General features: G+C 63.4%; 52 protein-coding genes, 1 tRNA gene and 2 rRNA genes (1 of these 55 running past the window's edge). 28 read left to right on the top strand and 27 right to left on the bottom strand.

Annotation, left to right across the window (positions count from 1 at the left end; genetic code table 11):
* Window positions 1-445, top strand: partial view of an alpha-ketoacid dehydrogenase subunit beta gene (locus HDC35_RS12665; protein WP_184647262.1) — the end only. The gene continues 557 nt to the left of window position 1, outside the view; the window shows 445 of its 1,002 coding nt (coding positions 558-1,002); its start codon lies beyond the left edge, outside the window; its stop codon occupies window positions 443-445.
* 19 nt (window positions 446-464) lie between these two features.
* Window positions 465-695: a biotin/lipoyl-containing protein gene (locus HDC35_RS12660; protein ID WP_184647260.1), complete on the top strand. Its 231-nt coding sequence runs from the start codon at window positions 465-467 to the stop codon at window positions 693-695.
* Between the two features lie 3 nt (window positions 696-698).
* Here HDC35_RS12660 and HDC35_RS12655 read toward each other — a convergent pair whose 3' ends face one another.
* The 3 genes from HDC35_RS12655 to HDC35_RS12645 are packed head-to-tail and all read right to left on the bottom strand — an operon-like array spanning window position 699 to window position 3,520.
* A complete protein-coding gene (locus HDC35_RS12655; RefSeq protein ID WP_260397701.1) occupies window positions 699-1,400 on the bottom strand; it encodes a nitroreductase in 702 nt (233 codons plus the stop codon).
* Window positions 1,401-1,427: 27 nt separating this feature from the next.
* Entirely contained in the window at window positions 1,428-2,474 is a 1,047-nt protein-coding gene (locus HDC35_RS12650; RefSeq protein WP_184647258.1) for a phosphotransferase, read from the bottom strand.
* Entirely contained in the window at window positions 2,471-3,520 is a 1,050-nt protein-coding gene (locus HDC35_RS12645; RefSeq protein ID WP_184647256.1) for a phosphotransferase, read from the bottom strand. The genes HDC35_RS12650 and HDC35_RS12645 overlap by 4 nt, the downstream gene beginning before the upstream one ends.
* Window positions 3,521-3,651: 131 nt before the next feature.
* Between HDC35_RS12645 and HDC35_RS12640 the strand changes: the two genes are divergently transcribed.
* Window positions 3,652-4,335: a carboxymuconolactone decarboxylase family protein gene (locus HDC35_RS12640; protein ID WP_184647254.1), complete on the top strand. Its 684-nt coding sequence runs from the start codon at window positions 3,652-3,654 to the stop codon at window positions 4,333-4,335.
* A gap of 18 nt (window positions 4,336-4,353) precedes the next feature.
* Here the strand turns inward: HDC35_RS12640 and HDC35_RS12635 are convergent, their stop codons facing one another.
* From HDC35_RS12635 to HDC35_RS12625, 3 genes are all read right to left on the bottom strand, one after another.
* Entirely contained in the window at window positions 4,354-5,610 is a 1,257-nt protein-coding gene (locus HDC35_RS12635; protein ID WP_184647251.1) for a cytochrome P450, read from the bottom strand.
* Between the two features lie 72 nt (window positions 5,611-5,682).
* Window positions 5,683-6,894, bottom strand: a complete 1,212-nt coding sequence (locus tag HDC35_RS12630; protein WP_184647249.1) for a cytochrome P450 — start codon at window positions 6,892-6,894, stop codon at window positions 5,683-5,685.
* A gap of 121 nt (window positions 6,895-7,015) precedes the next feature.
* Window positions 7,016-9,439: a TonB-dependent receptor gene (locus HDC35_RS12625; RefSeq protein ID WP_184647247.1), complete on the bottom strand. Its 2,424-nt coding sequence runs from the start codon at window positions 9,437-9,439 to the stop codon at window positions 7,016-7,018.
* Between the two features lie 390 nt (window positions 9,440-9,829).
* On the opposite strand from HDC35_RS12625, the gene HDC35_RS12620 reads away from it, so the two are divergent.
* On the top strand, window positions 9,830-11,026 hold the full coding sequence (locus HDC35_RS12620; RefSeq protein ID WP_184647245.1) for a CaiB/BaiF CoA-transferase family protein: 1,197 nt from the start codon (window positions 9,830-9,832) through the stop codon (window positions 11,024-11,026).
* On the top strand, window positions 10,968-11,663 hold the full coding sequence (locus HDC35_RS12615) for a TetR family transcriptional regulator (RefSeq protein ID WP_311770770.1): 696 nt from the start codon (window positions 10,968-10,970) through the stop codon (window positions 11,661-11,663). Before HDC35_RS12620 ends, HDC35_RS12615 begins: the two co-directional genes overlap by 59 nt.
* A 302-nt stretch (window positions 11,664-11,965) precedes the next feature.
* Here the strand turns inward: HDC35_RS12615 and HDC35_RS12610 are convergent, their stop codons facing one another.
* Window positions 11,966-12,430 carry an Lrp/AsnC family transcriptional regulator gene (locus tag HDC35_RS12610; RefSeq protein WP_184647243.1) on the bottom strand — a complete coding sequence of 155 codons (465 nt, stop codon included), beginning with the start codon at window positions 12,428-12,430 and terminating at the stop codon, window positions 11,966-11,968.
* 125 nt (window positions 12,431-12,555) lie between these two features.
* Here HDC35_RS12610 and HDC35_RS12605 point away from each other — a divergent pair, with 125 nt between their 5' ends.
* Together HDC35_RS12605 and HDC35_RS12600 are read left to right on the top strand one after the other, a co-directional pair.
* Window positions 12,556-13,608 carry a Glu/Leu/Phe/Val dehydrogenase gene (locus HDC35_RS12605; RefSeq protein ID WP_184647241.1) on the top strand — a complete coding sequence of 351 codons (1,053 nt, stop codon included), beginning with the start codon at window positions 12,556-12,558 and terminating at the stop codon, window positions 13,606-13,608.
* On the top strand, window positions 13,608-13,844 hold the full coding sequence (locus HDC35_RS12600; RefSeq protein WP_184647239.1) for a hypothetical protein: 237 nt from the start codon (window positions 13,608-13,610) through the stop codon (window positions 13,842-13,844). The genes HDC35_RS12605 and HDC35_RS12600 overlap by 1 nt, the downstream gene beginning before the upstream one ends.
* 226 nt (window positions 13,845-14,070) lie before the next feature.
* Here HDC35_RS12600 and HDC35_RS12595 read toward each other — a convergent pair whose 3' ends face one another.
* The gene (locus HDC35_RS12595; RefSeq protein ID WP_184647237.1) at window positions 14,071-14,622 is read right to left on the bottom strand and encodes a hypothetical protein; all 552 of its coding nucleotides are present in this window, start codon (window positions 14,620-14,622) and stop codon (window positions 14,071-14,073) included.
* 192 nt (window positions 14,623-14,814) lie between these two features.
* Here HDC35_RS12595 and HDC35_RS12590 point away from each other — a divergent pair, with 192 nt between their 5' ends.
* On the top strand, window positions 14,815-15,951 hold the full coding sequence (locus HDC35_RS12590; protein WP_184647235.1) for a beta-ketoacyl-ACP synthase III: 1,137 nt from the start codon (window positions 14,815-14,817) through the stop codon (window positions 15,949-15,951).
* A gap of 60 nt (window positions 15,952-16,011) precedes the next feature.
* Here HDC35_RS12590 and HDC35_RS12585 read toward each other — a convergent pair whose 3' ends face one another.
* From HDC35_RS12585 to hisB, 5 genes are all read right to left on the bottom strand, one after another.
* Window positions 16,012-17,100, bottom strand: coding sequence for a calcium:proton antiporter (locus HDC35_RS12585; RefSeq protein WP_184647233.1), 1,089 nt, complete (start codon window positions 17,098-17,100; stop codon window positions 16,012-16,014).
* A 50-nt stretch (window positions 17,101-17,150) separates the two neighbouring features.
* Entirely contained in the window at window positions 17,151-17,915 is a 765-nt protein-coding gene (gene hisF, locus HDC35_RS12580; protein ID WP_184647231.1) for an imidazole glycerol phosphate synthase subunit HisF, read from the bottom strand.
* Window positions 17,912-18,658, bottom strand: coding sequence for a 1-(5-phosphoribosyl)-5-[(5-phosphoribosylamino)methylideneamino]imidazole-4-carboxamide isomerase (gene hisA / locus HDC35_RS12575; protein ID WP_184647229.1), 747 nt, complete (start codon window positions 18,656-18,658; stop codon window positions 17,912-17,914). The genes hisF and hisA overlap by 4 nt, the downstream gene beginning before the upstream one ends.
* Window positions 18,646-19,254, bottom strand: a complete 609-nt coding sequence (gene hisH / locus HDC35_RS12570; protein ID WP_184647227.1) for an imidazole glycerol phosphate synthase subunit HisH — start codon at window positions 19,252-19,254, stop codon at window positions 18,646-18,648. Before hisH ends, hisA begins: the two co-directional genes overlap by 13 nt.
* 85 nt (window positions 19,255-19,339) lie before the next feature.
* Entirely contained in the window at window positions 19,340-19,927 is a 588-nt protein-coding gene (gene hisB / locus HDC35_RS12565) for an imidazoleglycerol-phosphate dehydratase HisB (protein ID WP_184647225.1), read from the bottom strand.
* Window positions 19,928-20,013: 86 nt separating this feature from the next.
* Between hisB and HDC35_RS12560 the strand changes: the two genes are divergently transcribed.
* The 5 genes from HDC35_RS12560 to HDC35_RS12540 are packed head-to-tail and all read left to right on the top strand — an operon-like array spanning window position 20,014 to window position 23,060.
* Window positions 20,014-20,496, top strand: coding sequence for an SspB family protein (locus HDC35_RS12560; protein WP_184647223.1), 483 nt, complete (start codon window positions 20,014-20,016; stop codon window positions 20,494-20,496).
* Between the two features lie 4 nt (window positions 20,497-20,500).
* Window positions 20,501-20,812, top strand: a complete 312-nt coding sequence (locus tag HDC35_RS12555) for a hypothetical protein (protein WP_184647221.1) — start codon at window positions 20,501-20,503, stop codon at window positions 20,810-20,812.
* Window positions 20,809-22,203 carry a class II fumarate hydratase gene (gene fumC / locus HDC35_RS12550; RefSeq protein ID WP_184647219.1) on the top strand — a complete coding sequence of 465 codons (1,395 nt, stop codon included), beginning with the start codon at window positions 20,809-20,811 and terminating at the stop codon, window positions 22,201-22,203. The genes HDC35_RS12555 and fumC overlap by 4 nt, the downstream gene beginning before the upstream one ends.
* Before the next feature lie 39 nt (window positions 22,204-22,242).
* A complete protein-coding gene (locus tag HDC35_RS12545) occupies window positions 22,243-22,611 on the top strand; it encodes a hypothetical protein (protein ID WP_260397699.1) in 369 nt (122 codons plus the stop codon).
* 56 nt (window positions 22,612-22,667) lie between these two features.
* Window positions 22,668-23,060: a hypothetical protein gene (locus HDC35_RS12540; protein ID WP_184647215.1), complete on the top strand. Its 393-nt coding sequence runs from the start codon at window positions 22,668-22,670 to the stop codon at window positions 23,058-23,060.
* Window position 23,061: 1 nt separating this feature from the next.
* Here HDC35_RS12540 and HDC35_RS12535 read toward each other — a convergent pair whose 3' ends face one another.
* Window positions 23,062-23,628 (bottom strand): DUF2585 domain-containing protein, encoded by a 567-nt coding sequence (locus tag HDC35_RS12535; protein WP_184647213.1) that lies wholly within the window; start codon window positions 23,626-23,628, stop codon window positions 23,062-23,064.
* Window positions 23,629-23,678: 50 nt separating this feature from the next.
* Between HDC35_RS12535 and gmk the strand changes: the two genes are divergently transcribed.
* Window positions 23,679-24,341 carry a guanylate kinase gene (gene gmk, locus HDC35_RS12530; RefSeq protein ID WP_184647211.1) on the top strand — a complete coding sequence of 221 codons (663 nt, stop codon included), beginning with the start codon at window positions 23,679-23,681 and terminating at the stop codon, window positions 24,339-24,341.
* Here gmk and HDC35_RS12525 read toward each other — a convergent pair.
* The 4 genes from HDC35_RS12525 to HDC35_RS12510 form a co-directional block, all read right to left on the bottom strand.
* On the bottom strand, window positions 24,338-24,775 hold the full coding sequence (locus HDC35_RS12525; protein WP_184647209.1) for a thioesterase family protein: 438 nt from the start codon (window positions 24,773-24,775) through the stop codon (window positions 24,338-24,340). The genes gmk and HDC35_RS12525 overlap by 4 nt on opposite strands.
* A gap of 1 nt (window position 24,776) precedes the next feature.
* Complete coding sequence (locus HDC35_RS12520; RefSeq protein ID WP_184647207.1) at window positions 24,777-25,559, bottom strand: SDR family NAD(P)-dependent oxidoreductase; 783 nt, start codon at window positions 25,557-25,559, stop codon at window positions 24,777-24,779.
* 115 nt (window positions 25,560-25,674) lie between these two features.
* Entirely contained in the window at window positions 25,675-26,844 is a 1,170-nt protein-coding gene (locus tag HDC35_RS12515; protein WP_184647205.1) for an acetyl-CoA C-acetyltransferase, read from the bottom strand.
* 50 nt (window positions 26,845-26,894) lie between these two features.
* Entirely contained in the window at window positions 26,895-28,049 is a 1,155-nt protein-coding gene (locus HDC35_RS12510; protein ID WP_184647203.1) for an acyl-CoA dehydrogenase family protein, read from the bottom strand.
* A gap of 301 nt (window positions 28,050-28,350) precedes the next feature.
* Between HDC35_RS12510 and HDC35_RS12505 the strand changes: the two genes are divergently transcribed.
* The 12 genes from HDC35_RS12505 (at window position 28,351) to HDC35_RS12450 (ending at window position 43,901) form a co-directional block, all read left to right on the top strand.
* Window positions 28,351-29,220, top strand: coding sequence for an SMP-30/gluconolactonase/LRE family protein (locus HDC35_RS12505; protein WP_184647201.1), 870 nt, complete (start codon window positions 28,351-28,353; stop codon window positions 29,218-29,220).
* 86 nt (window positions 29,221-29,306) lie between these two features.
* Entirely contained in the window at window positions 29,307-31,502 is a 2,196-nt protein-coding gene (locus HDC35_RS12500; protein WP_184647199.1) for a M3 family metallopeptidase, read from the top strand.
* Between the two features lie 259 nt (window positions 31,503-31,761).
* Window positions 31,762-32,667, top strand: coding sequence for an SPFH domain-containing protein (locus HDC35_RS12495; protein WP_184647197.1), 906 nt, complete (start codon window positions 31,762-31,764; stop codon window positions 32,665-32,667).
* 9 nt (window positions 32,668-32,676) lie between these two features.
* Window positions 32,677-32,880: a toxin-antitoxin system HicB family antitoxin gene (locus tag HDC35_RS12490; RefSeq protein WP_184647195.1), complete on the top strand. Its 204-nt coding sequence runs from the start codon at window positions 32,677-32,679 to the stop codon at window positions 32,878-32,880.
* A gap of 1 nt (window position 32,881) precedes the next feature.
* On the top strand, window positions 32,882-33,175 hold the full coding sequence (locus tag HDC35_RS12485) for a hypothetical protein (protein WP_184647193.1): 294 nt from the start codon (window positions 32,882-32,884) through the stop codon (window positions 33,173-33,175).
* Window positions 33,176-33,526: 351 nt separating this feature from the next.
* The gene (gene rpe, locus HDC35_RS12480) at window positions 33,527-34,210 is read left to right on the top strand and encodes a ribulose-phosphate 3-epimerase (protein ID WP_184647191.1); all 684 of its coding nucleotides are present in this window, start codon (window positions 33,527-33,529) and stop codon (window positions 34,208-34,210) included.
* 3 nt (window positions 34,211-34,213) lie between these two features.
* Window positions 34,214-35,992, top strand: a complete 1,779-nt coding sequence (locus HDC35_RS12475) for a heparinase II/III family protein (protein ID WP_184647189.1) — start codon at window positions 34,214-34,216, stop codon at window positions 35,990-35,992.
* 193 nt (window positions 35,993-36,185) lie between these two features.
* Window positions 36,186-39,014 carry a TonB-dependent receptor gene (locus HDC35_RS12470; protein WP_184647186.1) on the top strand — a complete coding sequence of 943 codons (2,829 nt, stop codon included), beginning with the start codon at window positions 36,186-36,188 and terminating at the stop codon, window positions 39,012-39,014.
* An 18-nt stretch (window positions 39,015-39,032) separates the two neighbouring features.
* On the top strand, window positions 39,033-40,481 hold the full coding sequence (locus HDC35_RS12465) for a purple acid phosphatase family protein (RefSeq protein ID WP_260397698.1): 1,449 nt from the start codon (window positions 39,033-39,035) through the stop codon (window positions 40,479-40,481).
* A gap of 15 nt (window positions 40,482-40,496) precedes the next feature.
* The gene (locus HDC35_RS12460; protein WP_184647185.1) at window positions 40,497-41,516 is read left to right on the top strand and encodes a phytase; all 1,020 of its coding nucleotides are present in this window, start codon (window positions 40,497-40,499) and stop codon (window positions 41,514-41,516) included.
* Window positions 41,517-41,601: 85 nt separating this feature from the next.
* A complete protein-coding gene (gene purH, locus HDC35_RS12455; RefSeq protein WP_184647183.1) occupies window positions 41,602-43,194 on the top strand; it encodes a bifunctional phosphoribosylaminoimidazolecarboxamide formyltransferase/IMP cyclohydrolase in 1,593 nt (530 codons plus the stop codon).
* 56 nt (window positions 43,195-43,250) lie between these two features.
* On the top strand, window positions 43,251-43,901 hold the full coding sequence (locus tag HDC35_RS12450; protein WP_184647420.1) for a YqaA family protein: 651 nt from the start codon (window positions 43,251-43,253) through the stop codon (window positions 43,899-43,901).
* A gap of 124 nt (window positions 43,902-44,025) precedes the next feature.
* Here the strand turns inward: HDC35_RS12450 and HDC35_RS12445 are convergent, their stop codons facing one another.
* The 6 genes from HDC35_RS12445 to HDC35_RS12420 all read right to left on the bottom strand — a co-directional run bounded on the left by HDC35_RS12445 (window position 44,026) and on the right by HDC35_RS12420 (window position 51,926).
* Window positions 44,026-44,571, bottom strand: a complete 546-nt coding sequence (locus HDC35_RS12445) for a VOC family protein (protein WP_184647181.1) — start codon at window positions 44,569-44,571, stop codon at window positions 44,026-44,028.
* Window positions 44,568-45,656, bottom strand: coding sequence for a 4-hydroxyphenylpyruvate dioxygenase (gene hppD, locus HDC35_RS12440; RefSeq protein WP_184647179.1), 1,089 nt, complete (start codon window positions 45,654-45,656; stop codon window positions 44,568-44,570). The genes HDC35_RS12445 and hppD overlap by 4 nt, the downstream gene beginning before the upstream one ends.
* 206 nt (window positions 45,657-45,862) lie before the next feature.
* Window positions 45,863-47,746 carry an ABC-F family ATP-binding cassette domain-containing protein gene (locus HDC35_RS12435; protein WP_184647177.1) on the bottom strand — a complete coding sequence of 628 codons (1,884 nt, stop codon included), beginning with the start codon at window positions 47,744-47,746 and terminating at the stop codon, window positions 45,863-45,865.
* Window positions 47,747-47,798: 52 nt separating this feature from the next.
* Entirely contained in the window at window positions 47,799-49,349 is a 1,551-nt protein-coding gene (locus HDC35_RS12430) for a DHA2 family efflux MFS transporter permease subunit (RefSeq protein WP_184647175.1), read from the bottom strand.
* A 1-nt stretch (window position 49,350) separates the two neighbouring features.
* Window positions 49,351-50,499, bottom strand: a complete 1,149-nt coding sequence (locus tag HDC35_RS12425; protein ID WP_184647418.1) for an HlyD family efflux transporter periplasmic adaptor subunit — start codon at window positions 50,497-50,499, stop codon at window positions 49,351-49,353.
* The gene (locus tag HDC35_RS12420) at window positions 50,499-51,926 is read right to left on the bottom strand and encodes an efflux transporter outer membrane subunit (protein WP_184647173.1); all 1,428 of its coding nucleotides are present in this window, start codon (window positions 51,924-51,926) and stop codon (window positions 50,499-50,501) included. Before HDC35_RS12420 ends, HDC35_RS12425 begins: the two co-directional genes overlap by 1 nt.
* A 53-nt stretch (window positions 51,927-51,979) precedes the next feature.
* On the opposite strand from HDC35_RS12420, the gene HDC35_RS12415 reads away from it, so the two are divergent.
* Complete coding sequence (locus HDC35_RS12415; protein ID WP_184647171.1) at window positions 51,980-52,630, top strand: TetR/AcrR family transcriptional regulator; 651 nt, start codon at window positions 51,980-51,982, stop codon at window positions 52,628-52,630.
* A 69-nt stretch (window positions 52,631-52,699) separates the two neighbouring features.
* Complete coding sequence (locus HDC35_RS12410; protein ID WP_184647169.1) at window positions 52,700-52,882, top strand: hypothetical protein; 183 nt, start codon at window positions 52,700-52,702, stop codon at window positions 52,880-52,882.
* A gap of 72 nt (window positions 52,883-52,954) precedes the next feature.
* Here the strand turns inward: HDC35_RS12410 and HDC35_RS12405 are convergent.
* The 3 genes from HDC35_RS12405 to HDC35_RS12395 all read right to left on the bottom strand — a co-directional run bounded on the left by HDC35_RS12405 (window position 52,955) and on the right by HDC35_RS12395 (window position 56,167).
* Window positions 52,955-53,031, bottom strand: a tRNA-Met gene (locus HDC35_RS12405).
* A gap of 113 nt (window positions 53,032-53,144) precedes the next feature.
* Window positions 53,145-53,259, bottom strand: a 5S ribosomal RNA gene (gene rrf, locus HDC35_RS12400).
* Between the two features lie 117 nt (window positions 53,260-53,376).
* Window positions 53,377-56,167 (bottom strand): 23S ribosomal RNA (locus tag HDC35_RS12395).
* Between the last annotated feature and the right edge of the window lie 27 nt (window positions 56,168-56,194).

Below are 56,194 nucleotides of genomic sequence, written 5' to 3'. Positions count from 1 at the left end.
GCCGATGAGCCATGAACTTCCGGACTCGTCGCACCGTGTTCCCCTCGGCAAGGCCGCCATCCAGCGCGAAGGCAGCGATATCACCGTCGTTACCTATGCCCGCATGGCAAACGAGACCCGGAACGCCGCGGCCAAGGCAGCTGAAGCGGGGGTTTCGGTCGAGGTTATCGACCTGCGCACGATCGCGCCCTGGGACCGCGAAACGGTTCTTGCATCGGTGCGCAAGACCGGCCGGCTGCTGATCGTTCACGAGGCCGTGCGCGAGCATGGCGTCGGCGCGGAAATTGCCGCAGTCGTCAACGAAGAACTGTTCGGCGAGCTCAAGATGCCTGTGCGGCGCCTCGGCGGTGCCTTTGCGCCGGTTCCCTATTCCAAGCCCCTCGAGGATGCTTTCGCGCCGAATGCCGCGCGAATCCTCGAATGCATCACGCAGTGCGTGAACTGATCCAGAGGAAGGACATCAAATGGCAACGCAGGTTCTGCTTCCCAAGCTCGGCTTCTCGATGAACGAGGGGCTGCTTTCGGAATGGATGGTCGAGGATGGTGCCGAGGTCACCGAGGGCCAGCCGATTTATGCGCTCGAGAGCGACAAATCGACGAATGAGGTGGAAAGCCCCGCGAGCGGCAAGATCAAGATTCTAGCCGAGATCGGCGAGACCTACGAGGTCGGCCACCTGCTCGCCGAGATCGAGTAAACCCTAATCGTCGAAGCCGACGAAGGTAACGGCTTCGTCGACGGACTTGCGCTCGGACACAACCCCATTGGCCGGGAAGCTCTCGTCGGGATAGCCGATCGCGATACAGATCATGATGAGCTGGTCGTCGGCAATCCCGGCATGTTCGCGGACCACCGGCGACTGCATGATGCCCTGGCTGTTGATGACGCAGCCGAGGCCATGCGCCCATGCCGCATTGACGATCGCGTTCGTGACACCCCCGCAATCAAATGGGGCAATATCGCCGCCGACAAGCACGCGGTCATAGGTGACGACGATGCATGCCGGGGCGTCGAACTGCCGAAAGCCGCGCAATACCCATTCGAGGCGTTTGCGTTTGTCATCGCGCGCGATGTCCATTGCCGCGAACAACTGCCGCGCGACACCGACCTGGCGCTCGCGATGCACGCCCTCATATTTCTCATTGCCGCGGAACTCGCGCGATGACGGCACACCGGCAAGATTGCGCTCTGTATTTCCCTCGCGAATGCGCTCGAGTGGCGCTCCGGTCACGACATAGAAATTCCACGGCTGCGAATTGAGCGACGAGGGCGCCCTCATCGCCAGTTCAAGGATGTCGCGCAGCATGGCCTGCGGAACGGGGCGGCTCTGAAAACCCCTGATGCTGCGGCGTCCGCGGATCACCTGCGCGTAAGCGGAGGCGAGTTCGTCTTCCTTCATCATTGCAGAACTTTCGCTTTCATCGGCATTTTACGCCATGCCATGGTCGATCATCGCCTCGGCGAACCGGGCAGCCACAATCGCGTTGTAGGATTCGGGCTGGAAGCTTGTGCTGTTCGCCAGCCAGACAAGAAAACCGTAGCAGAGATAAGACCGGTAATGCTCGATCGCCTGCCGCGGTGTGAGCCTGGGCCCGCCGGCTATCTCGAGATAGCCGAGATAGTCGAGCAGCAGATATTCCTCCTGACGGCGCCGTTCGTCGAGGCTAAGCGTCGAGACGAGATAATAGGCGACATCATAGGCCCATCCGCCGCGCGACACGCACTGCCAGTCAAGGAAAGCCGGCTTGCCCACGCGATCGATATAGGAGTTGCCGATATGCGCATCGCCATGGAGCAGCATATGATCGGTATCCGCGCGCGCGAAGGCCAATGTCTGGGCGAAGGCTTGGCGGATGGCATCCGGGTCGCGAAGCCGATCCGGAATGCCTGCGCCGCGGGGAAGCGCGAGGAAATGCTCGAGCTGTTTTTCCTCGAGAATGTAATTCAGATAGGAGCCGGCGCGGGCCGCGTCGGAAAAGAGGTCCCGGATCCACGCTCCGCGGGGCAGCCGGTCGCTACCGAAGGTCCCGCCATGCAATCGCGCGAGTTCGTTCAAGGCCAGATTGGCTTCGTCCGCCGCGATCTCGGATTCGGGCGTTCGGATCTTCGCTCCCGCCGCGTCAAGATCCTCCAGCAACAGGACCCCATCAAGCATGTCGTCGCTCCAGATCGCACCGAAATGGCGCGGCGCGGCTACCGAAAGACCTGGCAGGAGCTCGGCGTAGACACGCGGCTCGCGCGCGAAGATCCCGACCTGTCGAAGGATTTCACTGCCGTCCTCCCAGCCGCCTTTCACATAGAGTGTGTCAGGTCCCTGGGGGCCGGGCGCATATGCAAGCCGCACGAGCGCTTTGGTCGCCGTGCCATGGATTTCTCCTTCGATCGCGGCGTCAACCACCCGAATTCCCGGGAAGCGATCCTGCATCAAGCCGGTCAGGAACTCCGCGTCGACCCCTCCGAGGCCAGCCGGGATCATACACCCAGCTCCGCGAAGACATCATGGTCGATCATCGCCATCGCGAAGCGTGACGCAGCGGCGGTGTTGGCCGCTTCGGTCTGGAACTGCCATCCGTTCAGCATCCAGATCAGCAGGCCCCATATGATATCGCGGCGATAGGCCGCAAACGCCTCCTCGAAGGACGGGGCATCGATCCCGTGACGGGTAAGCCCATCGAGATAGTGGCGAAGCAGGTCGCGCTCCCAGTGCCGCCGATCGACGAGATCGAGACCGGCCACCAGAAAATAGCTGACATCGACCGACCAAGGCGCGACGCGCGGCTGCCAGTCAAGGAAGCCAGGGCGGCCATCGGCGTCGCGGTAGAGATTGCCGAGGTGCATGTCGCCGTGCAGCACGGTGAACGGCATTGTCTCGTGATGCGCCCGCATCGCCCCATGAGCGGCGCGGATGCGGGCCGGATCGAGCAGGTCGCGCGGCATGGCGGCGCAGCGCGGCCGCACCGTAAACTCTTCGAAGCGCGAAGGATCGGTGAGGATGCCGAAATAATGGTGGAAGCGCGCCTCGCTCGTGTCGGGCAGCCAGGGGAAGCGCGCGAACAGCGAACTCTTCTCATCCCACCAGCGTGCGTGTTGGCGCGCGAGCCCCTCCAGAAAGGCGGCGGCGGTCGAGCGGTCGAGTGGACGGTGAAGCGACTGGAACTCGACATCGCGGAGCGTGAGGTCTTCGAGGATCACCAACGCGCGTCCGTGGCTATCCTCGGCGGCAAGCAGGCAGCGCGGGCTGTTGGTTTCGATGGTCGGTACGAAGTCCCGATAGGCATGCATTTCATTCGCGTGCATATGCGCCATGGCTTCGCTGTGCGGCTCGAAGCCGGCTTTCATGATGACGCGCCGAGGCAGAAAGTCATGGTCTGCGTCGATCTCGATCCGAAGCTTCGTGCAGGCGCCGTGAATGATCTCGACGATCCGCATCCCGGTGATTTCCGGGCCTGGGTGCTCCGTCCCGAGCGCCCCGCGCAGCCAAGCGAGGTCAACCTCTTCGATCGTGCGCGGCAAGTCTTTCATCGCTCTTCCCTCAGGCTTGTCGAGCCGAATAATCGTATATCTTTTTATAACGATTAGATTGCCGACACGGGCGGATTGTTGCAAGGTCCAATCAACAACCGGTGCGGAATCCGGGAAGAGGGAGAGCGAAAATGAAGCCTGTCGGCCTGATTTTCTTCGTGGCTGCCCTGATCGCCGCGCCGGTTTTGGCCCAACCGGAAACCCGGCCCGCGCAAGTGAAAGGCGACAAGATGACAGACACTGGACGTTCGATCAGCCGTATCGGCCTGCTCGATCCTGCCGACATGACTCCGGCGCAGCGCGAAGCCTATGAGAGCAGTCCGAGCGCGAAGCTCAACCTTTCGCGCCTGCTCGCCCAGGCGAAGACCCTTCAACCCGGCATGGGTATGCTGATCCGCGCGATGATGACCGACACGACCTTGCCTCCGCTCGAGCGCGAGATCGTCATCCTTGCCGTGCTGCACCTCGATCGCGGCGCCTATGAGTGGGCGCAGCATGAGCAGGTCGCGGCCGCGATGGGTATTTCGAAAGAGAAAGTCGACGCGATCGCCGACGACCGCTTCGGGGATCCGGTGTTTGACGAGCGCGAGAAGGCGCTTCTGGCGTTCACCCGGCAGACGGTGAAAGCGGTCCGCGTCGACGATTATGCGTTCGGCGCCGTGAAAGCCTTCTACGACGATCGCCAGCTCGTCGAGTTGCTGCACGTCATCGGCATCTACATGCTGATCCTTCGCGTGTCCGAGGTCGCGGAACTGGAAATCGACGCGGTGCATGGCGCCGAGGTCTGGAAGCACGCCGAAGCGAAGAAGGACTGACTATGTGCGACCCCGCCCTCAGGCGGGGTCGAACAGGACGTGCAGGTGATCGGGCACGCGGAGCAGATAGCCCTTGATCGCGGGGGCCGGCTTCGACGGATCGAGGCGGAGGTTCGGCAGCCGATCGAGAATCGCGTTCAACGCCCGGGTCATCTCCACGCGTGCGAGATGCTGGCCGATGCAGACATGCGGCCCGCTCGCGAAGGGGATCGGCCGCACCGACTTGGCGCGGAAGATATCGAAGCGGTCCGGATTTTCATATTTGCGCGGATCGCGGTTTGCCGACCCCAGGACGACGTTGACCATCGAACCCGCCGGAATGACCGTGCCGTCGACCTCGGCATCATTTGCCGTATAGCGGAACGTAGAGGTGACCGGTCCGTCCCAGCGCAACGCTTCGTCGATTGCTTGCGGGATAAGGTCTCGATCGTTGCGGACCGCTTCGAGTTGCTCGGGATTGTTGAGGAGGCAGGTCAGCAGAACGCTGGTGCCGCGATAGGTGGTGTCGCCGCCGGCGTTCATCAGCTGCCGCAGGAACGAAGTCAGCACATCGTCGGGCAGGCGCTCGCCGTCGGCCTCTACCGTCGCCAGATGGCTTACGAGATCGGTGCCGGGATTGGCGCGGCGCATGTCGAGCAGTTGCTGAAAGAAGGTGCCAAGCTTGGCGGTCGATTCGGCGCCTTGCGGAGCACCGATCGTCGAGAGCAATTGCGCGACGGCCAGCTTGTGAAAGATCGGCGCCTGTTCGGCATCCAGTTCGAGCTGCCGGTAGATGACCTGGAACGGGAAATGATGGGTATATTCCTCGATCAGGTCGGCCTCGCCGCGGCGTTCGAACTTGCCCATTAGATCGTCTACGACGGGATCGACAACGCTTTCGCCCCATTGGCGCACAATCTGCGGGAGGAAGGCCTTCTGGAACACCTTGCGGTAGCGGCCATGCTCGGGCGCATCCATGACCGTGATCGTGCGGCCGAAGCTTTTGCCCAAACTATGCTTGAAGACCTCATGATTGCGGAAATTCTCCGGATCCATGAGGACGCGTATGCAAGCGTCATAGCCGACGACCATGAACTGGCGCATATGCCCGAGCTGGACGTCGGGAATGTCCGTGAACATCTTGCGATAGCTGCCTTCATGGACGCTGCCCGCGCGCATCAATTCGTGAAGGCGCGGATAGGGATCCTCGGCATCACCGCGCGACATGCGTTCAACGGCAAAGGCGTCGAAGCTCTTGTCTTCCAGATCTTCCAGGCGTGGCAGAACGGTGGCCATGTCTCTCTCCCGATCGTTCGGATTCGTTATAGGTGACGTTCTGACACTATTTGAAATTATGTCAAGATATCGTCAGTCCCAACGCAGATGCAGTTCGTCGAAGCCCGGCACTGACCCGCAATGCTCGACATTCTGCTTGTCGGGATCGAGCCGGAATTCCGGGACCCGAGTGAGGAACTCTTCGAGGAAGACCTGGATTTCCGCTCGCGCAAGCGGCGCGCCGACACATTTGTGCGGGCCGTTGCCGAACGTGTTGTGATCGGCGGGTGTCGTCCCCCGGTCGAGGTCGACATCCATCGGACATTTGTATCGCCGTTCGTCGATCCCGGAGAGATTGTTCGGGACCATGATCATCTCGTCCTTCTTGAACAGGACGCCCTTATATTCAAAGTCGCGAGTCAGAATCCGGCCGGTGTTCGAGAGGCCGAAGCGGCGGAGAAATTCCTCTGACGCCGCCGGGATGAGTTCCGGTTCGCGGCGGAGGCGCGCCTGCATCTCGGGGTGCTGAGCGAGGTAATGCGTGATGTAGGAAAGCGAGGAAGCGACCGTATCAAGGCCCCCCACGAACAAAAGGCTCGCCATCGACAGCGTCTCTTCATCCGACTGGAAGCGCGGGTTGCTGCGCCAGGCAGCCACCCGCGTGAGCAGATCCTCGCCGTCCCCGCCTTCGCGCTCGTCGAGGATCGTCTTCAGATATTCGCGGACCCGCATCATCGCCGCCATGCGCTGCGCCGGATCGTAGGCCGACATGATCGCGATGCCCCACTCGACGAACTCTTCACGGCGATCGAGCGGCAGGTCGACGATGCGAAGGAACATCGTGACGGGCATCACGCGTGCGAACTCGCTCAGAAATTCGCAGCCGCCATTGGGCCGGATATTCTCGATCAGCTCGATCGTGAGCTCGCGAGCCTCGACGCGCATGCGCGCGACATTCTTCGGCGTGAATCCCGGGTTGATCACCGCGCGGTAACGCGCGTGATTGGGCGGATCCACCGCCAGCGGAAGTGGCTTCAGCGGCATCAGCGCCCGCGGAATCATGAATTCCTCGTGGCTGAAGACTTCGTAATTTTCCTGGACGAATTTGACGTCCTCGGCGCGGGTTACCATCCAGTGCCCACCGTGCCGCGGACTCCAGATGATGTCTGGTCCCGCATGGAGGCGCTTGACTGCCTTGTAGACCCCCTCCTCCTCCATCCCCGCCGGGCGGATATAGTCATAGTCGACGACAAGCTCATCGGGGACATGGTCGGGCTTGGGAGTGAGGGCAGGCACGGTCATCATCGATCCTCTTGCTGTCTGTTACCAAAAAATGAGCCGGAGGCAGATCCTGCCCCCGGCCTCAGGTTACTCCGATCGGTAATGCCCCTTTTTGCCGGGATCGGAGCGTTGGAGATGGAGCGCGTCAGTAGCGCCAAGTTAGCGACACACCGTAGGTGCGCGGATCGCCCGGCGTATAGGCCGTGATCCCGAACGGCGTGTTCTCGAGCGACAGCAGGCGCGTGAAGTATTTCTTCTGCGTGATGTTGCGTGCGTAGAAGGCGATCTCGAGGTCCGGATCGTCGAGTTCGAACGCGATGCGCCCGTTCAGGATGCCGTAGCTCGGGATAAGCGACGTTTTCTGCAGCGCCGCGTTGCCGGCATCGATCTGTTCGGGAGTGAGGCCGACCCGCGCCGCGGCGGCGAGCTGCATCGGCGCGCCATATTGCTTCGACCGCCACCCGTAATCGACCCTGAGCCGGAGCGTGCCTGCATTCGCGATTTCATATTCATAGTCGCCCGTCAGGCCGAGGGTATATTTCGGCGTGTAGGGGAACGCGGCGTCTTGCCAGTCGGTGTTGTCGAGGCTGTTGATGAACCGCTTGTACTTCGGATCGGTGTAACCGAAGTTCGCGCCGAGCGTCAGCCCTTCGACAGGTACGACCGTGAGTTCGGCTTCAAGACCGCGAATGCGCGCGCTCGCGGCATTGGCCACGCCTGACACCAGGCGAGTGCCGGCAACGCCGATCAGGTTGCGCTGCACATTCTTCACGTCGGAATCGAACGCCGCGAGGTTGAGCCGAACGCGACGGTCGAACGCGTCGATCTTCGCACCGATTTCATAGTCGGTCACTTCTTCCGGCGAGAAACTGATCGGCGGATTTCCGCCCGCAACCGCGCGGGTGTTGAACCCGCCCGAGCGCTGTGAACGGCTGGTCTTTGCATAGAGGAAGATATTGTCAGTCGCCTGCCAGTCGGCGCTCGCGAGGTACGACCAATAGTTGAACGAGCGGCTGAAGGTTGCGCGGAACGGATCGCTCGGGTCGCCGTCAAGCAAGGTCGGGATCGACGATACCTGGGCGTTGGTAAAGAAGTTGAGATCGCGGTTGCGCGATACGAGGGTGCGCTTGTCCTCGGTATAACGAACACCCGCGGTCAGTCGGACGCCGTCGATGACTTCATAAATCAGCTGACCGAAACCCGCGGCGCTGCGGTTGCGGATCGTGCCATCGACGATGCCGATAGCCGGCGAGACCGGGAACAGGCTCGCCGAGCGTGAGCGGTCGGTGCCGTTCTCGACGAAGTAGAAGGCGCCAAGAATATATTGGAGACGATCGAGCTTGCCAGAGAGCTGCAGTTCCTGGCTGAACTGGTCCTGGTCGATGACGTTACCCGCGAACGGCGCAACGCCGCCGGTGAACAGATAGGGGGTGCCGTCATTGTCGCTGAGCGAATTCAGATAGACGCCGCGCCATGCTGTCGTGCTCTTGAGCAAGGCTGCGTCGGAGAACTCATATTGCAAGATGCCCGACGCACCATGCGTCTTCGAGATGCCATAGCCCGGCGTGTTCTGGTAGACGTTGTGAATATTGTCGTTGCCGTTCTGGCCGTAGATGTAATTCTGGAGCGGACCGCGCGCGACCGCCGGGCAGAAGGGTTGCAAGGCATTCAGCGCCGGAACGGGCGCGGTGCCGTTGCAGGCGCCGATGACGAGCTGCTGCGGCGAGGTGGCGTTCCCGAGGGTTACCGATTTGAGGCCGACCAGCTCGCCCGTATCCTTGTACTTGGTATAGTCGGCCGAGAAGAGCGCGCTGAAGCGCGAGCCTGGCGGCTCAAGCTTGAAGCTGACGCGAAAAAAGTCGGAATTTGCCGTACCAAGCTCGCGATCGAGTGCCAGGTTCCGGCCATATCCGTCGTGCTCGCGGTGCTGATAGACGACGCGCGCGGCAAGAGCCTCGCCCATCGGGATATTGATCATGCCGCGCGCGAGAATGGTGTTGAAGTTGCCATAGTCGAAGCGCGCTTCGGCATCAAAACCCGCCGTGCTCGGTTCGTTGGGGATGATATTGATCGCGCCACCGGTCGTGTTGCGACCGAACAGCGTGCCCTGCGGTCCACGCAGCACTTCGACACGCTGGACGTCGACCATGTCGAATGCGCCACCGGTCGAGCGAGCCGAATAGATGCCGTTGATGTACACACCCACCGCCTGGTCGATGGCAATCAGGCCGTCGGAGGAGCCCTGTCCGCGAATGAACACGGTTGCCGAGCCCGGCTGGGCCACGGCGCTCGAGAAAGTGAGATTGGGAGTGGTCGTCTGAAGCTGGGTAACGCTGGTGATCGACTGCTTGTCGAGCATGTCACCAGTAACCGCGCTGACCGCGACCGGAACGGTCTGCAGACTTTCCTCGGTCTTGCGAGCGACGACGACGATTTCCTGGATGCCGCCGGATGACTGGCCTTCCGCGGCGTCATCAACCGGCGCCGTCGACTGTGCGAACACCGGCGCGGCATAACCGCTCATCAACAGGGTGCTGAGCACCAGCGACGTCCGAACGAGCCTCTTCATCTAGCCATCCTCCCTCATAAACGCGTGGCCCGATTCTTCGGACTCTTCGCTTCAAGGCCTGCAGAATTATGAAGAAACATCTTAATCGTCAATACAATTAATACCTATCTTGGAAATCGTTTTGTTTTCAGGATCTTGCTCTCACAAGAAGCCAATTCTCGCGACGCTTTTGGCTCTGTGACATATCAGAGTGGCGAATTGACGGATCCACGGGCGCGCCAGCGCGGCATTGATCGCCGCGCGTGATCGACAATCGAAGAGCCTTGGCTTGAGGCCATCTCAGCAGGCCAGTCAGACCTTTGAAAAGTCCAAGCATGACACAGGATTGACCGGTCTTAAAAATGAATTTAACAATCTTAAAAATAGTTTTAATTCATTGGGAGGCCGTGCATGTGGAGTGCTCAAAGCAAGGGGATCGCGGCAGGCGACGCGAAAAAACTTCTCGAAGGTGTTCGGATCGTTGACCTGACAAGCGTCGTCTTTGGCCCCTATGCGACCCAGATTCTGGTCGATCTTGGAGCCGAGGTCGTCAAGATCGAGACCCCCGGCGCCGGAGACAGCTTCCGCTGGACCGGAAAGGCCGCAGTGACGCCCGGCATGAGTCCCGGATTTCTCGCGATCAATCGCGGCAAGCAGTCCGTCGCGCTCGATCTCAAGGTTGCTCGGGATCTTGCGGTCATGCAAGACCTGCTTCGCGGGGCCGACGTGTTCATACTCAACGTCCGCGGCAAGGCGGTGGAGCGGCTTGGCCTCGACTATGAGACTGTCAAAGCGCTCAACCCGGGCATCGTGTATGCACACTGCGTGGGCTTCGGACAGGACGGCCCTTATGCCGAGCTACAGGCCTATGACGATGTGATTCAAGCGGCGACGGGAACTGCATCCTTGCTGCCGCGCGTCGACGAAGATCCGCGCGCTCGCTACCTCCCATCGCTGATAGCCGACAAGGTGGCCGGGCTGCATGCGGTCTACGCGGTGCTTGCGGCAATCATCCACAAGCTGCGGACCGGTGAAGGTCAGAAAGTCGAGATACCGATGTTCGAGGCCTTCAGCCATTTCATGCTGATCGAACATCTCGCGGGCCTCACCTTCGATCCGCCGAACGCGCCGGCCGGATATTTTCGACAGATCGATCCGGACCGCCAGCCCTTTCCGACCTCGGACGGGTTCGTCAGCATTGTTGCCTACACGGACGACGCCTGGCCGCGCCTTTTCGGGCTGCTCGGCAATCCCGGCTTTCTGGAGGACGAACGGTTTTCCACCCGCAAGCTCCGGACAGCAAACTCGGGGCTTCTTTACAGGGAAGTGACGCGCCTCACCCCAAATTTCACGAGCGCCGAGCTCGTTGCCAAATGCCATGCAGCGCAGCTTCCCGCCCAGATGGTTCGCGATCTGTCGGACATCATGGATGACCCTCATCTTTCTGCCACCAACTTCTTCCGGCCAAGCAATCATCCGAGTGAAGGACCCTATTACAGCATGGCGCACCCCGTCCGCTTTGCCGCGCCGCTTGACACGGCCCTCGGAAATGCGCCCTTGCTCGACGAGCATGGCCCCCGCTTCCGGGGCGAGCCGAGAGGTAAATAGCGTGAGACAAGCGGCGCGGCCGTCCGAACCGACATCGCAGCGCATTCTCGATGCGGCGCGGTCGCTGATGACCGAGAGAGAGTTGGTCGACGTGCCTCTCGCCGACATTTCAGAGCGCGCCGGCACCAACATTGCGCTGGTGAGCTATTACTTCGGCAACCGCGAAGGACTCATGCTCGCTATCGCCGAGGCCGACGCCGAGCTCGCACTCGCCAACCTCGACCGCCTTCTGGCTTCTGATCTCAAGCCGACCGAGAAGATAGCGTCGCATATCCGGGGCCTGATCGAAGCCTATTTTAAGCGCCCCTATTTGCACCGCCTGCTGGAAAAGCTTCTGCGCGACGGGTCGCCCAAGGCCTCGGAACGCGTCGGGCTGGCGCTTGTGAAACCGGTTGCCGACGCACGAGCCGTCGTTATCGCCGAAGGCATTCGCCTCGGAGAGTTCCGCGAAGTTGACGCGGGACTGATGAGCGTTGCGATCGACGGCGCCTGCTCGCATCTCTTTTCCTCAGTTGCGCGGCGCCGCGCAATTCTGGGTGATGGCGCCCTAAATGCCGATCTCATCGACAGTTATGCTCGCGAGATTGTCGGGCTGTTCGCTAGGGGCATCACAGCGAAGGCGACTGACGACGCATAGGCATGCGCGACGCGCCGATCCTTGCTGTTCCACGCTCAACCTCGCCCGTAGGCAACTCCGTCTTTATTGCGCGAGCCCGAAACGGCTCCTCCAGGCAGGTATCGCATGGACGAGACTTTTGCCCCCGACACGCGGATTCTAATGATCAAGAAATTGGTGATTGCTGGGTGATTGCCCGCCCACTTTCCAAGCAAGCCATTCCAGATAAATATTATACAATTCAATGGTATAATTGACTTTGGACACGAAATCTGGTATTTCCGCTATCGCCGCAAATAGCGCTGCGGCGGAACGCCCGGCCCCTATCCCAGCGGCAGTTCGGTCGTCGCCTTGATTTCGGATAACGCGACGGTCGAATTGATTTCCTGCACCCCCGGCAATTTGCTCAGCTGGTCGAAGAAGAAGCTTTCATAGGCGTCGATGTCCCTGGCGACGATCCGCAGCATGAAGTCGGTCGTTCCCATCAGCACATAGGCGTCGAGCACTTCGGGAAAGCCGCGGATCGCGGCGCTGAACTCGTCGAGATTGGCGCGGCCATGGGCGTTGAGCTTGACCTGCGCGAACACATGCGCGTTGAGCCCGACCTTGCGCCGGTCGACGATCGCAACGCGCTTGCGGATGAAGCCGTCGCGTTCGAGCCGGTCGATCCGCCGCCAGCACGGTGACACCGACAGGCCCACCCGTTCGGCGACCTGGGCCGTCGTCTGATTCGCGTCGCGCTGCAATTCGCGGAGGATTTTTATCTCGAATGGGTCCAGATCGGTCATCTGTTCCCTATATCGTGAATGATGGGGATAGATAATCCCCAAAATGCCGCCTTGCCTCGCAATTCAAGGCAAGATTGTCCTGCGCTTCGATGCGATCATGCATTCCTTGTTCGAAGGAGTGTCTTATGGTCGTTCGTCTTGCCCGCCTGGCCCCGCCGCTCGAATGCGTGCGCCTGTACGATCTCGAATCGGGGCTCGACGGCTTCATCGCGATCCACTCGACGACGCTCGGGCCGGGCGCCGGCGGCTGTCGGCTGTGGTCCTATCCCGACATGCGCCACGCGCTTGGCGATGCCATGCGGCTGGCGGAAGGCATGAGCTACAAGAATGCACTCGCCGGGCTGCCGCTCGGCGGGGCCAAGGCGGTGCTGCGGCGCCCCGAGGGCGACTATGACCGCGTGGCGCTGTTCCGCGCCTTTGGCCGCGCGGTCGAGAATCTCGGCGGGCTCTATGTCACCGCCGAGGATGTCGGGACAACGGTTGCCGACATGGAGGAAGTTGCCAGCGTCTCGCGCCATGTCGCCGGATTGCCGTCCGCCGAAGGCCGCGCCGGGGGCGATCCGTCGCCCTGGACCGCAAAGGGCGTGTTCGAATCGATGCGCGTCGCCGCCGACTTCGCGCTCGGCCGCGACCTCAAGGGGCTGACCGTCGCGGTACAGGGCACGGGCAATGTCGGCGCCGACCTGTGCCGCCGCCTCGCCGACGCCGGCGCGCATCTGGTGATCGCCGATCCCGACCCCGTGCGCCGCGACCGGCTGCGCGCGATCCTGGGCGCCGAGGTGGTCGACGCCGATGCCATCGCGGGGGTCGACGCCGACATTTTCGCGCCCTGTGCGCTCGGCGGCGCGCTGACCCATGAAACGGTCGGCAAGCTGAAGGCAAAGCTGGTTTGCGGCGCCGCGAACAACCAGCTCGCGGCACCCGATGTCGCGGCGCTGCTGCTCGAACGCGGCATCGCCTATGCGCCCGACTATGTCGTCAATGCGGGCGGGATCATCAATGTATCGGCAGAATATCTGGGCGAAACCGAGGCGGAGGTCGAAGCGCGGGTCGCGGCGATCGCCCCGCGGGTCGGAGCATTGCTCGAACGCGCGGCACGCGAAGCGCGATCACCCGCGATCGTCGCCGACGAAATGGCCGAAGCCGCGATCGCCGGCGCCGAACGGGCCGCCGCCTGATGCACCGATTCCGGATCGACGCGATGCCCGACCCGCATTCGCTGCCGCGCGTCGCGGGTTTCTTCGCGCAGCGGGCGATCATGCCCGCGGCGATGCAGATGCGGGTCGAGCGGGGGCTGATGCGGATCGAGGTGACGGTCGACGGCCTCGGCGCGGCGCAAGCCGCCGTGATCGCCGCGAAGCTGCACGAAGCGGTGACGGTGATCGGCGCCGAACTGCACGACATGGCGGCGTAGCCCGCGCCCGGATGGCCGATGCGGCGATTAACGGTCGATTCCGGTCATTCGACCCAGATCGGCGCCTTTGGCAGTTAACGACCGGTTGCGGTCCTTATTCCTCCCCCCGTCATCCCGGACTTGATCCGGGATCCATCGCGGCGTCGAAGTCATGGACTCCGGATCAAGTCCGGGGTGACGAAGCTAAATGAGCAATGTCCCCTTCCCACCCCAATGCCGACGTTGGTTAATTCGCGGGCTTGGTCTCGTCGATCTTGTCGACCCATTCGGGGTAGAAGCTCGGCTCGCGGGCCGACCAGCCGGGGGCGGTGGCGGCGGCTTCGCTGATCGACTGGAGCAACGTCTTGCGCTTGTCGGGGTGAAGGTGCGGCAGCGATGCCGCGGCGCAGAAGGCGCCGGGCAGCCACGGCCGCGCATGCGCGCCGAGCAGCCGCTCGTAAAGGAAGCGATAGGAGGCGAAACCGGGCAGGCGATCCTGCCCCAAGTCGAAGGCCGACACGGCGATGAGCGGCGCCATGAAACCTTCGAGCGCGTCGAGCCCGCTATCGTCGGGGATATGGCCGCGAATCTCGGCGATGCGCTGATAGACGCGCGCCTGCACACGGATCGCGGTTTCCTCGACCATGTCGCGCGACCAGCGCGCGATCGCGTCGTCGCGTTCGAGTCCGATATCGAGCGAACGGCGGATATAGCGCTGGGTCGCCGCGGGAAAGCCCGCAAATTCCTTGATCTCGGAAAGGGACAGGTCGCCTGCGGCCGGTCCTGAACGCGTCGCCATGGTCATGCTCCCGCACGGCGCCCGGGGAGCCATCCCCCCGGAGGCCTGCATCTGACAGTCTGCCACCATATTGGTTAGTGGCAGGTTAACCATCGCGTCGGCACGCGTTCAGCAAATCACGGGGCGTTGCGCGATGCCGCGGCGGGGCCTAATCAGCGTGTCTTGAAATCATAAGACACACGCAGGTCCATCATGTCCAACGCACCGCAACCGGTCATTTCGGCAACCGGCCTTTTCACCCCCGCCGAAGCGATCTCCAACGAAGAACTTGTCGCCAGTTTTAACGCCTATGTTGCGCTGCACAATAGGGAAAATGCGGCCGCGATCGCGGCAGGCGAAGTGCCTGCACTGACGGAATCGAGTGTCGAATTCATCGAGAAGGCGAGCGGTATCGGGTCGCGTTTCGTCGTCGACAAGGCAGGGATTCTCGACCCGACGCACATGGCACCGCGCATTGCCGAGCGCAGCAACGACGAAATCTCGATCCTCGCCGAAATCGGCGTTGCGGCGGCGAAAGACGCGCTGACGCGCGCGGGGCGGGACGCGGCCGACGTCGATGCCGTGCTGTGCGCCGCGTCGAACATGCAGCGCCCCTATCCGGCGATGGCGGTCGAGATCCAGGACGCGCTTGGCATCGACGGCTTCGGCTTCGACATGAATGTCGCCTGCTCGTCGGCGACCTTCGGCATCCAGACCGCCGCCGACTATATCCGCGCCGGCCATGCAAAGAGCGTACTCGTCGTGAACCCCGAAATCTGTTCGGGGCATCTGAACTGGCGCGACCGCGACAGCCATTTCATCTTCGGCGACGTCGCGACTGCAATCCTCGTCGAGGATAAGGATATCGCGCCTGCCGGGCACTGGGATATCCTGGGCACCAAGCTCAAAACCCAGTTCAGCAACAACATCCGCAACAATTTCGGCTTTTTGAACCGCGGCCACGGCGGGATCGACCAGTCGGGGCCGAAGTCGGACAAGCTTTTCGTCCAGGAAGGCCGCAAGGTGTTCAAGGAAGTGGTGCCGATGGTCGCGAACATGATCGTCGAGCAGATGGAGGTGCTGGGGCTCGCGGGGGCCGACATGCGCCGGCTGTGGCTGCACCAGGCGAACACCAATATGAACCGGCTGATCGCGCAAAGGGTTCTGGGTCACGAGGCGAGCGAGGATGAAAGCCCGACGGTGCTCGACACCTATGGCAATACGTCGAGTGCGGGGTCGATCATCGCGTTCCACCTGAACCATGCGGATATGGTCGCGGGCGACACCGGGCTGATCTGTTCGTTCGGGGCGGGGTATAGCGCGGGGACGGTGTTCGTGCGGAGGACTTGATGTTCGAGGCGGCACCGGCCCGCCCCGGTGCCGCCTGCTTTCAGCAAAGCTGAAACCGAATTACGGCACGAAGGTCGTGAACAGGTAGATCGCGAACAGCATCAGATGGATCACCCCTTGCAGCACCGTGGTGCGGCCGTTCGCCAGCGTCTGCACCGACACGATCAGCGACAGGAACAGCAGCACGGTCGACTTGGCATCGAGTCCGAGGCCGATCGGCAAGTCGGCGACGATCGAAAGGATCGCGACCGCCGGGATGGTGAGCCCGATGGTCGCGAGCGCCGAGCCCAGGGCGAGGTTGAGACTGGTCTGGAGGCGATCGGCCTTCGCCGCGCGCACCGCGGCGAGTCCTTCTGGCGCGAGGATCAGCGCCGCGATCAGCACGCCGAGCACCGCGGGCGGCGCGCCCCAGTCGGCAAGCAGCGCGCCCATCACCGGCGAAAGATTTTTGGCGAGCAGCACGACCGCGACGAGGCTGGCGAGGAGCAGCGCGCCCGACATGGCGGTGCGCTGCACGCTCGGCGGCGGGGCGTGCGCGTCGGGCACCCCGTCGCCGTCGGCATCGCCATCGGGAAGGAAATAGTCGCGGTGGCGCACCGTCTGGACGAGCGCAAAGGTCGCATACAGAATCAGCGACACCACCGCGACGAAGCCGAGCTGGGTCGCCGAATAGAAGGGCCCCGGCGCGCTCGAAGTAAAATTGGGTAGCACCAGCGAGACGACCGTCAGCACCGTCAGCGTGGCAAGTGCGGCGCCCATGCCGGTACGCTGGAAACGCTGTTCGTGATGGCGGATCGCCCCGCTCAAAAGGCAGAGCCCCATTAGGAGGTTGAGGATCACCATGACCGCCGCGAACACCGTGTCGCGCGCGAGCGTCTGGGCCTTTTCGGGTTCGGCCTGCATCAGCGTGAGGATCAGCCCGACCTCGATCACCGTCACCGCGAGCGCGAGGAGCAGCGTGCCGAAGGGTTCGCCGACGCGGTGCGCGATCACCTCGGCATGGTGGACCGCCGCGACGACCGCGCCGCAGAGGATGAAGGCGACGAACCAGGGGTTGAGCGGCATCGCAAGGCTCGCCATCGCGGCCACGAAGCCGAGGATCGGGAAGATGTCGTTGGTGCGGTCGGCGAGGCGGAGCTTTGCGGTCATCGGGCTTCTATTGCAGCCGCTTTTGCGCCTGAATACCCCGAGGACGCAATTTAATGCGCGCGAACCGGCAATCCCGCGGCCGCCAGCCGCGCGTGCGCGTCGGCGATCGTCGCTTCGCCAAAGTGGAAGATGCTCGCGGCGAGCACCGCGCTCGCACCGCCTTCGACCACGCCGGCGACCAGATGGTCGAGGTTGCCGACGCCGCCCGATGCAATCACGGGCACGCTCACGGCATCGGCGATCGCACGGATGAGCGCGAGGTCATAGCCGTCCCTGGTGCCATCGCGGTCCATGCTGGTGACGAGCAATTCGCCCGCGCCAAGGGTGGCGAGGCGCACGGCGTGGTCGAGCGCGTCGATGCCGGTCGGCTTGCGTCCGCCATGGGTGAAGATTTCCCACCGGCCGTCGCCGACACGCCGCGCGTCGATGCTGCCGACCGCGCACTGGCTGCCGAAACGATCGGCGATGTCGGCGACCAATTCGGGCCGCGCGACCGCCGCGCTGTTCACCGCGACCTTGTCGGCGCCCGCGAGCAGCAGCGCGCGCGCGTCGTCCGCGCTACGCACCCCGCCGCCGACGGTGAGCGGCATGAAGCAAACCTCGGCAGTGCGGGCGACCATGTCGAGCAGGGTGCCGCGCCCCTGATGACTCGCCGAAATGTCGAGAAAGCAAAGCTCGTCGGCGCCCGTTGCATCATAGGCCCGCGCCGCCTCGACCGGATCGCCCGCATCGCGCAGGTCGACGAAATTGACGCCCTTCACGACGCGCCCATCGGCCACGTCGAGGCAGGGGATGACGCGAACGCGGACGGTCATGGCGCCCCTGCCGCTATGGCTTCGGCCAGATCGAGGCGGCCGTCGTAGAGCGCGCGGCCAGTGATGACGCCTTCGATACCGCTGGCGACGTGGGGGCGAAGCGCGTGGATATCGCCGATATCCGCGACCCCGCCGCTGGCGATCACCGGAATGGCGACCGCCTTGGCCAGCGCGACGGTCGCCTCGACATTGCAGCCCTTGAGCAGCCCGTCGCGCCCGACGTCGGTGAAGAGCAAAGCCGCGACGCCGGCGTCCTCGAAGCGGCGCGCCAGATCCTCGACCCGAACGTCGGAGACGTCGGCCCAGCCCTCGGTCGCGACCATGCCGCCTTTCGCATCGACGCCGACGACGATCCGGCCGGGAAGGTCGCGCGCTGCCGATTTGACGAACTCGGGATCCTTGAGCGCCGCGGTGCCGATGATCACCCGCTCGACGCCGAGCGCGAGCCAGCGATCCACGCCTTCCCGGTTACGGATGCCGCCGCCGACCTGAACCTTTCCCGGAAAAGCCGCGACGATGCTCTCGACAGCGTCGCCGTTGACGCTCGCACCCGCGAAGGCGCCGTCGAGATCGACGACATGGAGATGCGACGCGCCTGCGTCAGCGAACAGCCGCGCCTGCGCCGCCGGATCGTCGCCATAGACGGTGGCGCGCGCCATATCGCCCTCGGCAAGCCGCACGACCTGCCCGCCCTTCAGGTCGATCGCGGGGAAGATGGTCAGGCCAGGATCTACGGGCGCCATGCTAGAAATCTCTCCAAGGTTGCGAGGCCGTAAACCTGGCTTTTTTCGGGGTGGAACTGGACGCCGACGATATTGTCCTTCGCCACCGCCGCGGTGAAGGTCGAACCATGGCTGCTGGTGGCGGCGACATCGACCGCGTCGGCGAAATGATAGCCGTGGAGATAATAGGCCTCGCCCGCGGCGATCACCGGATGCCCGAAACTCGGCACGACGTCGTTCCAGCCCATGTGCGGGATGCGCAAGCCGGGTGCCGGGTCAAAGGCACGTACGGTGCCGCCGACCCAGCCGAGGCCCTTGTGTGTGCCATGTTCCTCGCCCGCGTCGGCGAGCAATTGCATGCCGACGCAAATGCCGAGAAAGGGCGCGCCTTCCCAACGAACACGCCGATCCATAGCCTCGACCATACCGGAAATGGCCGACAGGCCGTTCATGCACGCCGCGAACGCTCCGACACCGGGGAGCACGATGCGGTCGGCCCTCGCCACGACATCGGGATCGGCGGTGACGGCGACATTGTCCGCCCCCGCCGCGACGAGCGCATTCTGCACCGAGCGGAGATTGCCCGCGCCATAGTCGATCAGGGCAATGACGCTCAAATCCCCCTCCCGCTTGCGGGCGGTGTAACGGAGCTTGCCAGCTTGCTGGCTAGCGCTGCCCCTCCCGCTTGCGGGAGGGGAGAGCTCATAGAACCCCCTTGGTGGAGGGAATCGCGTCGCCCTTGCGGGGGTCGATCTCGACCGCCTGGCGCAACGCGCGCGCGAGCGCCTTGTACATGCTTTCGGCGATATGGTGGTTGTTCTCGCCATAGAGCATCTCGATGTGCAGCGTGATGCCCGCAGTCTGCGCGAAGCTGTGAAACCAGTGTGGGAACATCTCGGTGTCCATCTCGCCGAGCCGCGGCTGCGAGAAGCTGGACTTATAGACGCAGTGCGGGCGCCCCGAAATGTCGAGCACGCAGCGCGTCAACGTCTCGTCCATCGGCGCATGCGCCTCGCCGTAACGCGCGATGCCCCGCTTGTCGCCGAGCGCCTTCGCCACCGCTTCGCCGAGCGCGAGCGCCGAATCCTCGACCGTGTGATGCTGGTCGATGTGCAGATCGCCCTTCACCGCCATCGAAATGTCGATCAGCGAGTGGCGCGACAATTGTTCGACCATATGGTCGAGGAAGCCGATGCCGGTGGACACCGAATAATCGCCCGTCCCGTCGAGATTGACGGTGATCGCGATATCCGTTTCCTTGGTCGTGCGCTGGACAGTGGCGGTTCGCATGAAATGCCCCATAGCAGCGACTTTTCGCGTTGCAAGGCCGCTCTCCCCCTTGACCGGCGTGCGGCGCGCGTTCATCCCGTCGGCCCATGAGTGACGATGTACGCGACAGCCTGATTCCCTACGACGAAATCGTGCAGGACGCGCTGCGCGCCGTGGTCGGCCGTGTGCTGAGCCAGGTCGAAGGCTATGACAGCCTGCCCGGCGAGCATCATTTCTATATCACTTTCAAGACGCAGGCGGCCGGGGTCGATATTCCCGCGCACCTGATCGCCAAATTTCCCGACGAAATGACGATCGTACTGCAAAACCGCTTTTGGGACCTGAAGGTCGAGGAGGATCATTTCAGCGTCGGCCTGTCGTTCAACCAGACGCCGTCGATCCTGACGATCCCTTATGCCTCGATCACCGCCTTCGTCGATCCATCGGTCGATTTCGGCCTGCAATTCCAGGTCAGCGACGACGAGACGGTGCAGCCCGAACCGCATGACGAAGCCGACAACGACCGCCCCGAGGTTACGTCCGAGGACGGCTCGAATGTCGTGACGGTGGACTTCGGCAAGAAGCGGTAGCGCGGTGGGTGCCAATTGGCCCCCCAGCCGCTTCTGGCAATTTTGGGCAATCGCGGGGATGGTCGTGCTGACCGGCGCCTTTTGGTGGGGCGTCGAGGGCTATGCCTTGTTCGAAGGCCAATATGCGCGCGGACAGATCGCCGACGGGCTGCTTCGCTTCAGCCTGCTGATACTGACACCGGCGCTGGTCCTCGTCTGGCTGGTCGCCGCATGGCTGCGTCGCCGCATCGGCGAGGGCGGCTATTGGCAGTTGCTCGGCCTCGTCGCGATGATCTGGGCCGGGGCGATTTTGGTGACAAGGATGCTGGTAGCATGAGCACGCGAATTGAAAGCGATTCCATCGGCAATATCGAAGTTCCGGCCGACGCATATTGGGGCGCGCAGACCGAGCGCAGCCGCCATAATTTCGCTTTCCCCGCGCACGAGCGAATGCCCACCCCCGTCGTCCACGCGCTCGCGCGGATCAAGGGCGCGGCGGCGCGCGTCAACCGCAACCACGGGCTCGATGCGGGACTGGCCAATGCGATCACCGCGGCCGCCGACGCCGTTGCCGCGGGCAAATATGACGAGCAGTTCCCGCTCGCGATCTGGCAAACGGGCAGCGGCACCCAGTCGAACATGAATGCAAATGAGGTGATCGCGGGGATCGCGAACGAGCAACTGGCGGGCACGCGCGGCGGCAAGGCGCCCGTCCACCCGAACGACCATGTCAACATGGGCCAGTCGTCGAACGACAGCTTCCCGACCGCGCTGCACGTCGCGGTCGCGGTCGAGACGACGGCGCGGCTGATCCCGTCGCTCATCGAGCTGACCGACGCGCTTGCCGCCAAGGCCGAAGCGTGGCGCGACATCGTCAAGATCGGCCGCACCCATTTGCAGGACGCCACCCCCCTGACGCTCGGCCAGGAATTTTCAGGCTATGTGGCACAGCTCTCCGCCAGCCGCGCGCGAATCGAGGGCGCGCTGGCGCATAATATCTGCAAGCTCGCGCAGGGCGGGACCGCGGTGGGTACCGGATTGAACGCGCCCGCAGGCTTCGACGCTGCGATCGCAGCCGAGCTGTCGACGGCCACCGGCATCGCCTTCGCACCCGCCGCCAACAAATTCGAGGCGCTGGCGTCGAACGATGGGCTTGTCTTCTTCTCGGGCGCGCTCAATACGCTCGCCGTCGCGCTGACCAAAATCGCGAACGATATCCGCCTGCTCGGCTCAGGGCCGCGCGCGGGGCTTGGCGAGCTCGACCTGCCTGCGAACGAGCCGGGCAGCTCGATCATGCCGGGCAAGGTCAATCCGACGCAGTGCGAGATGCTGACGATGGTCGCAGCGCAGGTCATCGGCAACCATCAAGCGGTGACCGTCGGCGGCTTGCAGGGACACCTCGAACTCAATGTGTTCAAGCCGCTGATCGGGTCGAACATACTGCGCTCGATCGACCTGCTGAGCATCGGAATGGCGGGCTTCACCGCGCATTGCGTCGTCGGGATCGAACCCAATCGCGCACGCATCGACGAGCTGATGAACCGCTCGCTGATGCTCGTCACCGCGCTTGCGCCCGAAATCGGCTATGACAAGGCCGCGAAGATCGCCAAACACGCGCATGAGACGGGCAGCACGCTGAAGGAAGCGGCGCTCGACCTCGGCTATGTCGATGCCGCGACCTTCGACCGCGTCGTCGATCCGCGCACCATGCTGGGATCGGAACCCTGAGCCGCCCTTGTGAATTGAAGAGGGGAAGGAGAGATGAAGATGATCGGTCGCATTGTAGGCGGCGTCCTCGGTAGCGCCATCGGACGGAAGAAGGGCAACCATCCCGTCGCGGGCGCGGTGATCGGCGCAGGCGCGCTGTTCGCGGCGCGGCGCCTGTTCCCGCAGCGATACGCCGTGCTCGCCGCCACCATTGCGGGCGCCTATCTCACCAAGAGATGGGCCGAACGCGCCGAGGCGCGCAAGGCCACGACGGAAGCGCATGCGCTCGACCCCGAACTCGCGGATGCGGGCGTCGTCGATCCCTATGCGGGCACCGCGAAAGTGCCGACCGACGGCGAGGCGATCGGCGACGCGCTGCCTCCCGCCATCCCGGTCGATGCGAATGGGCGGAGCGGCGCGCTTCATTGATCGGCGTGCCGCGCGATTAACCCGATTCTCACCATGGCCGGCTATTAAAGGCGGTCATGGCATTCAACCCGCCCGGCTTTCGCACCATAATGCTGCTCGCACTCGGCTTCGGGCTGCGAACGCTGAGCAAGGCGCTCGAACGCGCGGGGGACCTGGCTGGCGAGCCGGGCACCCGCCTGTTCCATCATGTGTCGGCGCTCGTCTTGCTCATCGCAGCCGTGGCCTGTTTCATCTGGGCGTTGAAGCGGATGTTCTTCGACAGGCCGCGCGGACCTGAGGAAAAAGCGGCACCCGTCGCGCCACCGAAACCGGTCGAAATCTATCTCGAAGAGGCGAGCTTCGATTCCGACGCCGCGCTCGCGCGCTATATGCGCAATCGGACCGGCGCCGCGTCCGGCGACTTGCCGGCGCCCAAACCGCCCGGGGGATTCGGCCGAAAAGGCCTGTAGACTAGGCGCCTGCCTGCCATTCCTTCACCGCCTCTATGGGCGACACCAGCATCAGGACGTTAAGCGTCAGATTGTCGCGGATCGTCCAGAGCGTGAACAGCTCGAACGCGATCGCGATCGCCACCGTCGCCCACCAGCGCATCCGGCTCGCGGCGAAGAAACCGATTATCATGAAAAGCGCATCGCTCGCCGAATTGAGGATCGAATCTCCGGAATAGCCATAGGCCATCGTGACTTCGCGATAGCGGTCGATGATGACGGGCGAATTTTCGAGAATTTCCCACGCCGCCTCGATGCCGATCGCGAGCGCGAGCGCGACCCACAAGGGCCGACGCGGGATGACCCAGCGCGACAGACCGAAGAAGATAAAGCCGTGGATGATGTGACTGAAACTGTACCAGTCCGACACCTGCTGGCTGTTCTGGTTCGATTGTACCACGCCATGCCACAGGCTGACCGTGCCGCACGGACATATCGGCGGGCGCCCCATCGCGAAAAGGATCGCGGCGAAGGCCGCGAGCAGTCCCGCAGCCACCAGCCAGCCCCGTCTTGAAACCCCCAGGATCATCGTCGCCCCTTCCCGCTTGACCGCGCCCGTCTCTCGCGCAATTAGCGCCCATGGTTGAAAGCGTCCACCTGAACCGCCGCGGCGTGTTGTTCGTCCTCTCCTCGCCCTCGGGCGCCGGCAAGACCACCATCTCGCGCATGATGCTGGAGGCCGACAAGGATATCGCCCTCTCGATCTCGGCAACGACGCGCCCGCCGCGTCCGGGTGAAGTCGACGGCGTCCATTATCATTTCGTCGATACCGAAAGCTTCAAGAAGATGGCGGCCGACGGCGAATTTCTCGAATGGGCGCATGTCTTCGGGCACCGTTACGGCACGCCGCGCGCGCCGGTCGATGCGCTGCTCGAGGCGGGCAAGGATGTGCTGTTCGACATCGACTGGCAGGGCGCGCAGCAACTGTATCAGGAAGCGGGCCCCGACGTCGTGCGCGTGTTCGTGCTGCCGCCGACGATGGAGGAACTCGAGCGGCGGCTCCGTTCGCGCAACACCGACAGCGACGAGGTGATCGCCGCGCGGATGGAGCGCGCCGCGAACGAGATCAGCCACTGGGACGGCTATGACTATGTGTTGATCAACGACCATGTCGCGGGCTGTTTCGACGAGGTCATGGCGATATTGCGCGCCGAGCGGCTGAAGCGCCGCCGCCAGATCGGGCTGATCGGCTTTGCGCGCGACCTGATCCGGTCGGTGCCGGATGCGGACAAGAAGCTCTAGGCCGCCCTCGCCAGCTTCGCTTCGAGTTCCGCCACCATGGCCGCGCGCAGCGGCTTCGCCTGCCCGTCGGTGCGGCATACCACCACCGTGTCGCAGGTCGCGATGCAGCGGCCGTTCTGGAACATTGCCTGGACGATCGTCCAGCTTGAGGTGCCGAGGCGGCCGATGCCCGTCGCGATCTGCACGGGGTCGGGAAAATTGCCCTCGGCCAGATAGTTGATCTCGACCGCAGCAACCATCGTGCGCTCGTTCGCGGGGCGCTCCTCGAGCGGACGAACGTGGCGGTTGAGGAGGACGCGACCGCTTTCGAACAAGGCGGCGAAGGCCACATTGTTGAGATGACCGTTGATGTCCATGTCCTGGAACCGCGTTTGCAATTCCAGGTGGACGGGGTAGCTGGCGGCGTCGAGCCGCCAGCTTTCCGGTTTCGGCATATCAGCGCGGGCCCATGCGGATGCCGCCGTCGAGGCGGACGTCCTCGCCGTTGAAATAGCCGTTCTCGATCATGCAGAGCGCGAGATTGGCATATTCTTGCGGGTTGCCGAGGCGCTTCGGGTTGAGCACCGACGCGCCCAGCGCGTCGCGGACATTCTGCGGCGCGCCGGCGAGCAGCGGGGTGTCGAAGATGCCGGGCAGGATCGTGTTGACGCGGATATTCTCCGACGCGAGGTCGCGCGCGACGGGGAGCGTCATGCCGACGACGCCGCCCTTCGACGCCGAATAGGCCGCCTGACCGATCTGGCCGTCCTCGGCCGCGACAGACGCGGTGTTGACGATCGCGCCGCGCTCGCCGTCTTCCATCGGGTCGAGCGTCAGCATGCCCGCCGCCGACTTGGCGATGCAGCGGAAGGTGCCGACGAGGTTGATCTGGATGATCCAGTTGAAGGCGTCGAGCGGGAAATGCTTGATGCTGCCGTCTTCCTTCGAGCGGCTCGCGGTCTTGATCGCATTGCCGGTGCCGGCGCAGTTCACGAGGATGCGTTCCTGCCCGATTGCTTCGCGCGCCTTGGCAAAGGCGGCATCGACGCTGGCGTCGTCGGTCACGTTGCATTCGCAGAAGACGCCGCCGAGTTCTGCGGCGATCACTTTGCCCTTTTCTTCCTGCAGGTCAAAGATCGCGACCTTGACGCCCTTCGACGCAAGCAGGCGCGCGGTGGCTGCGCCGAGGCCCGAGGCGCCGCCGGTCACGACGGCGGATACGGTGGAATCGAGTTTCATGGTTTCTCCTGAAAAAGGCCCGCCCCTTCAGGGGAGGGTTTGGGTGGCGCATGTGGGGAATGCCAGCATACAGGCCCTCCTCCGACCCCTCCCGCAAGCGGGAGGGGAGAAAAAATTACAGCCGCTCGATGATGGTGACGTTGGCTTGGCCGCCACCTTCGCACATCGTTTGCAGGCCATATTTGCCGCCGGTCGCGTCGAGCACGCCGAGCAAAGTCGCCATCAGCTTGGTTCCCGAAGCGCCGAGCGGGTGGCCGAGCGCGATCGCGCCACCATGCTGGTTGAGCCGCGCGTGATCGCCGCCAAGATATTTGAGCCACGCCAGCGGCACCGGGGCGAATGCCTCGTTCACTTCATAGGCGTCGATGTCCGCGATCTTCATGCCCGCCTTTTTCAGCGCGCGTTCGGTCGCGAACAGCGGCTCTTCGAGCATGATCACCGGGTCGCCCGCCGTCACCGAAATATGGTGGATGCGCGCGCGCGGCGTAAGATTGTGGTCCTTCAGCGCCCGTTCGGAAACGACGAGCGCCGCCGAGGCCCCGTCGCAGATTTGCGAGCTGGTCGCCGCGGTGATCGAGCCGCCTTCCTGCAGAATCTTGACCCCCGCGATGCCTTCGAGCGTCGCGTCGAAGCGGATGCCTTCGTCGACGAGGTGCATCTGGCGGCCCTCCGGCGTCTCGATCTCGACCCCGACGATCTCGCGCTTGAAATGGCCGGCTTCCGTCGCGGCCTTGCCGCGGCGGTGGCTTTCGAGCGCATAGGCATCAAGGTCGTCCTTGGTCAGCCCGTGCTTCCTGACGATCATTTCGGCGCCGGCGAACTGGCTGAACATGATACCGGGATATTTTTCCTCGAGCCGTTCGGACTTATAATGGCCGAGCCCTTCCTTCATGAATAGCGTCGCGACGCTGCCCATAGGCACGCGCGTCATGCTTTCGATGCCGCTCGCGAGCACGATATCCTGCGTCCCCGACATCACCGCCTGCGCGGCGAACTGGATCGCCTGTTGCGACGAGCCGCACTGGCGGTCGATGGTGACGGCGGGAATCGAATCGGGGAGTTTCGAGGCGAGCACCGCGTTGCGGCCGACATCCATCGTCTGCTGGCCGCCCTGGCTGACGCAGCCGGTGATGACGTCGTCGATCTTCGACGTGTCGAAGTCGTTGCGGTCGGCGATCGCGTCGAACACCGCGGCGCCGAGGTCGACGGGGTGGACGCCCGCTAGGCGGCCGCCGCGCTTGCCGCCAGCAGTGCGGACGGCGTCGACGATATAGGCTGTGGCCATGGGAGAATTCCTTTCCTGCATCAATCCCCCTCCCCGCTTGCGCGAGGGGATTATAATTTCCGTCCGATCAGTTCCTTCATGATTTCGTTCGTGCCGCCAAAGATGCGGGTCACGCGCGCGGCGCGCCACGCGCGGGCGATCGGATATTCGTTCATATAACCGGCGCCACCAAAGAGCTGGAGGCATTTGTCCATGACTTCCCACTGGAGGTCGGTATGCCACAGCTTCGCCGCGGCGCCCTCTTCGGGGGTCAGTTCCTTCTTCAAATGCCGCGCGAGCGCCCAGTCGAGATGCGCCCAGCCGACCTGCAGCTTCGCCTTGAGGTCCGCCAGCACGAAGCGGCTGTTCTGGAAGTCGAGGATCGGCTTGCCGAACGCCTTGCGGTCGCGCGTATATTCGACCGTGTCGTCGAAGGCGCGCTGCGCCGATGCCTGCGCGCTGACCGCGATCGAAAGCCTCTCTTGGGGAAGCTCGCTCATCAGATAGATGAAGCCCTTGCCCTCTTCGCCGAGGCAGTTGGTGATCGGCACCCGGACGTCGTTAAAGAAGAGTTCCGACGTATCGGCCTCGTCCTGCCCGATCTTGTCGAGATTGCGGCCGCGCTGGAACCCTTCGCGGTCGGCCTCGACCAGCACGATCGACACGCCTTTCCATGCCGGCTCAACCTCGGTGTCGGTCTTGACGCAGACGAGGATCAGGTCGGCGTTCTGGCCGTTAGTGATATAGGTTTTCGACCCGTTGATGACATAATGATTGCCATCCTTCTTCGCCGTCGTTCGCATCCCCTGAAGGTCCGAGCCGGTGCCCGGCTCGGTCATCGCGATCGCGGTGATCACCTCGCCCGACACCATCTTGGGCAGCCAGTGCTTCTTCTGCTCTTCGCTGCCGTAGCGGACGATATAGTTGGTGACGATATCCGACTGGAGCGAAAAGCCCGTCGTGACGCGGCCGTAATAGGCGCTTTCCTCGTCGACGATCGCATTATAGCCGAAGTCGAGACCGAGCCCGCCATATTCTTCGGGCACCGTAGGGCACAGCATCCCCAACTCGCCCGCCTTGGGCCAGATGCTCTTCGGCACGATGCCGTCTTCGGCCCATCGCGCCTGATTGGGGGCGACTTCCTTTTCGAGGAACTGGCGGACCGTTGCTCGGAACGCCTCATGATCATCGGTGTAGGCGGAGCGCGAAAGACTATCGAGCGACATCTTGTTCCTTTCCCTGAGCGCAGCCGAACCAAGCGGGGGAGCCGGCCGCGTCTTTCCCGGCCAAGAGACCTTACGTTTACGTCCACGTCAAGTGGAAAGACGCTACGGCATGAGACTCTTTGGTCGCCGCCTTAGCTTTCTCGCCGTCGCGGAGTTGATCCGGGATCCATCTGCGCAACGCAGTGTGAATGGACCCCGGATCCAGTCCGGGATGGCGAAGCAGGATGCCGCGTCCTTTCGTTACTGCCGAATAGGTTTGCAGTCGCTGGGCAGCACGGCCCGGCCGCGCTAAGACCCTGCAATGGTCGAACTGCTCCTCGACGCCGGCGCCTTGCTCGGCGAATCGCCCGTCTGGCATGCCACCGAATCGCGCCTCTATTGGGTCGATATCGACGGCCGCAAAATCCACCGCACCGATCCCGCTATAGGCGCCGACGACGTCATGGAATTGGACGAACAGGTCGGTTGCATCGCGCCGCGCGCCGGAGGCGGGTTAGTCGCGGCGCTAGAAAATGGTTGCGCGTTGATCGACAAATGGGGCGATACGCCCCGCCCCTTCGGCCCCGCGGCACTCGCGGACAAGCCCGAGCAGCGGTTCAACGACGGCCGCGTCGATGCGGCGGGGCGCCTGTGGGTCGGCAGCCTGACGAGCGACAAGCCCAGCCGCGACGCGGCGCTTTACCGGCTCGACCCCGACGGATCGCTGACCCGCATTTTCGGGGGATTGATGACCAGCAACGGCGCGGCGTTCAGCCCCGACGGGCGCATCTTCTATCACGCCGATACGCCGACCCACCGGATCGACGCCTATGACGTCGATCCCGCCGCCGGCACGCTCGTCGGCAAACGCCTCTTTCACCAGTTTCCCGAAGGCAATGGTCGCCCCGACGGCGCCGCGGTCGATGCCGAGGGCTGTTACTGGTCGGCGCTGTGGGATGGCTGGCGGATCGTGCGCCTGTCGCCCACGGGCGAGCTGTTGCAAACGGTCGAGCTGCCGGTGCAGCGCCCGACGATGATCGCGTTCGGCGGCCCCGACCTCCAGACCGCCTTCGTCACCAGCGCGGGCAAGAATCTGACCGACGAGGAGCGCAAGGCGCAGCCGCACGCGGGCGGCGTGTTCGCCTTCGACGTCAACGTTCCCGGCCTGATCCAGCGGGAATTTGGCGCCTAGGCACCTTGCACCCCCCTGTCATCTCCGGTTAAGACGGCCCCCGACATGGTTTCGTCCGAAACCTTATCCTCCGGGGAGATATGCTTATGCCGCGCGCCGCGCAGCCTTTCGTCCGTCCTTTGTCGATCCTGCTTGCATCCACCGCGATGATGGTGGGTTATAGCCAGATGACCGCCATTGCCGCCGAACCGACCGCCGCCGAAGCCCGTGCCGCCACCGCCCCCACAGGCGAAAACCCGATGCTCGCACCGTGGACCGGCCCCTATGAAGGGGTGCCCCCTTGGGACAAGATGGACCCCGAACTGTTCCCCGACGCCTTTACCAAGGCCATGGCCGAAGTGAAGGCCGAGGTGCAGGCGGTGATCGACGATCCCGCCGAGCCGACGTTCGAAAACACCCATGTCCCGATGCAGCTCGCCGGTGACACGATGGAGCGCGTCTATGCGCTGTGGGGCGTGCAGACGTCGAACAAGTCGAACGACCGCGTCGAGGATATCGACGCCGAGTGGAGCCCCAAGCTCACCACCTTCTTTACCGAGCTGTTCCTCGAACCCAAGCTCTTCGCGCGGTACAAGGCCGTGTACGAGAAGCGCCATTCGAGCGGGCTCGACGCGCGGCAGATCCGGATCGTCGAGCGCAGCTATGACGAAATGGTCCGCGACGGCGCGAACCTGTCGCCCGCCGACAAGGCGAAGCTGGTCGATATGAACGCCAAGCTTGAAGGGCTGTTCTCGGCCTTTTCGTCGAAGCTGCTTGGCGACGAAAAGCTTTACACTTTCGTCACCGACAAGAACGAGCTGGCGGGGCTCGAACCGAGCTTCGTCGCCTCGCTCGCTGCCGCCGCAGAGGCCAATGGCAAGCCGGGCCAGTGGGCGATCAAGAACACCCGCTCGTCGGCGCAGCCGGTGCTGCAGGGCGCGACCAACCGGAGCTTGCGCGAAAAAGTCTGGAAAGCGTTCGTCAGCCGCGGCGACAATGGCGACGCCAATGACACAAATGCGACAATCGCCGAGATATTGAAACTGCGCCAGCAGCGCGCCGAACTGCTGGGTTTCCCGACGCACGCGCATTATCGCATGGCCGATACGATGGCGAAGACCCCCGAAAACGCCATGGGCCTGATGATGAAAGTGTGGCCGGCGGCGGTCGCGCGGGTGAAGGAAGAGGTCGCCGACATGCAGGCGATCGCCGACCAGGAAGCGAAGGCCGGCAAGGGTCCGAAAATCACCATAGAGCCGTGGGACTATCGCTTCTATGCCGAAAAGGTCCGCAAGGCAAAATACGACCTCGATGAAAGCGAGGTGAAGCCCTATCTCCAGCTCGACAAGCTGGTCGACGGCATGTTCTGGTCGGCGGGGCAGCTTTACGACCTCGGCTTCCGCGAGAATACGGGAACGATCCCCGTGTTCGACCCCAAGGTCCGCACCTTCGAGGTCTATAACCTCAAGACGAACGAAAATGTCGGCGTGTTCTACCTCGACAATTTCGCGCGCGACGGCAAGCGGTCGGGCGCGTGGATGACCACCTATCGCAGCCAGCAGACGCTGGGCGGCGAGCGCAATGTCCTTGCCTCGAACAACAATAATTTCACCGAGGCCGCAAAGGGCGAGCCGACGCTGATCAGCCTCGACGATGCGACGACGCTATTCCACGAATTCGGCCACGGCATCCATTATCTGTTGCAGCAGGTCCATTATCCGGCGCTTGCCGGCGTGCCGCGCGACTTCGTCGAATATCCGAGCCAGGTGAACGAGAATTGGCTGATGACGCCCGAGGTGCTGTCGAAATATGCGACGCACTACAAGACGGGCGCGCCGATGCCGCAGGCGCTGGTCGACAAGATCCTCGCATCGAACAAGTTCAACCAGGGATTCGAGACGGTCGAATATCTGGCGAGCGCGATCGTCGACATGAAGCTGCACGACCGCAAGGTGCCGGTAACCGACGTCGACAAGTTCGAACGCGAGACCTTGGCCGAAATGGGCATGCCGAAAGAGATTGTGATGCGGCACCGCCTGCCGCAGTTCGGCCATTTGTTCAGCTCCGACGCCTATTCGGCGGGCTATTACAGCTATCTCTGGTCCGAAACGATGGACGCCGACACCTGGGCCGCCTTCACCGAAGCCGGCGGCCCGTGGGATCGCAGCGTCGCCGACCGGTTCCGTACCATTTTGCTGATGACCGGCAACGAGACCGATCGCGCCGAAGCGTATCGCGCATTCCGCGGTCGCGATCCCGACGTGAAGGCGTTGCTGGAAAAGCGCGGCTTTCCGACCGAATAGGGTAAAATAAAACCGGGGAGGCAAAGGGGGCGATTTCGCCCCCTTTGTTTTGGGCGGCCGGCGAGGGCGGGGTTCGACCGGACGTAGCCCTATCATCCTCGTCATCCCGGACTTGATCCGGGATGACGAAAGAGGGTGAAACGAACAGCAGTTCAACACCCCGAACCGGCACCTCGTCCCATCTGCAAAAATCCGTTGACCGCCGCCAAATTCGATATAAATATGATATCATCATTATATCGACGATTCGGAGGGAAATATGGTCGAGGCAGGGACGAGGGCGCTGAACCGCAGCCGCGAAACGCGCGCCAATACGCAAAGCGGCTATCTGATGCTGCTGATCTGGCTGGCGCTGCTCGGTGTCGCCATCTGGGCGGCGACGAGCAATTTCGGCGGGGGCGGGATCGACTGGAACTGGAAATGGGCGGTGGTTGTCGCGACTGGGGTGATCGGCACGATCATCCTCTGCGGCTTTTACATGATCAACCCGAACGAGGCGGCGGCAGTCCAGCTGTTCGGCGAATATAAGGGCACCGACCGCGAGGAAGGGCTGCGCTGGGTGCTGCCCTGGCTGTCGCGCAAGAAGATTGCGGTGCGCGCGAACAATGTGATTTCGGACAAGATCAAGGTCAACGACCTGCGCGGCAACCCGATCGAGATGGCGGCACAGGTCGTGTGGCGCGTCACCGACACCGCGCAGGCGCTGTTCGACGTCGACGATTACAAGGAATTCGTGATGGCCCAGATCGAGGCCGCGGTGCGTTCGATCGGTTCGCGCTATCCCTATGACGATATCGAGCATCAGGAAATCACGCTGCGCGGGAACCATGACGAGGTCGGCAAGGAGTTGCGCAAGGCGTTGATCGAGCGGCTGGAAGTCGCGGGCATCACGGTCGACGAATGCGGCCTGACGCACCTTGCCTATGCCCCCGAAATCGCCGGCGCGATGCTGCGCCGCCAGCAGGCCGAAGCGGTGATTGCGGCGCGCAAGAAGCTGGTCGAAGGCGCGGTGACGATGGTCGAGATGGCGCTGACGCACCTGTCCGAAAAAAATGTCGTCGACCTCGACGACGAGCGCAAGGCGGCGATGGTGTCGAACCTGATGGTCGTACTGTGCGGCGAACGCGACACGCAGCCCGTCGTCAACACCGGCTCGCTTTATTGAGGCCGGACGATGGTTGCGCCGACCAAGAAGGCCTTTGCCCTCCGCCTCGATCCCGCGCTTTACGCGGCGATCGAGCGGATGGCCGCGGCCGAACTGCGCAGCGCCAATGCCGAGATCGAAGTGCTGTTGCGTGAGGCGCTGGGACGCCGCGGCGTGAGCGTCAAACGATCGGACGCGCCGAAACGGGGCCGCCCGCGTCAGAAGGAGAGCTGAGATGCTGCATCTGTTCATCGACGATCGCCCCTGGTTTCGTGCCAAGAGCCGCGGTTACGGCACCGGGCTGCCGATCGCCTGGCAGGGCTGGGCCGTGCTGCTGCTCCATATCGCGCTGATCACCGGGGTCGTCCTGTTGCTGCGCGATCGTCCCGTGATGCTGACCGCCATGGCGGTTCTGGCCGCGATTGTACCCCTGCCGCTCTATCGCGCGCGCACCGAAGGCGGGTGTGGCGCCCGAACCGGGGCGGCAGTGGCGAAGAGAAACGCAAGCGCAAGGATCCGCCGGAAATGACGCCGGACCGGCGCGCGTCACCTCCCCCGAGTCCTTTCCTGCGCCGCGGCATCCAGATCGTGCCGCAAACGCGCCGAGGATGGGCGATTACCGCAGGCGTGGCGGCGTCGCTGATCGTAGTGCAGGGGCTCCTGCTGGCGGTCGCCTTTGCCCTCCCGCGCTGGTCCATCCCCGCGGGCATTGCGTTCGCAGTGGCGACCATCGGCTCGGCCGCCGCTTTCTATGCGTGGAGCTGGCGCCGCGCCGCGCCGCCCCCCCCGATCGCCGCTGAAACAAATATTTTGCTTCCCCCGCTCGTGACGCCGCCCCCCCGCTTGCCCCCGACTCGCTAGATGGTTAAGGCCGGTCTTCATGACCGTCGCCCCAACCCCTCAAGCGCCTTCCGTCCGCATCGCCCCCTCGATCCTCAGCGCCGATTTCGCGAAGCTGGGCGAGGAAGTGCGCGCAATCGAGGCGGCGGGCGCCGATTGGGTGCATATCGACGTGATGGACGGCCATTATGTGCCGAACCTGACGATCGGCCCGATGGTGGTGAAGGCGCTGCGCCCGCATTCGACGCTGCCCTTCGACGTCCATCTGATGATCAGTCCCGTCGACCATTTCCTCGATGCCTTTGCCGCCGCTGGCGCCGACATCATCACCGTGCATCCCGAGGCGGGGCCGCACATCCATCGCACCGTCCAGCACATCAAATCGCTGGGCAAACAGGCGGGCGTGTCGCTTAACCCCGCAACCCCCGCCAAGATGCTCGACTATCTGATCGACGACATCGACCTGGTGCTGATCATGAGCGTCAATCCGGGTTTCGGCGGGCAGAGCTTCATTTCGAGCCAGCTTCGTAAGATCGAGGCGGTGAAGAAGATGATCGAGAAATCGGGCCGCGAGATCCGCATCGAAGTCGATGGCGGAATCGATGCGAACACCGCGCCGCTCGCCATATCGGCGGGTGCCGATGTGCTGGTGGCGGGCACCGCGACCTTCAAGGGTGGGCCTGACGCTTACGCCGACAATATCCGGCGGCTCCGCGGCGCCTGATCGATGGAGGGGAGACCGTTGACCGCTGCCCCCGCCGACCCGCCGTTCGCTTCCGGTGACGACGCCGCGCCGATCGACGACACGATCGAGCCCGGCAAGCGGCTGATCCGCCTGCCCGCCGACAAGGGTCTTTCGCTCGGCGACCGCGTCGCCAACGCGATTACGCGCCTGACCTGGCGCACGCCGCTCCACGCCTTTCGTCTGAAGGGGCGTTTCCCGCTGAAGCTGCTCGGCGTACCGGCCGACCCGGTGCCGGGCGACACGCGCGCCGGCACGGCGATCCGGGCCGGCCATTTCCTGCATCGCGGTCTGAAATTGCCGCTCGGCGAGCTCGATTTCGCGGCGCTCGACGTTGCGCCGACCTTTGCCGACTATCTGCACAGCTTTGCCTGGCTGCGCGACCTCGCGGCGACCGGATCGCGCGCCGACGGCGCCCCCATCGCCGAAGCCGTCGTCCGCCACTGGCTCGGCACGCATGGCGAGACGGTGAGCGAGCCCGCGTGGAAGGCCGATAACACCGCTTGGCGTATCCTCTTCTGGGCCGCGCATGCGCCGCTGATCCTGTCGTCGAGCGACCTCATCTACCGTTCGGCGGTGCTCAATCACCTCGCACGCGCGGCGCGCCACCTCGACCGCGTCGCCGACAAGACACGGCCGGGCACGGGGCAGATGGTCGCGTGGGTCGGCATCGTGGCCGCCTCGCTGCTGATGCCCGGCGGCGAGCCGCGGCAGGTGTTCGGCGAAGCGGGCCTGCGCAAGGTGCTAGAGACGAGTTTCTACGCGGATGGCGGCAATATCTCGCGCTCGCCGCAGGCGCAGCTCGACGCGATCATGGCGCTGTCGATGCTCGCGCGCATATACGACATGCGCCGCATGGAGGTGCCGCCCTTCGTCCAGGAAGTGCTCGCGCGCGCGGTGCCCGCACTGCTCGGCCTCATCCACAGCGACAGCGGCATGGGCAGCTGGCAGGGCAGCGGCGCGACCTCGGCCGCCTATGTCCAGTCGATCGTCGATGCAAGCGGCGTGCGCACCCGGCCGCTGAAACAGGCGCGCGACTGGGGGTACCAGCGGCTCGTCGCGAACAAGGTCGTGCTGCTCGCCGATGCGGCGCCGCCACCGATCGCCCGCGTGACCGAAGCTGGCTGTGCCTCGACCCTCGCCTTCGAGCTCAGCGACGGCGATGAACGCATCGTCGTCAATTGCGGCGGCGCCGCGTTGACCGGCGCGACGATTCCCGCCGACCTTGCCCGAGGCCTGCGCACCACCGCCGCGCATTCGACGCTGACGCTTGCCGACAGCAATTCGACCGCGATCCTTCCCAATGGCTCGCTGGGCAAGGGCGTGACCGAGGTCGAGCTCGACCGGCGTGAGACGCCGCAGGGCAGCCGGCTGGAGATGAGCCACGACGGCTATGCGCGCCGCCACGGGCTGATCCATCGCCGTCTGCTGATCCTGTCGCCCAACGGACGCGAGTTGCGGGGCGAGGACATGCTGCTCCCCGCTCCGCGCACGCGGCGCAAGGGCGACAAGCGCTTCACCATGCGCTTTCACCTCGGACGCAATATTTCTGCGAGCCTGACGGCAGACAAGCTGGGCGCGCTGCTGCGCATCGGCGGCGGCCCGCTGTGGCAGTTCCGCACGTCGGAAGGCGAGCTGGCAATCGAGGAAAGCCTGTGGGTCGACGGCGAAGGGCGCCCGCATCCGACCGAACAGTTGGTCGTCACCGGAACCGCACCTGCGGGCGGGATCAGCGTGGGCTGGATATTCAAGCATATCGGCTAAACCACCCGCCCGCCGGAAATTTTGCGAAGCGCAATTTCCAGCGCATTCTCCCGCACTTGGCGTTGCGGCCCCGCTTCTGTTTCAATAGTGTGACAGTCACGTAACACAGCGGTCATAGAGCCCTGTCAGTGCGCCCTCGACTCGCCGGGAGCCAAAAGGAACCGGCGATCTTCTCACTCTTCGGGGGATCTTCATGCTCAAGCTTCGCACCGTCCGTTCGCGCATCCTGCTCGGCACCTGCCTTTCACTCGCGGCGGCGCCGACCGCCGCCATCGCCTCCGAAATCGTCGGCACCGTCAGCGATGCCACCAACACGCGTGCGCTGCAAAGCGCCGAACTGCGAATCGTCGAACTGGGCCGCGTCGTCGAGGCCGGTCGCGACGGCAGCTTTCGTTTCAGCGACGTTCCGGCGGGCACCTACGCGCTCGAAGCCCGTTATGTCGGCGCAGAACCGCGCACGCAGGAAGTCGTCGTTCCTGCCACCGGCAGCGTCACTGCCAATATCGTGCTGGGTACCGACGGCAGTATCCTGATCGTCGGACAAGTCGCCAATCTGGCGAGCAGCTTGTCGCGCCAGCGCGCGGCCGATGGGGTCGAAAGCGTTTTGACGCGCGACAGCATCGGTCAGTTCCCCGACCAGAATGTCGCCGAATCGCTGCGCCGTCTGCCGGGGGTGAACATCCTCAACGACCAGGGTGAAGGCCGCTTCGTATCGGTTCGGGGCCTCGACCCGGAACTCAACGCCGCGTCGATCAACGGCACGCGCGTCCCCGCACCCGAAAGCGATGTTCGCTCGGTCGCGCTCGATGTCGTCGCGGCCGAACTGATCGAATCGATCGAGGTCAAGAAATCGCTAACCCCCGACATGGACGCCGACACGCTGGGCGCATCGATCGAAATCCACACGACCAGCGCATTCGACCGCAAGAAGGACCTGCTCTCGGTCAAGCTCGAAGGCAGCTACAATAATTACGCCGACGCGCTAACGCCCAAGGGCAGCCTCGACTTCTCGACCCGCGTCACCGACAATTTCGGTATTGCGGGCGGTATCAGCTACTACAAGCGCAAGTTCGAAACTGACAATATCGAAGCCGCCGACTGGGCCGTCAGCGATGATGGCATCGCCTATGCTGAGGAAGTCCAGTATCGCGACTATGACGTCGAGCGCGAGCGGATCGGCGCTTCGCTGAGCCTCGACTTTCGCGCCGGCGATACCACCAAGCTTTACGCACGCGGCATCTACAACGAGTTTTCGGACCAGGAATATCGCGGTGACGTGACTCTGATCATGGACGAGCAGCCGGTGGCCGCGCAGAGCAGCGACACATCGGCCTTTTTCACCGATGCCGACGGCCGGATCGAAGTGCGCCGCCGCATGAAGGACCGTTTCGAGAAGCAGAAGATCAAGTCGGTCACGCTGGGCGGCGAAACCGAAACGGGACCGTGGAAGATGACCTATTCGGGCTCATGGTCCGAAGCCAGCGAGCGCGAGAACGGCTCGGTCGACCCGACGCGCTTTCGGGCGCGCTTCGATGGCGACGGCGTCGACCTCAACTTCGATTATGCCGACCCGCGCCGTCCGCTCTTCACCGTGTCCGGCGATACCGCATTGTTCAACGATGCCGCGGAATATGGGTTCAACGAGCTGGAACTGACGACTTTGTCGGCATCGAAAGATCGCGAGTGGACCGCGCGCGGGGACCTGTCACGCGAATTTGCGATGAACAACGGCACCTTCACGCTGCAGACCGGCGTGAAATCGCGTTGGCGCAAGAAATCCTACGATCTCGAAGCACAGGTTTTTGACGATTATGACGGGGATTATACCCTCGCCGACGTGCTCGGGGACCAGACCTATCGCATCGCGAACCTCGGGCCGCTGCCCGGCCAGCACGCGCCGACGAATTTCTTCAACGACAATCGCGATAATTTCGAACTCAACGGGATCGATACCACCATCAATTCCAACTCGTCCGACTATTCGGTCGATGAGGATATTCTTGCAGCCTATCTTCTCGGTCGCTGGGAAAATGACCGGGTTCGCATCATCGGCGGCGTCCGCATGGAGCGCACGCGGAACGACATTCGTGCGAAGCTGACCCAGTTCGTTGCCGAAGGCGACGAATATGAAGGCGTCGAACTGGAAGAGGACACGGTGTTCGTCACCCCCAACCGGTTCAAGCGCAGCTGTACCGACTGGCTGCCCAGCCTGACCATTCGCTACGAGCCGGCGAAAGACGTTGTACTGCGCCTCGCCGGATACAAGAGCCTCGTTCGCCCGAAGCTGTCGAACCTCGCACCGCGTTTCGACATCAACGAGGATCGCGAAGCGACCTTCGGCAACCCGAACCTCAAGCCGTATCGCGCATGGAACATCGACGCCTCGGCCGAATGGTATTTTGGCAAGAATTCGGCACTGAGCGCCGGCGTCTTCTGGAAGTCTGTGAACAACTTCATTGTCGAGCAGCGGATCACCACTGCGGGCGAACTCTATGGCGTCGAATATGAGGAACTGACGACCTACATCAACGGCGACAAGGGCAAGATCAAGGGTCTGGAAATCTCGTACAACCAGACTTTCCCCTTCCTCCCCGCGCCGTTCGATGGCCTGCTGCTCAACGCCAATTATACCTATACCGACGCGAAGGGCACGGTGTTCAACGAGGGAGACATCGACGATCCGCGTCCGATCCCGTTGATGGCGGCGGCGAAGCACACGTTCAACGTGGCGCTGGGCTACGAAAAGGGCCCCGTCTCGCTCCGCGCCGCGGGAACTTATCGCGACAAATATCTCGACGAGCTGGGCAGCACCGCCGAGCAGGATCGCTATGTCGACCAGCATTTCCAGCTGGACCTGTCGGCGAAGTTCCGCGTCACCAAGGGCATTCGCCTGTTTGCCGAATGGGTGAACGTCACCGACGCGCCTTATTTCGCCTACCAGAACTTCGCGGGCGCCAAGCGTATCCTGCAGTATGAAAAATACAGCTGGACCGCCAAATTCGGCGTTTCGGCCAGCTTCTGACGGCGGGCGCGGAACGTGATGACGATGAACAGGCAATTGTTCGGCCGGGCGCTGTTCGGGGCGGCGATGGTGTCAACCCCAGCGGCCGGGGGAGCGTATAACGCCGGTTTCGCTATCGTCACGCAGACGGAGGATGGCCAGTCCATCCCTCGGTCTGCTGGCCTTCCCTATGCGCCCCGCAACCTTCCCGACCGCATCCTTCTTACGCCCGGGGCCGACCCGGCACGCGAGATGGCGGTCGCTTTTCGCACCGACACCGCGCAGGCCGAGTCCCAGGCCCAGCTCGCGGTGTCGGTCGATGGGCCAACTCTGGAGGAAAAGGCGGTGCTGGTCACCGGCAAGACGATGCCGGTGGACAGCAGCTATGGCGCGTCGTTTTATCACCAAGTCCGCTTTACCGGGCTCACGCCCGACACCGTCTATGCCTATCGCGTCAAGGGCGCCGCAGGCTGGAGCGAATGGTACCAGTTCCGTACCGCCGCCGCAGAGGTGAAGCCCTTTCGCTTCCTCTACCTCGGCGACGTCCAAAACGGCATATTGACCTATGCCAGCCGCGTGATTCGCCAAGCTTTTCACGCGCATGGCGACATCCGCCTGACCGTCCACGCCGGCGACCTTGTCGGCCAACGCGACGACCTCGACCATGATGACGAATGGGGCGAGTGGAACGACGCTGGCGGTTATAATTATGCGATCGTCCCGCAAGTCCCCGCCACCGGCAATCATGAATATGTCGAAGTGGTCCAGCCGGACGGCAGCGAATCCTATAAGCTCGGCCCCTATTGGCCGGCCCAGTTCGCGTTGCCGGCGAATGGCGCCGAAGCGGCAAAGGCGACGACCTATTACACCGATTATCAGGGCGTGCGCTTCATCGTCCTCGACGGAACCTCGGCGATCAACCTTGGGTCGATGAAAGCGCAGACCGACTGGCTCGACGCCGCGCTTGCTTCGTCGAAAGCGAACTGGAATGTCGTGCTGTTCCACCAGCCGGTCTTTACCTGTGCGCGGCCGAACGATACGAAAGAAATCAAGGCGGCGTGGAAGCCGGTGTTCGAAAAGCGCAAGGTCGACCTGGTGCTGCAGGGACACGACCATTGCTATAGCCGACTGACGTCGGAAGCGGGGCGCGAGGCGAGCGCGAAGGCGCGCGCCGACGGCAGCGTGCAAGGACCCGTCTATCTCGTGTCGGTGACGGGATCGAAAATGTACCGGCTCAACGACCGCGCGGGTAGCCAGCCCGACAAGATCGCCGAGGCGACCGAACTCTACCAGATCGTCGACGTCGAACCCCAGCGGCTGAAATTTCGTACTTATACGGCGTCGGGCCGACTTTATGACGGCTTCGACCTCGAACGCACCGCATCGGGCAACCGCCTGCACGAAATCGACGAGCCGACGATCGCGGCACGCACCTGCTCGGGCGAAACCGGCCCCGACGGCGGCCGCTGCGTCGCGCGCGGGAAATAGGTCAAGGGAAACAGGATGATCCGCATCACGAAACTGCTCGCCGCTGCGGCGCTCGCGACCGGTCTTGCCGGCTGCGCCGCAAACGAACCAGTGATCCGCGGCCTGCCGCCGGTCCAGGTGACTGCGAGCGGCGAGACGCAGCCGGTCGGTACCGGCCGCGCCGATGCCGCCGACGACCCGGCCATCTGGATCGACCCCGCCAACCCGAACCGTGCGCTGATCGTCGCGACCGACAAGAAGGCGGGGCTGCATGTCTATGACCTCGCGGGTAAGGACATCGCTTTCGTGCAAGCCGGCCTTGTGAACAATGTCGATGTCGCGGGCGACATCATTGTCGCGAGCGACCGCAACGATGGGGCGAACGCGCATCTCGCGGTGTTTCGCCTCGATGCGGACAGGCCGGAGATCGTGCCGCTCGGCCGCGCCGCTGCGGGTACGGGCGAAGCCTATGGCCTTTGCCTCAAGAAAACGGCACCGGGACAGCCGATCACCGCCGCGCTGATCGTCAAGGACGGCACGGTGCGCGTCGGCACACTGACCGTCGATGGTGCGGCGCCGGACTTTTCGAAAGAATGGGAATATAAGATTCCGACCCAGTCCGAGGGCTGCGTATTCGATGGCGACACGCTCTATGTCGGCGAGGAAGACGTCGGGGTGTGGAAACTTGAACGCAATGGTGCGGGCGCAACGGCCGTCCTGATCGCGCCGGTCGACCACCAGCGCCTCGTCGCCGATGTCGAGGGGCTTGCGACGATCGACTACAAGGGGCAGCGCTACCTGCTCGTGTCGAGTCAGGGGGACAACGCTTATGCGGTCTTCCGCTTGCCAGGGATGGATTATGTCGGTCGTTTCGCGGTCGCCGCCGGCGCATTTGGCGCGACGAGCGAGACCGACGGGATCGAAGCCGTCGCGGGCAATTTCGGCGCTGCCTATCCCGACGGCCTTTTCCTCGCGCAGGATGGCGACAACGCCCCCAAGGCGCAGAATTTCAAATTGGTGCGCTGGGACCAGATTGCGGCGGCGCTCGGGCTTTAAAAACCGGGCCGCCGGGGTTGCGATACGGGCGGCGCGCGCCTAGGGCGGCGGCGTCTTTCCCATCCCTGCAAAGGCCGCCCTTCCCATGACCGACCTGATTCCCGTCCGCCGCGCCCTGCTGTCCGTCAGCGACAAGTCGGGGCTTGCCGAGCTCGCCGCCGCGCTCGTCCGGCATGGCGTCGAGCTGGTATCGACCGGCGGCACCGCAAAGGCACTGCGCCAGGCGGGGCATACGGTTCTCGACGTATCGGACCTCACCGGCTTTCCCGAGATGATGGATGGCCGCGTCAAGACCCTGCACCCGACCGTCCATGGCGGCATCCTCGCAGTGCGCGACGACGCGGCGCATGTCGCCTCCATGAACGAACATGGCATCGGCGCGATCGACCTGGTGGTGGTCAACCTCTATCCCTTTGCTGCGACCGTCGCGAAGGGCGCGCCGCGCGAGGATATCATCGAGAATATCGACATCGGCGGCCCCGCGATGGTGCGCTCGTCGGCGAAGAACCACGCCTTCGTCAATATCGTGACCGAACCCCAGGATTATGCGGCGGTGATCGCGGAGATGGACGCTCACGGCGGCGCTACCACGCTGGCGCTGCGCAAGCGCCTCGCCGCGACCGCCTTTGCGCACACCGCGACCTATGATGGGATGATCGCGAGTTGGTTCGCCTTTGCCGACCAGGGCAAGACGTTCCCCGACACGCTGCCGCTGACCGCCAAGCTCGCCAACGAACTGCGCTATGGCGAGAATCCGCACCAGAAGGCGGCGCTCTACCTGCCCGCCGGCCCCGCGGCGCGCGGCATCGCGCAGGCCGAACAGGTGCAGGGCAAGGAGCTCAGCTACAACAATATCAACGACGCCGATGCGGCGCTCGAACTGGTCGCCGAATTCCGCGAGGCCGATCCGACCTGTGTGATCGTCAAGCACGCCAATCCGTGCGGCGTCGCGAGCGCGGCGACGATCGCCGAGGCCTATGACGCGGCGCTGAAGTGCGACGACGTCTCGGCGTTCGGCGGGATCATCGCGGTCAACCGGCCGCTCGACGGCGCGACCGCGGAACTGATCAGCGGCATCTTCACCGAGGTGGTCTGCGCCCCCGACGCCGACGCCGACGCGCGCGCGGTGTTCGCGAAGAAGAAGAACCTCCGCCTGTTGCTGACCGGCGAACTGCCCGACCCGGCGCGCGGCGGGCTGGTGATGAAGACGATCGCGGGAGGCTGGCTCGCGCAGAGCCGCGACAATGGGCGGATCGGCATCGGCGACCTTAAAGTTGTCACCGAGCGCGCGCCGACCGAGGAGGAGCTGACCGACGCGCTCTTCGCCTGGACGGTTGCCAAGCATGTGAAGTCGAACGCGATCGTCTACGCCAAGGACGGTTCGACCGCGGGCATCGGTGCGGGGCAGATGAACCGCCGCGACAGCGCGCGCATCGCCGCGGCGAAGGCGCGCGAAGCCGCCGAAAGCCACGGCTGGGCAAGCCCGCGCACCGTCGGCAGCGCGGTCGCGAGCGACGCCTTCTTCCCCTTCGCCGACGGGCTGCTTGCAGCAGTCGAGGCCGGCGCGACCTGCGTCATCCAGCCGGGCGGGTCGATCCGCGATGACGAGGTGATCTCGGCGGCGAACGAGGCCGGGCTGGCAATGGTCTTCACTGGCATGCGCCACTTCCGCCACTGATCGGCAGCGCCATGGCCATCCAGATCGATCCGACCGCGCGCCCGACCGCCCGCAGCCTGCTCGCGCATCTTTATAACTGGACGATTGCCAAGGCGTCGCACCGTCATGCCGAATGGTGGCTGTTCGCCATCGCCTTCGTCGAATCGAGCTTTTTCCCGGTCCCGCCGCACCCGGTGCTCGGGCTGATGTGCCTTGCCCAGCCGCGGCGCGCGGTGCGTTATGCCGCAATCTGCACCCTCGGGTCGGTGCTCGGCGGGCTGTTCGGCTATGCGATCGGCTATTTCCTCTATGAAAGCATCGGGCTGTGGCTGCTGGGCGCGCTGCACCTGACCGACAAATTCCCCGTCGCGGTCTGCTACCTCAACCAATATGATGCCGAGGCGATCATCATCGCGGGCGCAACACCGATCCCGTTCAAGCTGATGACACTGACGGCCGGTTTCACGGGAATGGACCTTGCGACCTTCATCGGCGCGAGCATCGTCGGCCGGGGCATGATCTTCATGGCGGTGGGGGTGCTGTTCCGCATATTCGGGGCGCCGATCAAGGCGTTTATCGAGAAATATCTGGGCATGGTCACGACCGCCTTCGTCGCGCTGCTGATCGGCGGTTTTGTCGTGATCGGGCTGTTGTCGGGGAACGGCGAGAAAAGCGCCGATGCGTGCAGCGGCGCGACGTGGGAAAGCGTGGGGATGGATCGGAAATAGGACGGGTCCGGCCCATTTTTTCCGTCCTCCCGGACTTGATCCGGGATCCACAGAATCGACGCTGCGTGAATGGACTCCGGATCAAGTCCGTGGCGACGATGCGAGGGTTCTTGCTTCCCTGTGACTACTCGTTCGCGGCCTGATGCAGCCAGTCGGCGTGGCGTGGCGCCTTTTTGGTCTGGCTCCATTCCTCGAGCATCAGCGGCGCGACGCGCTTGAGCTCGGCATATTGCTCGTCGGTGCCGATATCGCACGCGAGCTCGACGCGGTGGCCGTTGGGGTCGAAGAAATAGATCGACTTGAAGATGCCGTGATGCGTCGGGCCGAGCACGTCGATGCCGTTCGCAGTCAGATGCGCTTTCGCGGCGACAAGCTCTTCATAGCTGCCGACCTTGAACGCGAGGTGCTGGACCCACTTGGGCGTATTTTCGTCGCGCCCCATGTCGGGCTGGTTGGGCAGCTCGAAAAAGGCGAGGATATTGCCGTTCCCCGCGTCGAGAAAGACGTGCATATAGGGATCATATTCGCCGGTCGAGGGCACATGATCCTCGGCAAAGGCTGTGGTGTAGGTCATGCCAAGCATGCGCTCGTACCATTCGACCGTCTGTTTCGCATCCTTGCAGCGATAGGCGGCGTGATGGACGCCGCCCAATTTGATCGGGCTGGTCATTCGGCGGGCTCCTCTACATTCAGCGCGCCGCGGCGGATCTGGTCGAGTTCCATCGATTTGAACAGCGCGGTAAAATTGCCCTCGCCGAAACCTTCGTCCTTCTTGCGTTGGATGAATTCGAAAAAGACCGGGCCGATGACCGTCTGGCCGAAGATCTGGAGCAACAGGCGCGGGTCGCCCTCGGCCGTCGAACCGTCGAGCAGCAGGCCGCGGCGCTTGAGTTCGTCGACGGGTTCGCCATGGCCCGGCAGGCGCTCGGCGAGCAACTCGTAATAGGTTTCGGGCGGCGCGGGAGCGAACGGATTGCCATAGTCCTTGAGCTTGTCCCACGCGGCGTAGAGGTCGTCGCAGGCGAAGGCGATATGCTGGATCCCCTCGCCATTATAGGCCCGCAGATATTCCTCGATCTGACCGCCGCCGCCGGCACCTTCCTCGTTCAGGGGGATGCGGATCTTGCCGTCGGGGGCGGTCATCGCCTTTGACGTGAGGCCGGTATATTCGCCCTTGATGTCGAAATAGCGGATTTCGCGGAAGCCCGCGATCCTCTCGTAGAAGGCTGCCCAATGCGCCATGCGGCCGCCGTAGACATTGTGCGTCAAGTGATCGATGACCTCCAGCCCAGCGCCGACCGGATGACGGTCAACGCCTTCCTCATAGACAAAATCGATGTCGTAGATGTTGAGGTCGTCGCCATAACGATCGATCAGGTAGATGATCGAACCGCCGATACCGCGGATCGCGGGGAGGCGCAGTTCCATCGGGCCGGTCTTGACCTCGACCGGCTCGGCGCCACGTTCGATCGCTTCTGCATAGGCCTTGGCGGCGTCGCGGACACGCCAGCCCATGCCGCACGCCGACGGGCCATGTTCGGCCGCGAAATAGGCCGCGGGCGATTTGGGTTCGTAATTGGCGATCAGGTTGATCCCGCCCTGCCGCCACAGGTCGACGTCTTTCGAACGGTGGCGCGCAATGCGGGTAAAGCCCATGCGTTCGAAAACCGGTTCGAGCATGCCCTTTTCGGGGGCCGAAAATTCGACGAATTCGAAACCGTCGAGGCCCAGCGGATTGTCGAAAAGGTCGGCCATGATGCATTCCCTATATAGTTTCAATTGAAACTAGTATGATGGAATGCGGGGCGCAAGTCAATGCGCGCCTCTTCGTCGTGCCGGAGGGAACCCAGAGGCAGGCACATTTATGCACCTCGGCGCAAGCCGGACCCCATGACCGCCAGGGCTGCTTTGCTATCTGGGCCTCGACTCGCGCCGGGATTCTCAATTTATAGCACTATGGATCAGGCCGCCGCGCTCTCGATCGCCTCAAGGGCGTCCATCCATGCCGCTTCGACAGTTTCCAGCTCGGACGCGAGCTTGCCGCGACGCTGCGACAGCTCGCCCATCGTCAGTTTCGCGAGCGCGGGCTCGGCGCTGGCCGGGTCGAACATCGCGCGGTCGATCGCCGAAATCTGCTTGTTCAGCTTTTCGGCCTGCGCTTCGTGATCCTTCGCGCTCTTGCGCAGCGCGGCCTGTGCTTCGCGCGCCTTTGCGGCTTCCTGCCGCGCCGACTTCGCATCTCTCGATTTCGTCGGCGCGCCCTTCGCATCGTCGTTCGCCGCTCCCTTGCCGAGGATGAAGGCGACATAATCGTCCATGCTGCCGTCGAAATCGCGCGCGGTGCCGCCGTCGACGAGCACGAGGCGGTCGGCGGTGAGTTCGAGCATGTGGCGGTCGTGGCTAACGATCAGCACCGCGCCGTCGAAGCCGTTCAAGGCCTGCACCAGCGCCTCGCGCGCGTCCACGTCCAGGTGGTTGGTCGGCTCGTCGAGGATGAGGAGGTGCGGCGCGTCGCGCGTGATGAGCGCGAGCGCGAGTCGCGCGCGTTCGCCGCCCGACAGCTTGCCAACTTCCGTGGTCGCCTTATTGCCGGTGAAGCCGAAGCGCCCCAGTTGCGCGCGCACCGCGCCGGGCGTCTTGCCAGCCATCACGCGCGTCATATGGCCCAATGGTGTGTCGCTGCCGTCGAGTTCCTCGACCTGATATTGGGTGAAATAGCCGACCCGCATCTTGCCCGACGCCGCCATTGCGCCGTCCATCGGCGTCAGCTGCGCTGCAAGCAGGCGCGCGAGCGTGGTCTTGCCATTGCCGTTGCGGCCGAGCAGCGCGATGCGATCGTCGGGATCGATGCGCAGGTTGAGGCGCGTCAGGATCGGCTCGCCCGGCACATAGCCGACGCTCGCAAGGTCGAGCGTGATCAGAGGCGGCTTCAGTTCATCGGGGCTCGGGAAGTCGAAGACAAGGCTGGGGTCTTCGGCGACGGCGGCGACCGGCTGCATCTTCGCGAGCTGCTTGGCGCGCGACTGTGCCTGTTTCGCGGTCGAGGCACGCGCGCTGTTGCGCGCGACATAATCCTGCAGCTTGGCGCGCTGCGCATCCTGCGCCGCTTTTGCCGCCGCAAGCTGCGCGATCCGTTCGGCGCGCTGGCGCTCGAAATCATTATAGCCGCCCGGATAGAGCGTGACCTTGCCGCCTTCGAGGTGAAGGATATGGTCGACGACATTGTTGAGCAGGTCGCGTTCGTGGCTGATCACGACGAGCTGCCCCGGATAGGCGCGGAGAAAACTTTCGAGCCACATCGTCGCTTCGAGGTCGAGGTGGTTCGAGGGTTCGTCGAGGAGCAAGAGGTCGGGGTTCGAGAAGAGCAGCGCCGCGAGCGCGACGCGCATCTTCCAGCCGCCCGAGAAGCTGTCGAGCGGGCGCTCCTGCATCTCTTCGTCGAAGCCAAGGCCGATCAGGATACGCGCGGCGCGCGCGGGCGCGGCATAGGCGTCGATCGCGATCAGCCGTTCGTGGATGTCGCCGAGCTTGTGCGGGTCCTGCTCGACCTCCGAAGCCGCGAGCAATTCGGCGCGTTCAGTGTCGGCTGCGAGCACTGTTTCAAACGGGGTCGCGCTGCCACTCGGCGCTTCCTGCGCGATATAGCCGACGCGCGTCTTGCGCGGCATTTCGATGCCGCCCTCATCGGCTTCGAGCTGGCCGATCATCACCTTCATCAGCGTCGACTTGCCCGCGCCGTTGCGGCCGATCAGGCCGGTACGGCTTTTGCCAGGCAGGCTGGCGGCCGCGCGGTCGAGGATGGTGCGCCCGCCGAGGCGGACGGTAAGGCCATTGATCGTCAACATGGCGGCGCGCCTAGCATGGCGAGGGCGCCGACCCAAGCCCCCGGCGCCGGGTTCAGTGGGCGCCGCCCATCGACACCTGCTTGGGGCGCGGCGCGATCCACACGCTGACTGCGGCGATCACGAACACCACCGCGGCGGCGAGGAAGATATGAATCACCGCCAGCGTCGACGCCTGCACCTCGACCAGCCGGTCGAGCAGCGCGCGCGCCTGGTCGAGCGTCAGGCCCGCGCGCTCGAGCGAAGCCATGAAACCGCCCGAATCGTTCAGCGAGGAGACGAGCTCCGACCGCGACGTTCGACTCGCTTCATCCCACGTCGTCGTCGCAATCGCGGTGCCGATCGCGCCGCTCAATGTGCGCAGGAAACTCATCAGCCCCGCGGCCGAGGTCTGATCCTTCGCCGGCACCGAACTTAGCACCAGCGCGGTCAGCCCGACGAAGAAGAAAGGCATGCCCATCCCCTGCAGCAAGTGCGGCAGCGCCAGCGTCCAATAATCGACGTCGGCATTCCAGCTGGCGCGCAGGATCGACATCGCGGCCATCCACAAGATGCCCGCGCTGACGGTCAGGCGGATATCGAGCTTGCCGAGCGTTCCCGCCGCGATGGGGGAGAACAGCACCGCGAAACAGCCGAGCCACGCGACGACATAGCCCGTCTCGGTCGCGGTATAGCCCGCGACCTGTTGCAGCCACAGCGGGGTAAGCACGACCTGCGCGAAAAAGGCGCCGAAGCCCAGCGACAGCGCGATCGTGCCAAAGGTGAAACCGCGGAAGCGGAAGATGCGCAGGTTAACGATCGGGTTGGCGTCGGTGAGCTCCCAGATCACAAAGGCGGCAAAGCTGATCGCGGCGACGATCGCCAGCGTGACGACCCACGCCGATCCGAACCAGTCATGCTCGCGCCCCGTGTCGAGCATGATCTGGAACGCGCCGACCGACACGACGAGCAGGATCAGTCCGACGACGTCGATCGGCAATTTGACCCGCTGCGTCTCGAAGGGCGTGAGCAGGGTCGCAACGCCAAAGGCGCAGATCGCGACGACCGGCAGGTTGATGAAGAAAATCCAGTGCCAGCTCCAATTGTCGCTGATCAGTCCGCCCAGAATCGGCCCCAGGATCGGTGCCGTGGTCGTCGTCATCGCCCAGATGGCGAGCGCGATGCCGGCCTTTTCCTTTGGAAAGATGCGCAGCAGCAATATCTGCGACAGCGGCATCAGCGGCCCGCCCGACAGGCCCTGAAGGATGCGGAAAAGCACAAGCGCGTCGAGCGTCTGCGCGATGCCGCACAAAACCGAAAACAGCCCGAAACCAAAGATCGAATAAAGGAACCAGCGCACCGTTCCGAAGCGATAGGCGAGCCAGCCGGTCAGCGGCACGCTGATCGCATCGGCGACCGCATAGCTGGTGATCACCCATGTCCCCTGCGTCGGCGACACGGCGAGTCCGCCCGCGATATGCGGCACCGACACATTGGCAATCGTCGTGTCGAGCACGACGACGAAATTGGCGAGCGCGAGCGCGAACGCCGCGACGAGCAGCCGGACGCCGGTCAGCGGCTGTGGTTCGACGGGGGGCGTTGCGACGGGAACGGCGGCGGTAGCCATGTCAGTTCCCGCGCGTGTCGATCGTCGCTTCCATCGACAGCCCGACGCGCAGCGGATGTTCTTTCAGCTGCTTCGGATCGAGCGCGATGCGCACTGGCAGGCGCTGGACGACCTTCACCCAATTGCCTGTAGCGTTCTGCGCCGGGATCAGCGAGAAGGCCGCGCCGGTACCGCCGGCGATGCCGACCACCTTGCCGCGATAGACGACGTCGCCGCCATAATAGTCCGACGTCAGTTCGACCGGCTGGCCGATCCGGATATCCTCGAACTGACTTTCCTTGAAATTGGCGTCGACGTAGGCAGTCGCAATGGGCACGATCACCATGATCGGTACCCCCGCGGCGATCCGCTGCCCGACCTGAACCTGCCGGTTGGTGACAATGCCATTGACCGGCGCGCGGATGATGGTGCGCGCCAGGTCGAGCCGCGCCTTCTCGAGCCGCGCTTCGGCGGCGGCGACGTCGGGTGCTGTGTCGATCGTCGTTCCGCGAACCACGGCCTCGGCGGCGCCCAGATCGCCGTTCGCCGAGCCGCGCGTCGCTTCGGCCGAGCTGATCCCCGCAGCGGCGAGGTCGCGCGCGGCTTGCGCCTTCTGGAGCTCGGCACGTGCCGCAGTCAGCTCTTCGCCCGACACCGCGCCGGTCCCAGCGATGCTTTCGCGCCGCGCCAGTTCGGCGCGCGCGCGCTCGATGCTCGCATTGGCATCACGCAGCCGGGCGCGCGCCTGCGCGATGTCGGCGGCGCGTGCGGCGACGCGCGCCCTTGCCGCGTCGGCGTTCGCGTCGGCCTGTCCGTAGCGCTGGCGCGCGAGGCGCAGCGCCGCCTCGGCATCGGCAACGGCGATACGCTGGTCGGCGTCGTCGAGGATGACGAGGATGTCGCCCTTCTTCACCGCCTGTGTGCCGGCGACGCGCACTTCCTTGACCGGGCCCGCGACGAGCGCGGTGACCTGCGCCGAATCCGCGCCGACATAGGCATTGTCGGTGTGGACGCGCCCGGCCTGCGTCAGAAAATACCAGAACCCCCACAGGATCGCGGCGGTCACCACGACGATCGCCAGGATGCGGAGCAGCTTCTTACGCCTCGCTCCGTTGCTTTGGGGGGAGGTTTCGGGAGCGCCCGTTTCGGTCGCAGCCGTTTCGTCGGCCATCATTCGTCTCCTGTTGGATTGCTGGCCCGATACCCGCCGCCAAGCGCGCGGATCAGAGCGATATCGAGGGAAAGCTGGCGTACCTCGAGGTCGGCAACCGCGCGGTCGAGCACGACCATGCTGTCTTCGGCAGTTAGCTGGACGATCTGGTTCGCGAGACCGGCGCGATAGCGCAGTCCGGCGAGTTTCGACGCCTCGGCGGCGGCGGCGAGCGCTTCGCGGCGCTCGGCGAGTTGGCGCGCCGTCGCGGCACGGCTGGCGACGAGGTCGGCGACATCGCGCAGCGCCCCGACCAGCGTGCGATCATAGGTCGCGATCGCTGCGTCGTAATCGGCGCGCGCTCTGCGGTAGCGGCCTTGCAGCCGTCCGCCCTCGAAGATCGGCAGGCTGATCGCGGCGCCGCCATTGCCATATTCGGAGCCCGACTTGAATAGGTTCGACAGACCGAGCGATTGCAGCCCGACGAGCGCCGACAGGCTGATATTGGGATAGAAATCGGCGCGCGCGACATCGATTCGCTTCGCTGCCGCTTCGGATCGCAGCCGCGCCGCGAGGATATCGGGACGCCGCCCGATCAGGTCGATTCCGGCATTGTCCGGCAGGCCGAGCGACGGGCGCGCCATCTGCGGGCGCGCGATCGACAAGCCGCGATCGGGACCGGCCCCGACGAGTGCGGCGATCCGGTTGCGCGTCGTCGCGATCGCTTCCTCGAGCGCCACAACGTCCGCCTTGGCCGATGCGGCGCGGCTTTCCGCCTGCCGCTGGCTCGCTTGATTCTCGATCCCCGCGCTGGCGCGCTCGCCCGACAGGTCAGCGCTCGCGGTGCGGACACGCACGGCTTCGTTTGCGATGTCGAGCGCGTGGTAATAGCCGGCGAGGTCGGCATAGGCCGCCGCAATTCCCGTGGTCAGCATCAGCCGCGCCTGCGCCTCGTCGACGCGCGCGGCCTCGGCCTCCGACGTCGCGGCCGCAAGCGAAGCGCGGTTCCTGCCCCAAAGGTCGAGATCGAAGCCGAAGGTCCCGGCGATATGTCCGGTGTCCTGAATCCCTTCAGGGACGAACTGCGGCGGAATGCCCATATTCCGGCTTTGCTGGACGCCGCCGGCGCTCGCCTCGGCGCCGACGCGCGGTAACAGCGCAGCGCCGGCCTGTTGCGCCAACGCCTCGGCGGCGCGCACGCGGGCGGCGGCGACCGCGACGTCGGGTGAACCCGCAAGCCCCTCGACAATCAGCGTGTCGAGCTGAGCGTCGCCGAAGCTTTGCCACCAGCCTTCGGTCGGCCAGCCGGCTTGCGTGCCGGCCAGCGACGTGCGCGACTCGAGTGCATCGGGCGTTATCGCGACCGGGCTGAGTCCGAGGTCCGGAACACTTGCGCAGCCCGCCAGAAGGCTGAAAACTGCAGTTGTAACAAATAATGATCGGGGCATGGCTTCCAACGATACTAGCTGGTATCATGGGCAAATGGACTTTGGAGGCTGCGTTGTCAATCGAAATGATACCAGATAGTACGCCTGCACTCGACGACGCCGCCGCGGCGCGGCGTAAGGCTTTCGTCGAGGCGGCGCGCGAGCTGTTCTTCGCCAACGGCTATGCGGGCACGACAATGTCGTCGATCGCGGCCAAGGTTGGCGGGTCGAAGACGACGCTCTGGACCTATTTCCCTTCGAAGGAAGAGCTGTTCGAAGCGGTGGTCGATGATATCGTCGAACAATACGGCCAAATGCTCGCCATCGACCTGCCACTGGATGAGCCCGTGATCGACGTGCTGCGGCGCTTCGGCACTCTGTTGATGACCAAGCTGACCGCGACACCGATCTTGTCGCTCTTTCGCCTCGTCGTCGGCGAAGCCGAGCGCTTTCCGCACCTTGCGGAGACTTTCTACGACCGCGGGCCGCGCCGCGGAAAGGCACGCGCGGCCGCATGGATTGGCGAAAAGATGGTACGCGGCGAACTCAGGATGGGCGATCCGATGCGCGCCGTGCAGCAATTCACCGGTCTCTGCCAGTCGGGCCTCTATCAGTTCGCGATGCTCAATCTAGCCGAAGGCCACGAGCTCGACCGCATAGAAGAAGACGTCGATTTCGCGGTCGACACTTTCTATCGGGCGTGGGCGCCTCCGAGCGCCGGATAGCGGCCGTCCTGTCCGGAAACGGGACGGACTTCGCGATTTTGATCGGCTCGAACATGATATTATTGCGCGATGGAGCCGATTCGCGACGCAGTCTATTATGAGCAGCTCGCGCGTGTTGCGCGATTGAAGGCCAGCGCAAGTGAGGACCCCTTTCTCGCGTTGCGGCTGCGCGAAGCCGCAATCAAGCACGAGCGAACCGCGCGGCGGATGCGGCGCGAAGCGTTGCTGCCCGGTGTGCCGTCTGCCGAATAGCGTTGCCAGGCCGGCCCCGCGGATCGTAGACGCGAAAAGCCCGCCATCTCGCTGAGATGGCGGGCGTTTTATTGGTTGCGGGAGTAGGATTTGAACCTACGACCTTCAGGTTATGAGCCTGACGAGCTACCGGGCTGCTCCATCCCGCGTCAACCAGTCGTCGCGATCGCCGTTCGGCACCGCAAAAACAGCAAAAGGCCGGCATCGCTGCCGGCCTCTAACTTTGTGAATGGGTTTCTTTCGACCTTACGCCGGCCACAATGCCTGGCGACGTCCTACTCTTCCAACGCTTAAGCGGTAGTACCATCGGCGCTGTCAGGTTTCACGGCCGAGTTCGAGATGGGATCGGGTGGGTCACTGACGCCATGGTCACCAAGCAATGAAGCCGGCGTAGGGTCAAAAAGGGTATCAATCGATGTCCGTGCAATACTGTCTGATCAATCATCCACTCATCGTGAACAAACCGGTCAGGCTTGTCGTTGATGGCGGGACTCTTAAGTGCGAATAGAGCAATTAGTATCGGTTAGCTCCACGCGTTACCGCGCTTCTACATCCGATCTATCAACGTGGTGGTCTTCCACGGCTCTAAGAAATCTTATCTTGAGGGAGGCTTCCCGCTTAGATGCTTTCAGCGGTTATCCCGTCCATACATAGCTACCCTGCTGCGCGGCTGGCGCCACGACAGGTACACCAGAGGTATGTTCAACCCGGTCCTCTCGTACTAGGGTCAACTCCTCTCAAATTTCGACGCCCACGGCAGATAGGGACCAAACTGTCTCACGACGTTCTGAACCCAGCTCACGTACCACTTTAATTGGCGAACAGCCAAACCCTTGGGACCTGCTCCAGCCCCAGGATGTGATGAGCCGACATCGAGGTGCCAAACGATTCCGTCGATATGAGCTCTTGGGAATCATCAGCCTGTTATCCCCGGCGTACCTTTTATCCGTTGAGCGATGGCCCTTCCACTCGGGACCACCGGATCACTATGACCGACTTTCGTCTCTGCTCGACTCGTCAGTCTCGCAGTCAGGCAGGCTTATGCCATTGCACTCTAACAGACGGTTTCCAACCGTCCTGAGCCTACCATCGCGCGCCTCCGTTACTCTTTAGGAGGCGACCGCCCCAGTCAAACTACCCGCCACAGAGGGTCCCTGATCCAGTTTCATGGATCGAGGTTAGACATCAGAAAACAACAGGGTGGTATTTCACCTATGGCTCCACGACAGCTGGCGCCGTCGCTTCAAAGCCTCCCACCTATGCTACACAGTTCTTTCCTAATGCCACTCTGAAGCTGCAGTAAAGGTGCACGGGGTCTTTCCGTCTAACCGCGGGTACTCCGCATCTTCACGGAGAATTCAATTTCGCTGAGCATCTCCTGGAGACAGTGGGGAAGTCGTTACGCCATTCGTGCAGGTCGGAACTTACCCGACAAGGAATTTCGCTACCTTAGGACCGTTATAGTTACGGCCGCCGTTTACCTGGGCTTCATTTCGGAGCTTGCACCCCTCCACTTAACCTTCAGGCACCGGGCAGGCGTCAGGCCCTATACGTCGTCTTGAAGCCGACTTAGCAGAGCCCTGTGTTTTTGCTAAACAGTCGCTACCCCCTGGCCTGTGCCCCCCACAAATGGTTGCCCAAATGTGGGGCCTCCTTCTTCCGAAGGTACGGAGGCAATTTGCCGAGTTCCTTCAGGAGACTTCTCTCAAGCGCCTTGGTATACTCTACCATCCCACCTGTGTCGGTTTAGGGTACGGTCTATAATGGAGGGGCTATTTCCTGGAACCTCTTCAAAGCCTGACCAATCCAATAAGGTCAGACAATTTACGAGATCCGTCACACACCTCCAGGCCCACGAATATTAACGTGGTTCCCATCGACTACCCCCTTCGGGCTCGTCTTAGGGGCCGGCTTACCCTGCTCAGATTAGCTTTAAGCAGGAACCCTTGGGATTTCGGCGAGAGGGCATCTCACCCTCTTTATCGCTACTCATGTCAGCATTCGCACTTCCGATACCTCCACGACCCATTACCAGATCGCTTCATCGGCCTACGGAACGCTCCGCTACCGCGTGTATTGCTACACACCCTAAGCTTCGGTGCATCACTTGAGCCCCGTTACATTTTCGCCGCAGGAACCCTTATTTAGACCAGTGAGCTGTTACGCTTTCTTTAAAGGATGGCTGCTTCTAAGCCAACCTCCTGGTTGTTTTGGGATTCCCACATGCTTTCCCACTTAGTGATGACTTGGGGACCTTAGCTGTAGGTCAGGGCTGTTTCCCTTTTGACGACGGACCTTAGCACCCGCCGTCTGTCTGCCGGATATTACTCATGGGTATTCGGAGTTTGGTTAGAATTGGTAGATCTCGCGACCCCCGCATCCATCCAGTGCTCTACCCCCCATGGTATTCATCCGACGCTCTACCTCAATAGATTTCGCGGAGAACCAGCTATTTCCCGGTTTGATTGGCCTTTCACCCCTAAACACAACTCATCCGACAATTTTTCAACATTGAACGGTTCGGTCCTCCAGTGCGTGTTACCGCACCTTCAACCTGGTCATGCCTAGATCACCGGGTTTCGGGTCTAATGCAACAAACTCATTCGCCCTATTCAGACTCGCTTTCGCTGCGCCTACACCTAACGGCTTAAGCTTGCTTGTTACACTAAGTCACTGACCCATTATGCAAGAGGTACGCAGTCAGGCCTCAAGGGCCCTCCTACTGCTTGTAGGCGTTCGGTTTCAGGTACTGTTTCACTCCCCTCATCGGGGTGCTTTTCACCTTTCCCTCACGGTACTAGTTCACTATCGGTCATACAGGAGTACTTAGGCTTAGAGGGTGGTCCCCCTACGTTCAGACAGGGTTTCACGTGCCCCGCCCTACTCAAATCCTTCAACATCAGTTTCGCATACGGGACTGTCACCCGCTATGGTCACACTTTCCAGAGTGTTCTGCTACTTGAATTGAAGGCATTGGCCTGGTCCCGGTTCGCTCGCCACTACTACGGGAGTCTCTGTTGATGTCCTTTCCTCCGGGTACTGAGATGTTTCAGTTCCCCGGGTTCGCTTCACCAAAGCTATGTATTCACTTCGGTGATACCCTTCCCATTTAACCTTCGATGCCGACAAGTCGGCAGCGAAATTAAATGGTGAGGGTGGGTTTCCCCATTCGGAAATCGTTGGATCAAAGATTGCTCACATCTCCCCAACGCTTATCGCAGCGTGCCACGTCCTTCATCGCCTCTGTATGCCAAGGCATTCACCAAACGCCCTTACCTCACACTTGAGAGTCCACACCACCAACGACAAGCC

Source organism: Sphingopyxis sp. JAI128, from assembly GCF_014207235.1.
Taxonomy (GTDB): domain Bacteria; phylum Pseudomonadota; class Alphaproteobacteria; order Sphingomonadales; family Sphingomonadaceae; genus Sphingopyxis.
Note: the sequence above shows the minus strand (reverse complement) of the source record. Positions and strands in the feature narration are given on the sequence as shown.

What these genes read in the sequence shown, in the direction of transcription:
- HDC35_RS12660 (WP_184647260.1), top strand. Translation starts at nt 465, where the DNA reads ATGGCAACGCAGGTTCTGCTTCCCAAGCTCGGCTTCTCGATGAACGAG.
- HDC35_RS12655 (WP_260397701.1), bottom strand. Translation starts at nt 1,400, where the DNA reads ATGATGAAGGAAGACGAACTCGCCTCCGCTTACGCGCAGGTGATCCGC.
- HDC35_RS12650 (WP_184647258.1), bottom strand. Translation starts at nt 2,474, where the DNA reads ATGATCCCGGCTGGCCTCGGAGGGGTCGACGCGGAGTTCCTGACCGGC.
- HDC35_RS12645 (WP_184647256.1), bottom strand. Translation starts at nt 3,520, where the DNA reads ATGAAAGACTTGCCGCGCACGATCGAAGAGGTTGACCTCGCTTGGCTG.
- HDC35_RS12640 (WP_184647254.1), top strand. Translation starts at nt 3,652, where the DNA reads ATGAAGCCTGTCGGCCTGATTTTCTTCGTGGCTGCCCTGATCGCCGCG.
- HDC35_RS12635 (WP_184647251.1), bottom strand. Translation starts at nt 5,610, where the DNA reads ATGGCCACCGTTCTGCCACGCCTGGAAGATCTGGAAGACAAGAGCTTC.
- HDC35_RS12630 (WP_184647249.1), bottom strand. Translation starts at nt 6,894, where the DNA reads ATGATGACCGTGCCTGCCCTCACTCCCAAGCCCGACCATGTCCCCGAT.
- HDC35_RS12625 (WP_184647247.1), bottom strand. Translation starts at nt 9,439, where the DNA reads ATGAAGAGGCTCGTTCGGACGTCGCTGGTGCTCAGCACCCTGTTGATG.
- HDC35_RS12620 (WP_184647245.1), top strand. Translation starts at nt 9,830, where the DNA reads ATGTGGAGTGCTCAAAGCAAGGGGATCGCGGCAGGCGACGCGAAAAAA.
- HDC35_RS12615 (WP_311770770.1), top strand. Translation starts at nt 10,968, where the DNA reads ATGCGCCCTTGCTCGACGAGCATGGCCCCCGCTTCCGGGGCGAGCCGA.
- HDC35_RS12610 (WP_184647243.1), bottom strand. Translation starts at nt 12,430, where the DNA reads ATGACCGATCTGGACCCATTCGAGATAAAAATCCTCCGCGAATTGCAG.
- HDC35_RS12605 (WP_184647241.1), top strand. Translation starts at nt 12,556, where the DNA reads ATGGTCGTTCGTCTTGCCCGCCTGGCCCCGCCGCTCGAATGCGTGCGC.
- HDC35_RS12600 (WP_184647239.1), top strand. Translation starts at nt 13,608, where the DNA reads ATGCACCGATTCCGGATCGACGCGATGCCCGACCCGCATTCGCTGCCG.
- HDC35_RS12595 (WP_184647237.1), bottom strand. Translation starts at nt 14,622, where the DNA reads ATGGCGACGCGTTCAGGACCGGCCGCAGGCGACCTGTCCCTTTCCGAG.
- HDC35_RS12590 (WP_184647235.1), top strand. Translation starts at nt 14,815, where the DNA reads ATGTCCAACGCACCGCAACCGGTCATTTCGGCAACCGGCCTTTTCACC.
- HDC35_RS12585 (WP_184647233.1), bottom strand. Translation starts at nt 17,100, where the DNA reads ATGACCGCAAAGCTCCGCCTCGCCGACCGCACCAACGACATCTTCCCG.
- hisF (WP_184647231.1), bottom strand. Translation starts at nt 17,915, where the DNA reads ATGACCGTCCGCGTTCGCGTCATCCCCTGCCTCGACGTGGCCGATGGG.
- hisA (WP_184647229.1), bottom strand. Translation starts at nt 18,658, where the DNA reads ATGGCGCCCGTAGATCCTGGCCTGACCATCTTCCCCGCGATCGACCTG.
- hisB (WP_184647225.1), bottom strand. Translation starts at nt 19,927, where the DNA reads ATGCGAACCGCCACTGTCCAGCGCACGACCAAGGAAACGGATATCGCG.
- HDC35_RS12560 (WP_184647223.1), top strand. Translation starts at nt 20,014, where the DNA reads ATGAGTGACGATGTACGCGACAGCCTGATTCCCTACGACGAAATCGTG.
- fumC (WP_184647219.1), top strand. Translation starts at nt 20,809, where the DNA reads ATGAGCACGCGAATTGAAAGCGATTCCATCGGCAATATCGAAGTTCCG.
- HDC35_RS12545 (WP_260397699.1), top strand. Translation starts at nt 22,243, where the DNA reads ATGATCGGTCGCATTGTAGGCGGCGTCCTCGGTAGCGCCATCGGACGG.
- HDC35_RS12540 (WP_184647215.1), top strand. Translation starts at nt 22,668, where the DNA reads ATGGCATTCAACCCGCCCGGCTTTCGCACCATAATGCTGCTCGCACTC.
- HDC35_RS12535 (WP_184647213.1), bottom strand. Translation starts at nt 23,628, where the DNA reads ATGATCCTGGGGGTTTCAAGACGGGGCTGGCTGGTGGCTGCGGGACTG.
- gmk (WP_184647211.1), top strand. Translation starts at nt 23,679, where the DNA reads ATGGTTGAAAGCGTCCACCTGAACCGCCGCGGCGTGTTGTTCGTCCTC.
- HDC35_RS12525 (WP_184647209.1), bottom strand. Translation starts at nt 24,775, where the DNA reads ATGCCGAAACCGGAAAGCTGGCGGCTCGACGCCGCCAGCTACCCCGTC.
- HDC35_RS12520 (WP_184647207.1), bottom strand. Translation starts at nt 25,559, where the DNA reads ATGAAACTCGATTCCACCGTATCCGCCGTCGTGACCGGCGGCGCCTCG.
- HDC35_RS12515 (WP_184647205.1), bottom strand. Translation starts at nt 26,844, where the DNA reads ATGGCCACAGCCTATATCGTCGACGCCGTCCGCACTGCTGGCGGCAAG.
- HDC35_RS12510 (WP_184647203.1), bottom strand. Translation starts at nt 28,049, where the DNA reads ATGTCGCTCGATAGTCTTTCGCGCTCCGCCTACACCGATGATCATGAG.
- HDC35_RS12505 (WP_184647201.1), top strand. Translation starts at nt 28,351, where the DNA reads ATGGTCGAACTGCTCCTCGACGCCGGCGCCTTGCTCGGCGAATCGCCC.
- HDC35_RS12500 (WP_184647199.1), top strand. Translation starts at nt 29,307, where the DNA reads ATGCCGCGCGCCGCGCAGCCTTTCGTCCGTCCTTTGTCGATCCTGCTT.
- HDC35_RS12495 (WP_184647197.1), top strand. Translation starts at nt 31,762, where the DNA reads ATGGTCGAGGCAGGGACGAGGGCGCTGAACCGCAGCCGCGAAACGCGC.
- HDC35_RS12490 (WP_184647195.1), top strand. Translation starts at nt 32,677, where the DNA reads ATGGTTGCGCCGACCAAGAAGGCCTTTGCCCTCCGCCTCGATCCCGCG.
- HDC35_RS12485 (WP_184647193.1), top strand. Translation starts at nt 32,882, where the DNA reads ATGCTGCATCTGTTCATCGACGATCGCCCCTGGTTTCGTGCCAAGAGC.
- rpe (WP_184647191.1), top strand. Translation starts at nt 33,527, where the DNA reads ATGACCGTCGCCCCAACCCCTCAAGCGCCTTCCGTCCGCATCGCCCCC.
- HDC35_RS12475 (WP_184647189.1), top strand. Translation starts at nt 34,214, where the DNA reads ATGGAGGGGAGACCGTTGACCGCTGCCCCCGCCGACCCGCCGTTCGCT.
- HDC35_RS12470 (WP_184647186.1), top strand. Translation starts at nt 36,186, where the DNA reads ATGCTCAAGCTTCGCACCGTCCGTTCGCGCATCCTGCTCGGCACCTGC.
- HDC35_RS12465 (WP_260397698.1), top strand. Translation starts at nt 39,033, where the DNA reads ATGACGATGAACAGGCAATTGTTCGGCCGGGCGCTGTTCGGGGCGGCG.
- HDC35_RS12460 (WP_184647185.1), top strand. Translation starts at nt 40,497, where the DNA reads ATGATCCGCATCACGAAACTGCTCGCCGCTGCGGCGCTCGCGACCGGT.
- purH (WP_184647183.1), top strand. Translation starts at nt 41,602, where the DNA reads ATGACCGACCTGATTCCCGTCCGCCGCGCCCTGCTGTCCGTCAGCGAC.
- HDC35_RS12445 (WP_184647181.1), bottom strand. Translation starts at nt 44,571, where the DNA reads ATGACCAGCCCGATCAAATTGGGCGGCGTCCATCACGCCGCCTATCGC.
- hppD (WP_184647179.1), bottom strand. Translation starts at nt 45,656, where the DNA reads ATGGCCGACCTTTTCGACAATCCGCTGGGCCTCGACGGTTTCGAATTC.
- HDC35_RS12435 (WP_184647177.1), bottom strand. Translation starts at nt 47,746, where the DNA reads ATGTTGACGATCAATGGCCTTACCGTCCGCCTCGGCGGGCGCACCATC.
- HDC35_RS12430 (WP_184647175.1), bottom strand. Translation starts at nt 49,349, where the DNA reads ATGGCTACCGCCGCCGTTCCCGTCGCAACGCCCCCCGTCGAACCACAG.
- HDC35_RS12425 (WP_184647418.1), bottom strand. Translation starts at nt 50,499, where the DNA reads ATGGCCGACGAAACGGCTGCGACCGAAACGGGCGCTCCCGAAACCTCC.
- HDC35_RS12420 (WP_184647173.1), bottom strand. Translation starts at nt 51,926, where the DNA reads ATGCCCCGATCATTATTTGTTACAACTGCAGTTTTCAGCCTTCTGGCG.
- HDC35_RS12410 (WP_184647169.1), top strand. Translation starts at nt 52,700, where the DNA reads ATGGAGCCGATTCGCGACGCAGTCTATTATGAGCAGCTCGCGCGTGTT.